Genomic DNA, 57,671 nt, shown 5'->3' with positions numbered 1-57,671 from the left:
GTCACACCATGCGCCGCGAAGCCAGGGCCCGCTGCAGCGCGCTGCGAAGCTGCTCGTAATGCACCGGCTTCAGTAGCGCTTCGACGAACGGCCGGGAGCCGGCGTACGTGTCATTGTCCTCGTCCGGCGCATACGCGCTCACCACGATCACCGGCACGCCGGCGGAGGGCCCGCCGCGCGCGGCAAAATCCGCGAGAAACGTGTAGCCGTCGCGCTCGGGCATATGCAGATCGAGCAGCACCACGTCGCAGCGGCGCGCGTCGAGCCAGGCGAGCGCATCGTCGGCATTGGCGACGGCGTGCGCGTCGAAACCCATGTACGCGACCATTTCGCTGAGCGACTCGCGAATCAGACGGTTGTCGTCGACGATCAGCACGCACGGACGCGCGCCCCCGGGCTCGGCGTTCGCCGTCACGTCCGGCGGCTCGGCGGCGGCGACCGACGTGACGGGAATGGTCACGGTAAAGGTCGTGCCCTCGCCCACCTTGCTCGCCACCTCGACGGTGCCGCCGAACAGTTTGACCAGTCCCTGCACGATCGTGAGCCCCATCCCCGCGCCTTCGAAGCGGCGCGTGCGCGACGCGTCCAGTTGGGTGAACTCCTGGAAGATCAGCGGAATCTGCGCATGCGGCACGCCGGGCCCCGTATCGCTGACGACGAACATCAGCAGCGCCGGCCGCTGCCGCAACTGCACGCGCACGGTGCCGGTCTCGGTATAACGGATCGCGTTGGTGACGAGGTTGTTGACGATCTGGCGAATCCGGTGCGGATCGGAATCGACCAGGCCGCTCATCCCGCTCGCCTCGCTTTCGAGCCGCAGACCGCGTGCGGCGGCAGACATCGCGTGTTCGTCGACGATCGACGCCAGCAACTCGCGCGGCTCGAAATGTTCGTGACGCAACTCCAGTTTACCGGCGCCGAGGCGCGCATAGTCGGTCAGGTCCTTCATCTGCGCTTCCAGATGCCGCGCCGCGGTATCGAGCCGCTGGATCACCTTGCGGTCCGCTTCGGAGTGATAGTTGAAGCCCAGCAACTCGATCGACGACACAATGGCGTGCAACGGCGTGCGCAGTTCGTGACTGATCATGCCGAGAAACGCGTCCTTGGCGTGACTGGCCTCGCGCGCCGCGCGGCTCGCCTGGTGCTCGGCTTCGAGCGCCGCGTGCTGCTGGCGCATCAGACGCGTGCGGCGCCGCCCATTCAACACGAGCAACAGTGTCGCCGCCGCCGAGAGCAACAGCAGCAACAGACCGCCGGCGAACAGCATGCGGCGCTTGTCGATGAAATCGCGGTTCATCGCTTCGCGGTCGGCAACATCGGCGAAACGGCGGCTCAGTGCGAGATCGTTGACCTCGTTCCAGTGCTGGCGCAGTTGCGCGACGATCCGGTTGGCCTGGCTGCGATCTTTCGGCAACGCATCGATTTCGGGCTCGATGCCACCCAGCAACTGATCGAGCGAATGAATCTCGTCCAGTTGCCTTTGCAGCAGCGAGAGCTGCGTGGTCAGCCGGCGCGTCGAGCCCGCCAGCACATGGAGTTTCGATTGCAGCAGCTGATAACGCAGCATCAATCGCTGATAGTCGTCGTCCACGCCCGACTGATAGAGCAGCAACTGATTCTCGAAGCGCGCGTAGGTAATCTGCAACTGCGCGGCGTCCCAGTAGAAACCGTCGTAGGTGCCCGTCAACTGCTCGGTGGTGCGCGGGTTGAGCAGATTCGCGTACAACAGGTAGCCGATCGCGCCCGCCGGCGCCGCGAGCGCGGTCAGCCAGATCAGCACGTACACGACACGGCGCCACGGGCGGCGCACTATTTGACGATGAGGGCCTTGATCTGCCATACGAATTTCGAATCGCCCGAGGCGCCCGCGAGTTCATCGGGGAACGCATCGCGCGGGTAGATAAGGAACAGCGGCCCGAAGTCGCTGATCTTAAGACGCCGACCATTCATGCTGTACGCGACGATCACGCCGTAGCGATCGCAGTCCGACACAGGAACGGTGTAGGTGTAGTCGTCGAGCGTATGGATTTCGACCTGACTGCCATACGCGCCGACCGTCTTCAGAATATCCGCGAGCAAGGGGCCTGTGAAGGTGGAACGCGGCGTCCAGGTAGTCGCGGTCGTGATCGCGTGGACCGGCAGCGCGAGCAGTTGAGCCTCGGTGAAGCGATATGTCTGGTGGGACGCATCGCTCGTCTTGCCGATCTTGCCGCGCACATCGAGCGATAAAGGTGGCAGGTCCGACTGAGCCTGTGCGCCCCATGCGGCCAGTGCGAGAACGACGCCCGCGGCCCAGATTGCACATTTGCTGCCCTTCACCCCTGCGGTCGAGCTGGTCATCTGCTTTTATATTCCGTTATCTAATTTCCTGCGGGCGGCCTGACAGGCCCCGGGTCCGATCTGTTGCCGCGCCCGCCACCCGTTGCCTCCGACGCGCGATCTTTGAACCGCATGCATAATATCGCCAAAATTCTCTGTCTCAAAAACGAGGAACCGCGGCGGCGCGAGCGCCGTACGCTGCTTCCGCGCCAGAAACAGTTGCCCCACACGCGCCACGCGCCTCCCTACGAGTCATGAACAAGCCGGTCTTGCCCCTGACGTACGAACAACTCGATCACTGGATCGAGTCGCTGCAACCAGCCCTGCTGGCCGAGCGCTTCACGATGGCGATCGGCATTCTGCGGGGCGGCGCCCCGCTCGCGCTGATGGTGTCGCATGCGGTCGGCACGCCGGTCGCCTTCCTGCGCTACGACCGCCAGACACGCACGGTCGCCTGGGATTCGACGCTGCCGATTCCGCCGGCAGGCTCGAACGTGCTGCTGTGCGAGGACATCGCGGGGCGCGGTTTCACGCTGACCGATTGCATCGCGTTTCTTCAGCAGCAAGGCCTCGTGGTCAGAACGCTGACCGGTGCCGCGGACGAGCTGAGCCGCATGCAACCCGACTATACGATCGATGCTCGCGGCTACTTCGCCTTGTTCCCGTGGGAACGCCAGGCCTACACCGAGCGTTATCGCGACGACTGGGCGCGCGTCGAAGCAGGCGAGGCACCCGCGATGGCGGACGATCACGAATACGCCACGTACGCGATCGACCTGGACGGCATTCTGCTGCCCGACGTGCCGCTCGCGCGTTATGACGAGGACCTGGCCGCCGCGCTCGCCGAACGCGATGCACTGCTGCCATTCGACGTGCTGCCCGGCATCGACCTGAAGCAGGTTCTAACGATCATCACCGGACGGCCGGAAGTGGATCGCGCGCGTACCGAAGCGTGGCTTGCACGGCACGGTTTTGGCCACCTGCAACTGCTGATGCGAACGCCCGACACGCACGATGAAAGTCCCGCCGGCAGCGCCGCTCACAAGGCTACGGCCGCATTGCGCGGCGGTGTCACGCATTTTATCGAGAGCGATCCAGTGCAGGCGCTGCTGATCGCACAACAGGCGCCGCTCTTGCGGGTGATCTGGTGGGACGCGCACACGCAAACCGGCATGCTGGTCGGCGCGCGTGCGTGGGTTTGAGCGCGCGTGAATGGCTCAAGTGGCCTGATAGGTCCAGATGACCTCGATCGCCCAGGTGGTCCCAACGGCCTGACCAACCGGGATGGACCTGCGGGCTGCTAACCTTCGCGCGCCTCTTTCACTTCCTTCGTCTCCTTGCCGTCGCGCAAATGCAGATGCCGCGCGGCCCGTTGCGACGCGACGACGATCAGCTTCATCGTCGCGCGGGTGGCGCCGACGAACAGCTTGCGCGCGATACGCTCGTCGAAGGTCTCGAAGTCGACCTCGGTGAAAATCACGCACGGCGCCGCCTGCCCCTTGAAGCGGTAGATCGATTCGAACAGCACGTCCCCTTCGCGGTACTCCGGGTTGCAGAACAGATCGTACTTACCCGTGAAACTACGCAGTCGATGCGGCCCGAGATGATCCAGCGCGGTCATCGCCGAGCCTTCGCGGCCGCGAAACGACAGCACCACGATGTCCTGCTTGCGAAAGCCGAGCGAGAGCGCCTGCGTGATCGCGCGCTTGGTGGCTTCGATGCTGCTTTCGGCCGCATTGGCTCCGTCGTAGGTGGAAAGCGAGATATCGGAGCCGTCGAACGGACTGCCCGACGCGAGCGCCGCCGCGACCGGCACCGACGCGCCGACCACGTTGCGCACATAGTCGAGAATGTCACGCGGGCTGCGATAGTTGGTGGTCTCTTTCAGCGTAGTCCAACCGGGCAGCGCGACCGGTTCACGCATGTACAGATTCTGCAGCGGATCTTCGAGCCACCACCACGCGGCGCCTGGGCGCAACAGGCGCTCGAGCGCGGCGACCCACGGCTGCTGGAAGTCCTGGCCTTCGTCGACGATCAGAACATCGAATTGCCAGCGCGGACCGATCGGCGTTTCGGCGAAAATCGTTTCCAGCTGATCGAACGCCGCGAGCGAAGTCCCGTTGGGGGACACGCCGCCCGCCTGGAAATCCGGTTCGCGGCCGGCATCACGCGCGATCCAGTCGCATAGCTGGTGATAGTTCGCCACTTTCGCCTCGGGCGGCGCGACCCGCGCGATGTGATCCGCCAGCGGCCGGTTGAAGCACACATAGAGCGGCTGCTGGCCGCGCGCCACCGCGTCTTTCATGACCTGCACCGCGAGTTGCGTCTTGCCGGAGCCGGCCGTGCCGATTACGCGCAAGCGGAACGGCGAGAATTCGAGCCGCCTTGCCCACGTGGCGAGGCCGCCCGCCAGACGCGTGACGAGCGTGCCCGCCTGCCCGAGCAGCGCGCTCGCGTCGGGCGTGAGCGCCAGTTCGTCGGCGAAAAAATGGTGAATTTTTGGCGCGATCGCGAGGCGCGGCTCATCGGCCGGCAACGCTTCGCGGATAACCGCCGCGAGCCGGTCCTTACGCGTGGCGTCGACGATCCGGGCGGGATTCACGCCGGCAATCGCCGTGTCCTTGACGATGTGATCCGGGCAATACAACAGTTCCTCGATGAAATACGTACCCGCGCCGAAGGCCGCGGTAAAGCGCCGGTGCAAACTTTCGACGGTGTGCGCGAGCGCGATCGCCACATTGCGCTCGGTCTGCAAGTGGACCTTGACGAGCCCTTTCGGCGTTTCGCGCAGGAAGCCGGTTTTCTGTTCGACGATCATCACGCGCCCGGCCGGACTGACGATCACGAAGTCGGCTTCGCCGAACACCGAGAAGTTCTGGTTCAGCCGCGTCCAGTGCACGCCGTGATAGACGGTGTAGTCACCGGGAAGCGCTTCTTCCAGCAACGCCAGCGTTTCGCGCTCGCGGGCCGCCGCGCCGGTGGCGGCGAGGCTCTTCCAGTCGTCGGGAATGATACGGGCCATGCGTGCCTCGTCGAATTCGGGTGGGCTCATTGTACGCAACGCATGCGGATTGCCGAATGCCTGTCGCAGCGTCGCTTTCAGACGTACCGCCCGGTTCGTCCGGCACGGCCGGTTGCCGCCCGGCGGCGCGCACTATCACGCGCATCGTGTATCGTTACTGGTTGAACGCCGCGCGACGGGCGCGGCTTGCCAACTGTCAAGAAAGGATTTACCGGATGATTACGATCTGGGGACGCGCCAATTCGGTCAACGTCCAGAAAGTTTTGTGGTGCTGCGATGAGTTGGTGCTGCCGTATGACCGAATCGACGCTGGCCTGCAATTTGGCCGCAACGACGAACCCGCCTATCTCGCGATGAACCCGACGGGCAAGATTCCGACGCTGGTCGACGACGACTTCGTGCTGTGGGAATCGAATTCGATTTTGCGCTATCTGGTGCTGCAATACGGCGAAGCCAGCCTGCTGTATCCCTCTGACCCGAAGTCGCGCGCCGGCATCGACCGTTGGCTGGACTGGTCGTTGTCCACGTTGCAACCCGCCGAGCGTCCGGTGTTCTGGGCGCTCGTGCGCACACCCGCCGCCGAGCGCGACAATACCAAACTCGCCAGCGACTTCAACGCCGTCGCCATTCTGTGGCGCATGCTGGACACGCATCTGCAAGGGCGATTCTTTCTCGAAGGCGAGAAGTTCACGCTGGCCGACATTGTGATTGGCGCGTACGCGAAACGCTGGTTCGGCGTGGACGGCGTCGAGCGTCCGCCGCTACCGAATCTGCAGCGCTGGTATTCGCGTATTGCGACGCGCACGGGGTTCAAGAAGTATGTCGACTTTCCGCTGACTTGAGCCGTCGCGTTTGACCAATCTAGCCGCGTGTGGCCAAGGCTCCGGTCGCACGCCCTGCTTCTGACGCTGTTGCGCGTGTCCGGCCCGCCGCGCACTCGCGCTGCGCGCAGCGAGCCGGCACAGCGAGGCACGATGGCCTTTATAATCGACGCATGAAGACCGCCAAGCCCGCCGCGACCATCTACAAAACCGCCCCGACCAACTCCGCTCACACCCATGAGCCGGGGCACACGCACGGTGATTCGCAGGAAGCCGCCTTGACACTCGCGGAGGAATATTGCCGCGAACGCGGCGAAAAACTCACGCCGATCCGCCGTAAAGTGCTCGAATTGCTGTTGAATTCCGGGCGCGCGACCAAAGCGTATTCGCTGCTCGACGAGATGCGCCAGATCCATCCCGGTTCGGCGCCGCCCACCGTTTATCGGGCGCTGGATTTTCTGCTCTCGGCGGGGCTCGTGCATCGCATCGAATCGATCAATGCGTTCACCGTTTGCCACGACCTGACGCAATGTCAGCATGGCATTCTGGTGGTTTGCCAGCAATGCGGCAACGTCACCGAACTGCATCAGCCCAAGCTGCGCCAGGCGCTGGTCACGCAAATCGAAGACGCGGGCTACCGGCTCGCAAGCGATGAAATCGAATTAAAGGGATTGTGCTCCGCCTGTCAGGCGGCGGAGGCAGCGGCGTCGAGCCCTGATCCGGCAGCGCCCGTCGCCGCCGTCAAATAGCGGCAGCGACGCCGACCGGTTCGCAGACCGCGCAGTGGCGGCATGCCGGTCAGGCGCCGGGCGTCCGAAACTGCAAGCGGCATGCGGCAGGTCCGAGGGAACGCGACTGCCGCATGCCACAGATATTGGCCAACTATCTGCTGCGCGGCCGTCCTGCTGTATTCAGCCTGCAGCGCGAGCGTCGATCGCGTCGTGCAGCAACTTCACGAGGTCTTCAGGCAAAGCGGGTTTGGTCATGAAGTGCTGAAAGCCTTCGCCGATGCTTCGTAACCGGTAAGCATCATCGGTATGGCCGGTGAGCGCGACGGCCACCGAAGGCACGTGATCCCCGCGAATCTCGTGGTCGCGCAAGCGCTGGATCAGGTAGAAGCCATCCATGGCGGGCAGTTCGAGGTCGCATACCACGGCGTCGGGCAACAACCGCAGCGCCGCCTCCACGCCCTCTTCCGCATCCGCCACGGCGACGACATGCGCGCCTTCTGCTTCGAGTAGCAAGGTCAGCGATTCCCGGCTATCCGGGTCGTCTTCTACGAGCACGATCGTGGCCTGATCGAGTCTCAATGCTGCATTCATTTTCTGTTGTTGCTCTAAAAAACCGGTTAGGCCGTCAGACGTGGCCAACGTGTCACTCTGCTGATTGCCGCCGATCTGCGCGGCTGAGATAGTGCTGTTCATGGTCCGACTCGATTTCATGCGCCGAGTTGCAAACAAGCCCGCGATTGTAAAACATGGCCTGAGCGCCAACGCGTGCGCCAGTAACGCGCCAAAACTGCACGCCAATGAAAAACCGGCGCTCGGCGCCACAGTCATGGCCGACCGATGCCGACTCCCGATTCGCCACGGCGGCTCGTGCAAACCCCATTCGGCACGGCCCATCCCGCCCAGCGTCTCTTTTCACATTCCTGTTCGTTGCGATGCCGGCGGGGGTGCTTGATGCCGCCTGCATTAACATCCACCCCATCGGTAGCACGTAGCGTGCCTCGCCGGCTTTGGTGCGGAGAGGTTGGATTGTGTGGCGGGTGGCGGGTGATGGCTGATGGCTGACGGGTGACGGGTGACGGGTGACGGGTGACGGGTAGCGCGTGGCGGGACACGCGTGGCGCTATCATCGTGTGCGCGGGGCCGTATCGGGACGTTTCAGCGGCCCGTCGCGCCGCAGGCCGTACGGCGCGCATGCCCTCTTGCTATTCACCTCTCTCAACCCGGAGGCCGTCCTACACCATGCCCGATCTCGACTCCGCCACGCTCGAAGCACTTCGTCACGTCAGTAGCGCGACACTCACCACCCAGCTGTTCAAACGCGGCTTGCGCAACACGTTCATGCAAGGCGTCGCGCCGCTTGCCGCGCACAGCGGCGCGAATCTGGTCGGGCCGGCGTTTACGTTGCGCAACATTCCATCGCGTGAAGACATCGACGTGCTCGAACTGTTTGCCGATCCCGAGTACGCCCAACGCAAGTGCGTCGAAACGATTCCGGCCGGCCACGTGCTCGTGCAGGATTGCCGCGGCGAGCGCGGCAGTGCGTCGTTCGGTTCGATCCTGACGCAACGTTTGCAGGTTCGCGGCGTGGCGGGCATGGTGTCCGACGGCCCCGTGCGAGACAGCCCGACGATCGCAGCTTTAGGGTTTCCAGTGTTCTGCGCGGGCGCCAGCGCGCCGCCCAACCTGATCCGCCATCATGCGGTGGATATCAATGTGCCGATCGGCTGCGGAGGCGTCGCCGTGTTTCCCGGCGACGTGATCGTAGGCGATGCGGATGGCGTCGTGGTGATTCCGCTGAAAATGGCCGACGAGATCGCCCAAGCCGCCGCCGAACAGGAGCAGCTCGAAGCGTTTCTCACCGAGCGGATTCGCGACGGCGCGGCCTTGCCGGGCACCTACCCGCCAAACGATGCGACGAAGGCCGCTTACGACGCGTGGAAGCAGAAACGGAAATCGTGAGACCGGAATAGCGTGGAAAGGCGGCGTAGCGTGTGGGCCGGTCATAAGAATTCGCAGCATGTACGCGCGGCACAGTGAGCGGGAACTGCGAGCGGCGAGTGGCGAGTGGCGAGTGGCGAGTGGCGAGTGGCGAGCGGGAAGCTTAAAGCGAGAAGTGGGAAGCAAGGAGCGAGGCACGAGGCGCAAGGCGCAAAGCGCGCGGCAGCCCGCCGCGTCAACCTCCCTTCTTAGGACCCATTCCCTGCACCAGCAACGCCACGGCATGCCGGGCAATTTCCTCGCCGCCGATGTTGCGACGCATGGGATCGTTACGCCACAGTTTCGACGCAGCCAGCGGCAAAATCGTCAGCCCTAGCAACGTGACGAAGACGAGCGCGGGTTCCAGCCCCGCGTTGAGCCGTCCCTCTTTCTGCCAGCGCGCGATGGCCAACAGCGACGCCTTCTGATGCGCGTCGCCAAAGCGTTCATGCATGCGCTGGCGCAGCAAGCCGCCGTCGCTAATGACTTCGCGCACCCACAGTGATGGAAACCACGGGTTGTCGACGGCCACCCGCACCATCCGCTGCGCGAGTTGCGTGATTGCCGCCACTGGGTCGTCGGGATTTTCCTGGAACGGCACGCCCAGCCCGGCGCGCAACGGAGCGAAACGCTCGTCGATCAACACGTCGAGCAGCTGATCGCGCGTCTTGAAGTAGTAATGCATCATCGCCGGCGTGAAGCCGGCCTCGCGAGCAATCTCCCCAAGCGTGGTGTCGACAATGCCCTGTCGCGCAAACAACTCGAGCGCCGCGTCGAGCAGACGGTTGCGCTGCTCGACGCCACGCGCCGCGCCGGACGGCCGGCCCGGCCGCCGGGCGGGCACGGTGGCCTCGGGGCTTGCCGACGCGCCGTCCTGCGCTGCAACGGCCCGCCCGCGCGCCGCCGGCGGCCGGCGAACCTTCACGGTAGCCGTGTCACTCGGGGCGTTTTTCACCGCTGGATCGTCGGACGGAATTCTTGCCATTGCACTCGATTTGACTGGTAACGCGATGTCGCATATATTAATCTCTAAATTAATTAATTTCAACGACCCAATGCCATGGATCAATCGACCACGACTCAACCCGCCGCGCTGACGCAGCCTCACGCGCAGGACGGCACGCAGGCTGGCGATCACCCGCCGATCCGCCTGCTGTTTCCGGCGCTGCTACTGGTGATGTTGCTCGCCGCGCTCGATCAGACGATCGTTTCGACCGCGCTGCCGACTATCGTCGGCGAACTGGGCGGGCTCAACAACCTGTCATGGGTGGTGACCGCATACCTGCTCAGCTCGACGATCGTCGTGCCGCTGTATGGCAAGTTTGGCGATCTGTTCGGCCGCAAGATCGTGCTCCAGACCGCGATCATCGTCTTCCTGGTGGGCTCCGCGTTGTGCGGCGTCGCGCAGGACATGACACAGCTTATCGTGCTGCGCGCGCTGCAAGGTCTCGGCGGCGGTGGCTTATTGGTGGTCACGATGGCCGCCATAGCGGATGTGATTCCGCCGGCTGAGCGCGGCCGCTATCAAGGCGTGTTCGGCGGCGTGTTCGGTCTCGCGACCGTGGTCGGCCCGCTGCTCGGTGGCTTTCTCGTCGAGCACTTGACGTGGCGCTGGATCTTCTACATCAACCTGCCGCTCGGCATCATCTCGCTCGTCGTGATCGGCGCGGTCTTCAAGCCGCACGTGCGCCACGTGAAGCACACGATCGACTACATGGGTGCCGCATTTCTCGCCGGCGCCCTCACCTGCATCATCCTGTTCACGAGCCAGGGCGGCACGATCCTGCCGTGGTCGTCGCCGCAACTGTGGTTCACGCTGGGCATGGGCCTCGTGGCGATCTGGGGTTTCATTCACGAGGAACGCAGCGCCGTCGAGCCGATCATGCCGCTCGAACTCTTCAAACAGCGCACGTTTCTGCTGAGCAGCCTGATTGGCTTCATCATCGGCGTGTCGCTGTTCGGCTCGGTGACGTTCCTGCCGTTGTATTTGCAGGTGGTCAAAGGCTCGACGCCGTCGCAAGCTGGCATGCAGATGCTGCCGATGATGGGCGGCCTGTTCCTGATGTCGATGGTGACCGGCCGCGTGATCAGCAAGATCGGCAAATACCGCATGTTCCCGATTGCCGGCACGTTCCTCGTGGCGATCGCGATGTTGCTGCTCGCGCGCCTGCAGATCAATACGCCGATTCATGTGATGTATATCGACATGGGCATTCTCGGCTGTGGTCTCGGCATGGTGATGCAGGTGCTGATTCTCGCCGTGCAGAACACCGTCGAGTTCAAGCACATGGGCGTGGCCACTTCAGGCGCAACGTTGTTCCGCTCGATCGGCGGCTCGATCGGCGTGGCCGGTTTCGGCGCCGTGTTCTCGAACGGCCTCGCCGCGCGTCTGGAAAAGCTGATTCCGGCGGACACCGAATTGCCGCATGCGCTCGGGCCCGCCGCGATTCATCAGTTGCCGCAAGCATTGCGCGACGACTATCTGCAGGCGTTCGCCGGCGCGCTGCACACGGTGTACCTCTCGGCTGCGTGCGTGGTGGTATTGGCGTTCGCGCTCGCGTGGCTGCTGAAGGATCATCCGCTGCGTAAGCACTGATTATCGTGCCGTTTGCGTCGAGCGCTTGATGCAAGCGCTTAACGACGGTGAAAACAGCGACAAAGACGAGGTCGAACGCCATGCGCGCCGACCTCGTTCTGTTTTTTGCGCGAATCAAATGGTGTGAAAAAATCTCCGCAGCCGTTCGTCCTGCCGGCATGGAGTGCAATTCGTCGTACCTGCTAATGTTCGCTAGCGCACATAGGATAGGTAGCAACGTCGATTGACGTTCTGATCGAAACGCCACATATTGCGAGCAGCGGCACCGTAAGCTCGGGCTTGCCGCTCAGGACTCTCCGGCGCATGTGGATCGTGATTTCCGCGGACATTGCTCCCGCTTCAACATGATCCGGAACATGCCGTAATGGCATTGTTTTACAAAGGTGGGTCACAGCATGTCCACCCAGACACTGATCGGACACAGTTTTCCGACGCCCTGCAAACGGTGTGGCGGGGCACTGTACAGGCAAGTCGACTATTGTCCCTATTGCGGTGCGGTGCATCCGCTCGACGCGGGTCCGCACAAGCGCACCGTGATTCCCGGCAGTCGCGCGAGCGCCACTACCAAAGCTGCGCAAAAGAACAGCCTCGATCCATCAACACTGGACGAAACCGGCTTCGCGACGCGTGCGATGGTCGCCGGCGAACCCGTTACTGGCGAGGCCGCGCTACCCGCCTCGGCGCTCGTGTCGCCGGACGCGCCGGTACCGCATCTTTCCCAAGCGGTCAAAGCGGCAAGCCAAGGGACGATTTCGATTCGCAGAGCGCTCTATGCCATGGGGGCGGTTGTCGTGATTGGCCTGGGGTATGTCGGATATGCGCTATTCAGCGATCGCGATCTGTCGAGCGGAACCGGCGGCCAGTCCGCCGATAACGAAACTAATCAGGATGCCAGAACGACGACTGGCACGATCGCGCCGTACACGCCGGCTCAGTCCGCCAACCAGGCTGCCGCTGCGGGCAAACCCGCCGTGTCGGTCAACCCCGCGAGGCCGGCTCAGGTGATACCGGCGACGCCCGTCACGCCACCTGTTGTTGCGGCGGCGCCCGTCAAACCCGCGCCGCCCCGGTTCAGCGATGCCGCACAGGCCTTGCAATCAGCGCGCCTCGCGTTGCGCGGCAACGATCTCTCTTCAGCACAAGCCGCGCTCGGCGCCGCTCAGGCGCTGCAACCAGGCAATTCCGACGCTCAAGACCTGGCGGGAGAATTGAAGCCCCTGCTCGCACGCCGCGACGCCGCGTTGCAGGCGGCGCAAACGTGCGCCGCGCAGCAGTCGTGGCCTTGCGCCCGTCAGCACGCCAACGAGGCGCTCGTGCTCGACACCGGCAATGAAACTGCGAAGTCCATTCTGGCCCGCGTGATTCGCGAGACCGGTTGGGCACCGCTCACCCCGCACGCCGCAGCGGGCACCGCGCCGCAAGTCAAACCGACTGCACAAGCGCAAGCCGCACCACCGTCTCAACAGGTGGCTCAACTGCAAACCCCGCTTCCCCAAGGTATGCCGGCGAATAATCAGGCCGCAGTGGGCGGTGCCCGCCCCGCGACCACGGCGCCCGACAACAACAGTGTCGAAGCGCGCGAACGCGCGATCAAAGACTCCGGCTGGAACCGCGCGAACGCGAATGCCGCCAAGCCTGGCGCGGGCACCGCACTCAAGCAGTGAACAATATTCTGGATACCAAAACACATAGTCGATGTGAGCGGCATCCGAATGCATAAGGGCGCGCAAAAGCGCCCGTGGTTTGAGAGGTAACAGACGGACGTGGCTTTCTCAGCACATAGAACATGACATGGCAAACCGGCTCACTGGTGCTTCGCGTGCCGACGCGCGAAGCTGTACGAACCTGACCGATAGGTAGATAGACCATGCTAAAGAGACTTCTGGCGGGATGGTTGGGGCTGGCGCTGATGGTCGTATTTTCGCTGGCCTGCGCGGAGCCGGCGCATTACAAGATCGTCACCGGTCCGGAACGGGGCACGTATATCCAGATTGGCCAGGATCTATCGAAATGGGTTGCGCAGCCGGCGGGCATCGATCTGGAAGTGATGGCGTCGAAAGGCTCGGCTGAAAACGTGCAACGCATGCGCTTCGAGCCGGGGGTCAAGCTCGCGCTGGTGCAATCCGATGTGTACCAGGCGTATATCGACATGGCCAACGCCGGCAACGCCGACGCGGGTACGGCAATCCGGCCGCTGCGGCTCATCATGCCGCTCTATGACGAAGAGATTAACGTCGTGGTGCGCGCGGATTCGCCTTTAAAGACGTTCGCCGACATCAAGGACAAAAGCATCAGTGTCGGACTGATCGGCAGCGGCACCGCGCAATCGGCCACCACGCTCTACCACCTGATGTTCGGTCAGGCGATTCCGGAGCAGAACATCCAGCATCTGAGCAACGAGGACGCGCTCGCCGCGCTGATCGTGAAGAAAGTGGACGTCGCGATTATCGTGGTCGGCCAGCCGGCGAAACTGTTCAACGACATGAATCCCGACCTGCTGCAGCAGATCCGCCTCCTGAAGGTCGACCAGGCCGCACCCGAAACCGCCCGCGCCAAACAGACCTATTTTCCCGCGACGATCCGCGCAACCAGCTATCCGAACTGGCTCAAGGAAGATGTTCCCACGCTGACCGTCAAGGCTTTTCTTGTCACCTACGATTACGGTCTGCGCGATACCGTCGGCAATCTGAATCACTTTGCCGACTCGCTATGCGCCAACTTCGACAATCTCCAGGAGCATGGCCACCCGAAGTGGAAGCAGGTGAAGCTGGAGTTGCCGACGCTCGTGCGTGGATGGAAATACTACTCGCCAGTCGAGAAGCATCTGCGCGCATGTCTCGCGAATAAGAGCGCCGCGATCAATGCCACCGCGGCCCAGGCCGCGCCGAAACCGCGTCCCACGTGTTCGGATCAGGAACGGCTGCTTCTGCTATGCAAGTAAGATTGGCAGCGTGACAAACGCGCCTCTCGCGCGACCGGGAGCGACTGGACTAGCGGGCAGCCTGGCCGGTCGCCTTCGGCGGAATGGGACCGAAGAACATTGCCATGAACCTGTCACGGCCGATCACGCGAACCAGCTCGGCAACGACGCAGTAGATCGCGATCAGCGTCACCAGCAGGATCTGGATGGCCCAGAAATGCGGCCAGTTGAGATCGGCGAGCAACCTGCCGTTGGCGGCGGCGAGGCTCGGCGCCTCCTTCCAGTATTCGTAAAGATGCTCCAGGTAATGCACGATCAAAGCCACCAAGGTATAGATCACCGTTTTCCAGCCGATATTCCAGATCAGCGGTTTCTCGGGAAACCGGTTGATGAACGGCAGCATGTTGGCGATCAGCACCGATTTGCCGAGAATCAGCGCGGCGATGGTCACGGAAACCGATGTCGGCAACGTCACGTCATAGCCTCGGGTAATCAGCGCGCGCATGATCGCGACAATGTGGAGAATCACGAAGAAATAGATGGTCGGCGGAAGCATCTCCATGAACTCGTGCTTGATCGTGGTGGTCAGCTTGCTCATGTTCGTCTCCTGAAGTGATCGGCGCAATCCCCTGAACTCCAAGTTCATGATAGACACGATAAGACCTTTATGACGCAGCCGGAACATTGCCGCCGAAGGTAATCCGTATCAGCGGGTGGCAAGTCGCGTAGCCGCTGTACCGCTCCATTCCTCGATACAGTTTGGGCGATTTGTACCGATCCGTACCTTACTGTCCATGGTCGGATAACCGATGCTATGCGTTCTCTCTCCTCACGCATGGACTCTCCGGATGGACAAGACAACCAACGGCTGGCTGAGCGGCTTCATAGGCGTGTTGATTTTCAGCGGCTCGCTGCCGGCCACGCGCATCGCCGTCGAAGGCCTGGACCCGCTGTTCCTGACGGTCGCGCGCGCAACGATCGCCGGCACGCTCGGCCTGTTGCTGTTACTCGTGTTTCGCCAGGCGCGCCCCGCGCGCCGCGACCTGATCCCGCTCGTGGTAGTCGCACTCGGCGTGGTGATCGGCTTTCCGCTCCTGACGGCGTTGGCGCTGCGGCACGTGAGCTCGGCGCATGCCGTGGTGTTCGTCGGCCTCCTGCCGCTCGCCACGGCGATCTTCGGCGTGCTGCGCGGCGGCGAGCGTCCGCAACCGGCGTTCTGGCTGTTCTCGGCACTCGGCAGCGGCGCCGTAGTAGCCTTCGCCTTGCGCCACGGGCTCGACGCATCGCCCGTTGGCGACGCGCTGATGCTGGCCGCCATCGTCGCCTGCGGGCTGGGGTATGCCGAAGGGGCGCGTCTGTCGCGCCATCTCGGCGGCTGGCAGGTGATTTCGTGGGCGCTCGTGCTGTCGCTGCCGCTCATGCTTCCGCTCGCCTTGTGGGCACGGCCCGCATCGTTCGACGGAGTCAGTCACGCGGCGCTCTGGGCGCTCGCCTATGTGTCGCTCTTCAGCATGCTGATCGGCTTCGTGTTCTGGTATCGCGGCCTCGCGCTCGGCGGCATTGCGGGCGTCGGACAACTGCAACTGCTGCAGCCGTTCTTCGGCCTGATGCTTGCGGGACTGCTCCTGCACGAACAGGTGCCGCCCGCGATGATTCTCGTCACCGTCGTGGTCGTGGCCTGCGTGGCGGGCGCACGGCGCTTCTCACGGGCGGCGCCGGCGCGGCCGGTTGCCTGATCGGCGCATCGTCCGCGGTACGCATTCGCGTTAGCCGTTTTCCAGACGCGCGCGGCGCGAGCAGCCGGTTGAATATGTCATCATCCCGATGATCGATTAACCACTGCCCCGCCACGCGACTACGATGCCGACCGCATTTGCTCAAACCGTCGAAGCCCGCTTTGCCGAACTCACCCCCACCTCCAAACGCGTCGCCAGCTATATGCTGGCCAACCTCGACCGGCTCGGTCTCGAAACCGCCGACCAGATCGCCCAGCAAGCCGGTACGAGCGGCATTTCGGTCGGCCGGTTCCTGCGCAGCATCGGGTACCAGAATCTCGACGACCTGAAGCGCGAACTGCGCGGGGCTCAGGAGCGCCCCTGGCTGATCACAGACCGCCTCGACGCGTTCCGCCGCACCGCGGGCCATCACGACGACACCCCGCTGGAAGCCGCTTCGTCCGTCGCGCCCAACCCCGCGCTCGCCCACTCGCTCGAACTCGAGATCGGTGCGATCCAGCATGTCTATCAGCTCGCCCAATCGCCGGTGTTCGCGCGCGTGGCCGAGCGTATCGCCAACGCCGATGCGGTCTACATTCTCGGCATTCAGTCCACGCGCGGCATCAGCAACGCGTTCTACAGCTACCTGGAATACATCCGCCCGCGCGTGTTCTATTCCGACGGCATGTCGGGTTCATACGTCGATTCGCTGAACTCGGGGTTCGAAGCGCCGTATCTGATCGTCACCGACACCCGCGCCTATTCGAAGGTCGCGCGCCGCTATTGCGAAGCCGCCACACGTCGCGGCCTGCCGTTCGCGCTCATCACCGACATTTATTGTCCGTGGGCGCGCGAATTCGACGGCGATCTGCTACAGGTCAAAACGGACGTCGGCCAGTTCTGGGATTCGCTCGCGCCGCTTACCTGCCTGTTCAATCTGCTGATCTCGGCGATCGTCGACAGGCTCGGGCCGGACCTCGACGAGCGCGTGGCGCGCAACCGTGAACTGCAAAGCGAATTCGATCAGTTCGACGACCTCTGACGCATTCCGCTCGCTTCGCCTTGCGACCGACCATCGACTCAACGCGCGCGTCACCGCTCGACAATGAGGCAAGCGGGCTGCTGCGCCTGATGTGATCGATCGACTGTCAGGAAAACAGGTATCCTCACCGGCTCGTTCAGAAGGAGGACCCATGAAGCTTTCAATTTGCCTGGCTGCCGCCGCGCTGGCATGCTCTGTTGGCGCATACGCCCAGACTTCGCAAACCTTCCGTTTCGGCGAAGGCCAAAGCGGGCTGCCTTCAGGCAATACGCACCCCGCGCCCGCGCCTCGTGCGCAGGCTCAAGCGCCGGCGGCTGCGGCGCCTGACGAACAGCACGCGTCGCAGCCGAAAGCCAGCCCGAAACATAAGGTGAAGCATTCCCGGCACCATCGCGGGCATGTGACACAGCCCGAGACGTACTCGCATAACTGAGTAGCGCAAGCCTGGCCGTGCGCATGGTGCGGCCGAACTGAGTGGCGCAATCCCGGCCGTGCGCGCGGCGCGGCCGAACTGAGTGGCGCAATCCCGGCCGTGCGCGCGGCGCGGCCGAACTGAGCGGCGCAATCCCGGCCGTGCGCGCGGCGCGGCCGATCAGTCCGTGCACGGATACCGGCTATACGTCCCGGCGATTTTTGACTCGCTTCAAATTCGCGCGCGCGGCGGGCATAGTAAAACGTATCCGCAGACTTATCGCCACGACAGGAACACGTATGAGCACCACCCGCCCCGCGCCCTCTGTTGCGGCCTCAGCGAGCGAAGCCGCCCCGCTGATCCGCGACGCCACTGAAGCCGACCTTCCCGCCATCCAGGCCATCTACGCACACCACGTCCTGACCGGCGTCGCCTCGTTCGAGGAAATTCCGCCTTCCGTCGACGACCTGCGCATGCGGCTCGCATCGGTACGCAGCCATGGGCTGCCGTACATGGTCGCGCAGATCGACGGTGAGGTCGCAGGCTATTGCTACGCGACGCCGTACCGGCCGCGCGCCGCGTATCGCAACACCATCGAAGATTCGATTTACGTGAACGACGCCTATCGCGGCCGGGGGCTGGGGCGCGTATTGCTCCAGGCGCTGATCGAGCGCTGCGAAACCGGACCGTGGCGCCAGATGGTCGCCGTGATCGCGGACGGCGGCAGCGGCGGTTCGCTATCGCTGCATACGCAACTGGGTTTCGAATTGACCGGCAAGTTGAAGTCGGTGGGTTTCAAACACGGTCGCTGGCTCGACACCACGTTGATGCAACGCACGCTTGGCAAAGGCGATTCGACCTCGCCGGACGACATTGCGCCGGCAGGCGTCTGAAGCGTGACGCCCGTCACGTCTGAAACCTACGCAATGCGTCGCGCAATCCGTCGTTCATGCGCGGACAGAAAAGCACTCACGGTGAATCGTGCAAAAGTAGCACCGGCAATATAAGCGCATCCCCGCGAAAGTTCCGATCACCGGCGTGCATGCGGCGGGCGCGCTGGCGGCCGCGCGCGCCAGCGCGTTAAAATCCCGCCATGCCCAACACGCCGCCTCCTGTCCCGCCGCTGTACGCCGATTCCGGCGACCCGGCCAGCGCCTCGCCGCGCAACGAATACACCGTCGACGAACTCGCGCGCGTCACCGACACCACCGTGCGCAACGTGCGCGCCTATCAGGACCGGGGACTGCTTGCACCGCCGGAGAAGCGCGGCCGCGTCGGCGTCTACGACGACACGCACGTGTCGCGTTTGAAGCTGATCAACCATCTGCTCGCACGCGGCTACACGCTAGCCAACATCCAGGACCTGATCATGGCCGTCGACGAGGGCCACGATCTTCGCTCCATCCTCGGTCTGGAAACGGCGATCGGCGGCCGCTGGTCGCGCGAGCGGCCGAAAAAGTACTCGCTGATCGAACTGCTGCAAATGTTCGGCGACAAAGCCTCGCCGAGCGCGCTCGGCAAAGCGGTCGAGCTCGGCCTGCTGGAGCGCAACGGCCTTTCCTTCGTGTCGGGCAGCCCGACAGCATTGGCCGCCGGCGCCACCATGGCGAAGGAAGGCATTCCGCTTGCCGACCTGCTCGACGCCGTGGGCATCGCAAGGCCGCATTTCAACGCGGTTGCCAAAGCGCTGGTCGATCTGGTGGTTCGCCAACTGGACCGCTACGAGGCCGGCGCCCTGCCGCCGCCCGCCGACGTGCCCGCTCTGGTCGAGGCTATCTGGCGCGTGCGGCCGCTCGCCATGGTGCTGGTCGAAAGCGAAATGAACCGCGCGCTCGAAGAAGCCTCCGGCGACTACCTGGGCGACCGCGTCGCGGGCATCATGGAAAAGAAACTGGGCCATCCCGCCGAAGGCACAGCGGCCGCAGTGAAGAAAGACAAATCAAAAAAGTAAGCCTGCGCGCAGTCGCGGCCGCGTTAGTGTTTGTACACGCCCACTGACCCGGCGAGCGGGACGCGTGAACGGCGCCCCCCTCCGGCGCACGTCATATTCAAATCTGCATTGCTTCGTTTGATCGGCGGGACGTCCATGCGACGATCCCCGAACGTCGCCGCAACACGTTTTCAGGCGCCTCCGCAAACCCTCGCCATGGCTAGCGCAGACGTGCGCAGATCACGCTGAAAACAAACCGCGGCCACACCAATCGAACGCAATGGAGATTCGCAGGATGGCCTGTCACACCGGTTTTTCGCTTCAATTCGCCGCGGCCCTGCTCGCGGCATTCACGACTTTCAGCGCCACCGCGCAGACCAGCGGCAACGCCGGCGAGCCGGCCAGGGTATTGCGCATCGGCTATCAGAAATCGGGCTTGCTCGCGGTGCTCAAGGCCCAGGGCTCCCTCGATGAAAAGCTCAAGCCGCTGGGCTATAGCATCAAATGGTTCGAATTCCCGGCAGGACCGCAATTGCTCGAAGCGTTGAACGCGAACAGCATCGACTTCGGCTACACGGGCGCGCCGCCGCCGGTGTTCGCACAGGCGAGCGGCGTGCGCTTCGTGTACGTGGGTGCGGAGCCGTCGGGACGTCACGCCGAAGCCATTCTGGTCAAGAACGACTCGACGCTGCATGACGTGGCCGATCTGAAGGGCAAGCGCGTCGCGCTGCAGAAGGGATCGAGTTCGAACTATCTGCTACTGGAAGCGCTCAAGAAAGCGGGACTGCGCTACGAGGACATTCGTCCGGTGTACCTGCCCCCCGCCGACGCCCGCGCCGCCTTCGAAAGCGGCAGCGTGGATGCATGGGTGATCTGGGACCCTTACTACGCGTCCGCGCAGCAGGCGCTCAAGGCACGCACGCTGGCCGACTACAGCGAACTGAACGCGCCGTACAACTTCTATGAAGCGACGCGCGACTTCGCGCAACAGCATGCCGATGTGATCGGCGCGATTCTCGGCCAGTTGCGCACCGCCGGGTTATGGGTCAACGCCCACCCGGTGGAAACCGCCGCGCTGATCGCGCCGAAGGTCGGTCTCGATCAGAAACTGGTCGAGACGTGGGTGCGCCGCTATCCTTATGGCACTACGCCCGTCACGGACGAAATCGTGCGCTCGCAGCAGAGCGTCGCCGACGCGTTCTACGGCGCCAATCTGATCCCGCAGAAAATTACCGTGAAAGACAGCGTCTGGCAGAACCGGGACGTCGCGGCGGCCTTGGCCGCGAAGTGAACATCGCGTGCCTTCGGTACTAGAGGGGCGCGTCTAACCGCCTTCTTGCGTCATCCGTTACCAGCCTCTATTGTTACATCGACCAATGTAACAGTTAAGAGAGTAAAAAAGGAGACGGAACGGATGAACGCACGCATGCTGCCTCACGACACCGCGGCGCCGGACGCGTCCGCGCCTATCGAGACCGACATCGCCATTATCGGGTCCGGGTTTGCCGGCCTCGGCATGGCGATCCGGCTGCGCCAGGCCGGTATCAGCGATTTCATCGTCGCCGAGAAAGCCGACTCGGTTGGTGGCACCTGGCGTGACAACCACTACCCCGGTTGCGCCTGCGACGTCCAATCCCACGTCTATTCGTTCTCCTTCGCCCCGAATCCGCGCTGGACTCGTATGTTCGCGCGCCAACCGGAAATCCGCGCTTATCTGGAGGAATGCACGCAGCGCTTCGGCGTGCAGCGGCATCTGCGCTTCGGCCACGAACTCGCAACGGCGACCTACGACGAGACGCGCCACCGCTGGCAATTGACCTTCGCGAACGGCCAGCAATGGTCGGCGCGCGTGCTGATCTCGGGCATGGGCGGCCTCTCGCGCGCGGCCATGCCGAACATTCCCGGCATCGAAAACTTCAAGGGCAAAGCGTTTCATTCACAGCAGTGGGACCACGGCTATTCGCTCGAAGGCAAGCGCGTCGCCGTGATCGGCACCGGCGCGAGCGCGATCCAGTTCGTCCCGCAGATCGCGCCGCGCGTCGCGCATCTCGATCTGTTCCAGCGCACGCCGCCGTGGATCATGCCGAAGGCCGACCGCCGCGTGAAACCGCTGGAACAATGGCTATTCAAGCACCTGCCGTTCACTCAGAAGATCATGCGCTCGGCGCTCTACTGCATGCTCGAATCGCGTGCGTTTGGCTTTGCGGTTCATCCTTCGCTGATGAAGACGGCGCAAAAAGTCGCCGAGCGGCATCTGCGCCGCCAGGTCCGCGATCCGCAATTACGCGCGACGCTCACGCCCAACTACACGATGGGCTGCAAGCGCATCCTGATCTCAAACGACTACTTCCCCGCCCTGTCGCGCCAGAATGTTTCGGTGACGACCACCGGCATCGCCCGTATCGAGGAGGACGCCGTCGTCACTACGGACGGTAAGCGTCACCGCGCCGACTGCCTGATCTTCGGCACCGGTTTTCAAGTGGCCGATCCGTTTCCGCGCGGCGTGGTGCGCGGGCGCGGCGGGGTCGATATCGTCGACACATGGCGCGACGGCGCGCATGCATATCTCGGTACGACATTGCCTGGTTATCCGAACTTCTTCATGATCGTCGGACCGAATACCGGTCTCGGTCATAACTCGATGGTGTTCATGATCGAGTCGCAGGTCGAATACATTCTGCGCGCACTGAAGACGATGGCCGCGGAACGCGCCGACGCCATCGAAGTGCGTCCGCAGGTAGAGCGTGCCTACAACGAACAGATCCAGCAGAAACTCGGCCGCGCAATCTGGTCGACGGGCGGCTGCAAGAGCTGGTATCTCGATCCGAAAACCGGCAAGAACACCACGCTGTGGCCGGGATTCGCATACAAATTCCGCCAGGCCACCAGCACGTTCAGCATGAACGACTACCTTGCGTATTCGCCCGCGCCGCAACCGGCAAGCGAGCCGATGGTGTCGCCGCCGCCCGCCCATGCTCACGGCGGCGCGACGGCGTCGGTGGAGGCGACCTGAGAGGACATAACGATAACGACAGGCGCTGTTCAGAGAGGACAACAACAATTTCGCATAGGGCCGGAGTGAAAGGTTGAAGCACTAGCTCTGGTTGAACGCTGTGCATGGAGATAAGCCAATGAAAAACTTTACCGACAGAGTGGCCGCGATCACCGGCGCAGGCTCGGGCATGGGCCGCTCGCTCGCGATCCAGCTCGCGCGCGAAGGCTGCCACCTCGCGCTAGCCGACCGCAATGCTGCAAGCCTCGCCGAAACTGCGCAGCTTGCGCAGGCCGCGGCGCCACACATCGTCGGCGCGCCGCTGCGCATCACCACCCGCGTGCTCGATGTCGCGGACCGCGCCGCGATGTTCGACTGGGCCGCCGAAACCGCCGCGCAGCATCAGCGCGTCAACCTCGTGTTCAACAACGCAGGCGTCGCGCTGTCGAGCACCATCGAAGGCATGGACTACGCCGATCTGGAGTGGATCGTCGGCATCAACTTCTGGGGCGTGGTGCACGGCACCAAGGCATTTCTGCCATACATCAAGGCGTCCGGTGCGGGGCATATCGTCAATACGTCTAGCGTGTTCGGACTGTTCTCCCAGCCGGGCATGAGCGGCTACAACGCGACCAAATTCGCGGTGCGCGGCTTTACGGAAGCACTGCGCCAGGAACTCGACCTGATGAAGTGCGGCGTGTCGGCCACCTGCGTGCATCCGGGCGGCATCCGCACGGCCATCGCGCAATCGAGCCGTATCTCGTCGAACATGGTCGGCTTCATGCTGGAAACCGAACAGCAAGGCAAGGACGACTTCGAGAAGTTCTTCATCACCACCGCCGACGAAGCCGCGCGTGTGATTCTCGACGGCGTGCGCAAGAACAAACGGCGCGTGCTGATCGGACGCGACGCGCGGGCCGCCGACTGGCTGGCGCGCACGTTGCCGGCGGCCTATCAGGCACTGGTGGTGATGCAAACGCGGCGCATGAAACGCATTGCGGAGAAACGCGCGCGGCGCGCCGCGCAGGTGGACGGCAAGCGCGCATAAAGCTGCGCCATGCGCGTCACTCGCTCAGAACATTCAGCAACACATAGAGACTCACAAGGAGAAAGGCCATGATGCCGGTTCGCCGCGACCTCCGTTTCAACTTGCCGCAGGAACGTGCCTGCGATTGGCACGTGCAGGGCTCGCATGTGACACACTTCTTCAATGCGCTTTCGCTGCTGTTTCCGGCCGGCGAGCGTTTCTTCATGGACAGCGTGCGCAACTACCGCGACCAGGTCGACGACCCGGTGCTGAAGAAGCAGGTGCTCGGCTTCATCGGCCAGGAAGCCATGCACACGCGCGAGCATGTGGAGTACAACGATCTGTTGCAGGAAGCCGGCTTGCCCGCGCATAAGCTCGACAAACGGCTATGGGCGATTCTCAACTTCGGCCGCAAGGTTCTGCCGCATTCGTACCAGCTCGCGGTCACCGTCTGCCTCGAGCATTACACGGCCATGCTGGCGGGCCTGCTGCTGCAGGACGCGACGCGCATCGGCGGGTCGGTGGAGGGCTATACGCAGATGTGGACCTGGCATGCACTCGAAGAAACCGAGCATAAATCCGTTTCGTACGACGTGTGGAACACCGTGCTCAAGCCCGGACTCGGCCGTTATCTCCTGCGCACCGGCACCATGCTCGCCACCACCGTGACGTTCTGGCTGATCGTATTCGACTACCATGTGCGGCTCATCATCGCCGACCGCAAACGCGGTGGGCATCTGCGCGGCATGTGGCGCGTCGTGAAGTATCTGTACGGCCCGCGCCACGGTGTGTTTCCTCGCATCGCCGGTGAGTGGCTGAGCTTTTTCCGGCCCGGATTTCATCCGTGGGATCACGACAACCGCGCGCAACTGGCGCGTATCGACGGACTGGTTGCCGCGGTCGATGCCACCAATGCGGCCACGCCGAGCGCCCGCAAAGCCACGCGGCGCGGCGTGCAGGCGGCCGCGTGATACGCGACACGCTCTCGGTCGAGGCCGGCGGCGTGCGGCTCGCGGTTTATGTGAGCGGACCGCGCGAGGCGCCGCCCATCGTGCTGGTACACGGCTACCCTGATTCGGCGGCAGTGTGGGAACCGGTGCGCGCGCAACTGGATGCGCGCTATCGCGTGATCGCCTACGACGTGCGCGGCGCGGGCGCCTCCGAGGCGCCGGCCACGCGTCACGCTTACCGGCTCGAACGCCTCGCCGCCGATCTTGCCGCCGTCGCCGACGCCACGTGCGGCACGCGGCAGTTTCACCTCGTCGGGCACGACTGGGGCTCGATTCAATGCTGGGAAGCCGTGACCGATCCCGCGTTCAAAGGCCGCATTGCTTCGTACACGTCGATCTCGGGGCCGTGTCTGGATCATGCTTCCTTCGACTTGCGCGGCGGCGGTGACACTCAACCCGCGCAGCAGACAAAGAAGCGCCCGTTCGGCAGCAGTGTCCGGCAGACGCTCAAGTCCTGGTATATTTTCTTTTTCCATTTGCCGTGGCTGCCCGAGCTGGTATGGCGCGCTGGCGGCGCACGTCTGTGGCCGCTATGGCTGCGGGTGACGGAACGCGTGCGCCCGGCGCCCGATCCCGCGCAGATGCGCAACGCGATCAACGGCTTGAATCTCTACCGCGCCAATTTCATCGACAAGCTGCTGCACCCGCGCGCGCGTCATGCGCACGCGCCGGTGCAATTCCTCGTGCCGCTGCGTGACCGTTATGTCGGGCCGGCGCTCTCTCTTGGACTGGAGGGCTGGCTCGGCGCATATGAACGCATCGAGATCGATGCGGGCCACTGGGTCGTGCTGCGCGAACCCGAACGGATCGCGGCAGGCATCGAGCGTTTTGTGGAACGGCACCGCACGGACCACGGCGGCTCGGCCGCATCGACGCTCAACGCTCGAGCGGCAGGCGTGTGAACAGCGTCGGATAGTCGATCACGAGGCCGTCTTCGTCCACCTTCATGTCGGCCGTAAAGTCGCGGAAGATGCCCTCGTAGCGATACTCGCCGTGCAACGCGATGCACGTATAGGCTTGCTCCACGCGCGTGACCTGCAAATCCGGCGTCGAGATATACGCTACCGAAATGGGCCGGCGCTCGCCCTCGGCCAGTTGCAAACGGCGAATCGGCAGCGTGTTGGTGAACGGCGTGGCGGCGATATCGATGTCGATGCAACCTTCGATCGCACTCAGTGCAAGACCGTGGCCATCGCGCCAGTGGCCCTCGCCATCGCCATGCAATTCCAGTTCGCCGCCGCCGACGATCTTCAGCCACGCAAAGCGCGTGTGCCATTGCGCGTCGCAACGCACCTTGTAGTGCAGCCCATACGGCTTCCCATAGCGCTGCCCGACCAGCACGCTTTCTACCGCGAAGCCATCCTCATGCGCATCGAACGCCAGATGTTCGATGCCGTCGCCCTCTTCCGATGCCCACCGTACCTCACGCATCTGACTGTCTCCTCGTGAAACGGCGCAGCCTGCACGCCGGGCTACTATCCTAGCGCGAAAGCTTTCGGCTCACCGACACGCCGTGGCGTGGCCAGTGTCGCAAATAGCCACTATCAAGCATGGCGATGCACGGCGCGCCGTAGCTGGCCTATCCTCGCCATTCCCAGTTCTCCTGCCGGCGCGCTTGCCGTGCGCGCCCGGGATTTGCGCCTCATCGACATCACGCCGCCTTCACCTCATGCACGCCGCCGCGACCGAAGCTCAATCCGCCGCCTTGCGCACGCTCTTGCGCAGTCTCGGCCAGATCGTGCTACAACCGAACGCCTTCACCGGCGCGTGCCTGCTCGGCGCATGGCTTCTCGACGACCCGCGCCTCGCTTGCGCCGCGCTCATGGGTGCAGTTGCGGCCAATGTGAGCGCAGTCCTGGCCGGATATCGCGAGGATGATACGCGTGCCGGCTTGCACGGCTTCAACGGCGCGCTGGCGGGTCTCGCCGCCTTCAACTTCATCGCCGACAATGCCACCGCCGCCGCGGTGGCGATTCTCGCCGCCACCGCCACGGCATGGCTTCTGGAGCCATGGTCGCGCATGCTGCGCGCGCGCGGGCTCGGCTTTTTTTCAAGCCCGTGTCTGATCATCAGCTGGCTTTGGCTGCCGTTAGTCGCGGCGAACGCGCAACCGGCAAGCGTGGCCGCGACGCCCGCATCGAGCGCGCTGCAATGGGGCGGCGGCCTGCTCGCCGGTTTCGCACAAACCGGCTTCGCATCAGACGCACTGCCTGGCTTGCTGGTGTTGATCGGGATCGCGGCTTCGTCACGCAAGCATGCGTTGCGGGCGTTGATCGGCGCGGGGTTCGCGAGCGTCGCGCATCTGATGCTTGGCGCGACGGCAAGCTCGTTCGATGCAGGCCTGTTAGGATTCAACGGCGCGCTGACCGCGCTAGCGCTTGCCGACTGCGGTGTCGTTACGATGCTCGGCGGTGTGGCCCTGTCGGTCGTGCTGCAAGCGGCGGCCGCCCACATCGGCTGGCCGGTTATGACAGCGCCTTTCGTCCTCGCGACGTGGAGCGTGCAATGGCTCAGGCAGCGCGCGGCGCATGGCGTCGCGGTCGCCGAACCGGCGCAGCGGATCGACGCCGTGCGCAGCGCGGCGACTCCGGGTCCGGCCAGCCGCGTGAGTTAGGCCGTCGGGCAGCGCCATGCATGCGCCGCGGCGCTGAAAAAATTTCAGGAGACAGTCATGTCGTTCACTCACACCCCTGCCGGCCGCGTCGCCGAAGCGGGGCCAAGGTCCGATGCGGAGCGGCAAACCCGCGTCGACCTCGCCGCCGCCTATCGGCTCGCGGCGCTCAACGGCTGGGACGATCTGATCTACACGCATATCTCGGCGAGCGTTCCGGGCGAGCCCGGCCACTTCCTGATCAATCCATTCGGCCTCGCCTTCGATGAAGTCCGCGCGTCGAACCTCGTGAAGATCGATATAGACGGCAACATCGTCGGCGCGAGCGAACATGCGGTGAACGCGACCGGCTTCGCGCTGCACGCGGCGGTTCACGCGGCACGCGCCGATGCGTTCTGCGTGATGCATTTGCACAATACGGCGGGTGTGGCGGTTTCCGCTCAGCCGGCCGGCCTGCTGCCCGCTTCGCAACATGCGCTGCGCTTTTACGGCCACCTCGCGTATCACGCTTACGAAGGCCTTGCGTTCACGCCTGCGGAGGGCGAGCGTCTCGTCGCGCATCTCGCCGACAAACCCGCCATGCTATTGCGCAATCACGGCACGCTGACCGTTGGGCGCACCGTCGCGGAAGCCTATGTGCTGATGGCAACACTGCTCAAGGCATGCGAGATCCAGTTGCAAGCGCAAACATGCGGCGCGGAACTCGTCGTGCCGAGCGATGCAGTCGCCGCACGCACCGCGGAACAACTTTACGACGGCGGCGCCATTGAAGGCGCACTCGAATGGCCTGCCCTGCTGCGCAAACTCGACAGGCTCGATCCCGGCTATCGCACTTGAATTCGCCTCACGCTCACCTCAAACCCATCCCTATACGGAGTCACCCCATGCCCACGTTTCATATCGAACTCTTCGAAGGCCGCTCGGTGGAACAGAAACGCCAGTTCGTCGAAGCCATTACCAAAGCGACCTGTGAATCGCTTGGCGTCGAGGCCAACTCGGTGGAGATCATTCTCACCGACGTGAAGCGCGAAAACTGGGCAACGGGTGGGCGTTTGTGGTCTGACGCGTGAAGGCGAAGCGCGCCGTACGCGCCGGCTGGTCCGACGCGCGCAATGCCAGGCGGCCGGCGTCGTCGAAGAGGCTGCGCGCATTGCGCGCGCAGCCTGTGCTGCCCGGCGACGCGCGTTAAAAAACGCGCCGCCGTGGCGGCGTAGCAACACACCGCCACTGGGTTACGCCATCAGAACTTGTGGATGATGCCCACGCCCGCGGCAAACTGGCTACGCGACGAGGACGGCGCGCTATTCTGACCGTCGCCGATATCAGCCGTTGCATTGATGATGCTCACGCCGTTCGTGCCCAGCGTCTGGCCGCCTGCGCGTTGATACGCCTCGAGCGCGTACAGACCGGTGCGCTTGGAGAGGCTGTAGTACTGCGACAGGTTGAACTGCTGATAGCTAGCCGAGCTCGTGATGCCGTTCGCTTTGGTAGCGCGCGTATAGCTGTAGCCCGCAGCGAGGTCCAGTGCCGTCAAAGGCTTGAAGTGCAGCACGGCGCCGCCTGTGTTGAAGATCGCCGTGGTGTGGAAAGGCGAGTTGATACCCGGAATGTACTGCACGTTCGAGTACGAGAACGACACATCCCACTGCGGGGTGAAGGTATAGCCACCCGTCACCGCCACGCGCTGCTGAGCCTGGGCGCGCTGATAGCCGTTGTTGATGCCCGACACGCCAGCCTGAGCGCCGTTGTTGGACGTCGTGGAGTCAGCGCCCCATGCGCCGCCGCCAGGCGTCGAGTTGTTGATGCGCTGGAAGCCGGCCGCAATGCCGAACGGACCATTCAGGTACTGCAACGCAGCGCTCCACGTCGAACCGGCGTTGAAGCTGCCCGGCACGCCGCCCAGCGAATACGAGCCGCTAGCCGTCAGGCCGTACAGGTTCGGCGACGTGTACACCAGCGAGTTATTCGCGCGGTACAGCGTATCCAGAGAGTCGATGTCGCCCGGGTGCGCGCCGTATGCGCCCGTCAGCCACGTGGTCGGGCTATACGGCGAGAGCATCGTGTAGTACGACGTATATTGGCGGCCGGCCGTGAACGTACCGTAGCTGGCGTTGGCCACGCCGACATAAGCCTGACGGTTGAACCCGAGGCCGGAGACGGACTGTGCGCCGGTTGCGCTGTTAAAGCCCTCTTCCAACTGGAAGATCGCCTTGGTGCCGCCACCCAGATCCTCCGAGCCCTTCAGGCCGAAGCGGCTGCCAGCCCAGACCCCGTTGACCATTTTCACAACCGAACGGCCACCGGAGGTCGAGCCGAGCGTCGTCTGACTGCTCTGATAACCGATCCCCGCGTCTACGATCCCGTACAACGTCACGCTGCTCTGAGCGTGTGCGCCGAGGGCGACCAACCCAAGGGCCGAGGTTGCTAGTGCCTTTTTCATTTCTGCTCCTCTTTAAAAGATTATTCTTTGTTTGCCGCACTGTACGAGCGCCGCCGGGCGCCCCCAAAGGGCATATTCTTCGGGACGCTAATCAAGGATTTCAAAATACCGGGTGACCATTGATCAGGCTAGGCAACCACGTGGAAAACATCGGTACATAAGTGACGATGTTGATCGCGCTGAAGATAGCCAGGTAATACGGCCACGCCACCTTGGTAGTTTCACCAATCGACACATTGCCAATCGCGCAGCCAATAAACTGCACCGAGCCGATCGGCGGGTGCACCAGACCCAATGCGCAGTTCAGCAGGATCATGATCCCGAACTGCACCGGGCCGACGCCGGCGTGCATCGCCATCGGCAGGAACAGCGGCGTGGTGATCAGGATGTGCGCCGCCATATCGACGAACGTGCCGAGGAAAATCTGGATCAGGTTGATGTACAGCAGCATCAGCCACGGCAGGCTGGTCGCGCCGTCGAGCATGTGTTCGATCGCGTCCGGAATCTCCAGATACGCCATCTGGTAGCGCAGCATGTTCGACACGCCGATCAGCAGCAGCACCACGCCGGTCGTCTTGGCAGCCTTGGAGAGCGCGTGAAACAGCTTCTTCATCGTCATCGAGCGATACACGACGATCGTCAGCACCAGCGAATAAAACACGGCGATTGCAGCGGCTTCTGTCGCGGTCGCAATGCCCTTTGCCACGCAGACCAGAATGATCGCAATCACCATCAAGCCGGGCAATGCGCCAAGGAATGTGCGGGCCACGGCGAACCAGCCGGGGAATCGCTGCAGTTCCGTCGAGCCGTCGGGACGGCGCGGATAACCGTATTTGACCGCTTGCCAGTACGCGGCGACCAGCACGAAACCCATCACCCACAGCACCGGCAGCAGACCGGAAAACAACAGATCGCCGATCGAGACGCCGCTCATCGGGTGTCCATTCAACGTGCCGGTGATACCCTGCGCCGCGAATGCGTAGATGATCATGTTGGTCGACGTCGGCATCAACGCGCCTGCCAGCGACGAGTGCGTAGTAACGTTGACCGCATAGGCCGCGCTGTAGCCTTCACGCTTCATCAACGGAATGACCACGCCGCCCATCGCCGACGTGTCCGCCGAGGGCGAACCGGAGACCCCGCCGAACAACGTGCAGGCGACCACGTTGGCCATGCCGAGACCGCCGCGGAAATGCCCGACCGTGGCTTGCGCGAAACGCAGGATGCGGTCCGCAATGCCGCCGTGCAGCATCAGCTCACCGGACAGAATGAAGAACGGGACCGCGAGAAACGAAAAGCCGTTGATCCCCGAGATCATCGACTGCATGGCGGTGGCCGCCGGCAAACCCTCGTACAGATAGGTCAGGACGCACGAAAGCCCTAGCCCGAATGAAACAGGAACGCCGAGAAGAAGAAAGACAAGGAAACTGACGGAGAGGATGGCGAGTTCCATGATTGCTCTATTTTTGTTTCTGTGCAAAAAGCGCGAGCAGGTTCTCTAGCGAGAACATTGCAATGCAGACGCTGGCAAAAACCGGGATGCAATAACGCAAAGATTCAGGCAAGCCAATAATGGGAATGCGGTCTTCCATGGTGGCCTCCACCATCTGCAGACAGCCGAAGAAAACCGCTACCGCGAACGTGATCAGGCAAATGTGCTGAAAGGCCGTCGCGACGAGTTGACCCTTCGGCGGCAATTTCTTGACGAGCGAGTCGAGCCCGATATGGCCGCCTTCGCGCACTTTGAGCGCGGCGCCGAACATGGCGATCACGATCACCAGCAGAAGCGCGATGGGCTCGACGAAATCCGGTGCATCGCTGAATACGTAGCGCATCACGACGCTGTAGATCACCAGCAGGCTCAGCACGGCGAGACTCACCGACGCTACGACAACCAGCGCGCGGAACAGAAAATCATTTGGGCGCTTTATGAAACTCATTGACCCCATCCTTGCATACGACCGACCTGTCTTTATTAGTCAGCAATCCTGTTCGACTCTTCAGTTCAGGAAGCGCGCAGCGGCAGCGCTCACGACTCTTCTCGCGAGCCCTTCGCGCCGCTGCGTTGCTTCCTTTCAGGCGAACCTTATTTGACTGCCTGGATTTCGTCGACGATCTGCTTCATTTGCGGGGTCTTTTCGTACTTTGCCCAGACCGGTTGCATGACCTTGACGAACGCGGCACGATCGATCTGCGACGCGCCGACGATGGTCGCGCCGCCCTTCGTGACGGTCTTGCTCGCGTCGGCTTCGCGCGCGGTCCACAGCTTCTGGTAGTACGGCACCGAGTCGGCGGCAGCCTTCTTGATGATTTCCTGTTCCTGCGGCGACAGCGTGTCCCACACCTTCTTCGAGAACACCAGCACTTCCGGCGTCATCGAATGCTGGGTTTCGGAGTAGACCGGCGCGACTTCGAAGTGCTTGGTTTCTTCGTACGACGGCAGGTTGTTTTCAGCGGCATCCACCAGACCCGTCTTCAGGCCCGTGTAGACCTCGGCGAACGGCATCGGCGTGGGCGTGCCGCCCATTGCGCGGATTTCGTCGACCATCAGATCGGACGGCTGCACGCGAACCTTCAGGCCCTTCATGTCAGCGGGCGTGTGAATCGGCCTCTTGGTGTAGATCGAACGCGCGCCGCTCTCGTAGAACGTCAGCGCGATCATGCCCTTCGCCTTGAAAGCGTCGAGAATCTTCTGGCCTTCCGGGCCGTACATCACTTTGCGGAAATGGTCGATGTCGCGAAACAGGAAAGGCAGCGACGGGATCATCGATTCAGGAACGATTTCGTTGAAAGCCGCGCCGTTGGCGCGCGCCATGTCCAATGCGCCGATGCGCACCTGATCGATCGTGTCGTTCTCGGAACCCAGTGCGCTATTGCCGAAGACCTTCACCGTGTCCTTGCCGTCGGTTGCCTTCTTGATCTGCTCTCCCATGTATTTCACGGCCATGTTGGTCGGATAGGTGTCGCCATGCACGTCCGACACGCGGAACACACGCGCTTGTGCCGACACGGTGCTGAAGGCCAGCGCCGAAGCCGCGACGATCATCGAAACACGGGAAAAGGCAAACTTCTTGTTCATCGTGAAATTCCTTGAAAAATTGACCATCCAATCGATTGCGGGGGCCGCCTGCGGAGGGCCGCTTACGGGTGACCGCCTTCGGATGCGACATGGTTTTGCTGCGTCTCCCGGCTCGGCACCCGCCACCGCTGGTGGTCACGCGCGCTTTGCCGTGCTGGTCTGTGCAACTTCCCCGGCGCAGATACTCAGCACTCCTGTCAGACAACTCGACTCTTTTACTTTTGCTTCAACTGCTCGGCTTGCGCCTCGCGCGCGAGTCATCGCGCACGAGACGTTGTCCGCCTCATACCGAATAACCTGAAACTCACAGAAAGGAATTTGTTTGGGCTTATATGTTGTACGACGACATATGAAGTCTATAAAAGGCGGTTTGAGTTGTACAGACGGTATTTACCCGCACCGCAGAGACGTCGGCAGGGATGACCGATCGATCGCATGCTGAGGCTAAGCGCCAGCCGGCGCGGCCTTGCCGATGCGGAGACCAGCGTCGCCAAAAGCTATTTTCCGCGGCCGCACCGCGGGGCGACCGTCGCCTTTCCACCACAATGTTGTACGACGAGTGACGAATCGAAGTAGCCAAAACAAAGGCGCCGGACATGTCGTCATGTCCGGCGCCTTGCTCCAATACGCTCCGCTTACAGCTGACCCGCGAACTCCGGTTCCGGCAACCCGGTTACGCCAGGCCGCACGGCGAACAGATGGCCGTCGTGCTCGCTCGCGTTCGCGGGACGGATCGACGTCACGAACAGCGTATCCAGATCGCGCCCACCGAAGGCGCACATCGCCGGCTTGGTGGCCGGCACGGCAATCTGCCGGTCGAGCTTCCCTTGTGGCGTAAAGCGCAGCAACAGGCCGGCGTCGTTCGCGCAAATCCAGTAGCAGCCGTCGGCATCTACCGCTGCGCCGTCAGGACGGCCCGCATGATGATTCAGATCGGCGAACACGCGACGGTTGCGCGGCTCGCCGGTTTCGATGTCAAAGTCGAATGCCCAGATCTGCCGGCGCAAAGGATGCGAGTCCGACAGGTACATGGTCGTACCTTCCGGCGACCACGCGAGGCCGTTCTGCGTGATGAGCGCGTCGACGACCGGCGCGGACAGCACACCGCGCCCGTCGAATCGATAGAGCGCGCCGGCCGGCTTGGCCGCTGCCATGTCCTGCACCATCGTGCCGGACCAGAAGCGCCCCTGGCGGTCGCAACGGCCGTCATTGAAACGCATGTCGTCGCATGGGAAGTCCGGCGCGGCGAGCTTGCGCCCTGTCACCTGCACGGGTTCGCCGTCAGCCGAACCCTCAGTGAGCGCGACGGCGAAAAGCCCGGTCTCGCAACCGGCCAGCACCGTACCGCGCTGATCGAACGCAATGCACGCCACTTTCTCCGGCAACCGCCATTCGGAGCGCTTACCCGAATCGACGTGTAGCCGCACGATCTTTTGCGCCGGAATGTCCACCCAGTAGAGCGCCTGTTCCGCCACGCGCCACACCGGGCTTTCGCCAACGGAGGCCGGTGCCTGTCCCGCTGCCTCCACCCGCTCCACTCGCGGGTTCGCTGCGGCGCTCACCGCTTCGGCTCCATCGGGCCGGCCAGCACGAATGGGCCGCCTTGAAAACGCTGCGTCGGATCGTCGAGGTTGGTCGTGGGTGCGGCGACCGGAAAGAGATGCTCGAATTCGATCGAACTGTCCTGCGGACGAAAGCCGAGGAACGCCGCTTTGGTGTTATCCACCCACTTGGTCCGGTTATCGGAGACGCCGTAGACGATCGCGTGGCCCACGCGGTTGGTGAAGAGCGAGCAGCGCACCAACTCGATGAAGTCGCGATAGCTCAGATACGTGACGAGCATGCGCGGATTCTTCGGCTGCTCGAACGACGAGCCGATCCGCAGGCACACCGTCTCCAGACCGAAACGATCGAAGTAGTATCGCGACAACGATTCGCCGAAGCACTTCGTCACGCCGTACAGACTATCGGGACGCAACGGCGCGTCGACATCGACCACCTCCGTCACCGGATGAAAGCCCACCGCGTGATTCGAGCTCGCATACACGATGCGCTTCACGCCCTGCTTCTGCGCAGCCGAATAGAGGTTGTACAGGCCGCGAATATTCGCTTCGAGCAGATCTTCAAACGGCGCCTCGACGGAAATGCCGCCGAGGTGAATCACCGCGTCCACGCCTTCGAGCAGCGCGTGAACGGCGGCTTCGTCCGCGAGATCGACGCTCGCGGATTCTTCGTGGGCCGCCACGTCGCCGAGCGGCGCGATATCCGAGACGCGCACGATATCAGCCCACGCGGCGAGCGCGCCACGCAATTGCTTGCCCAGGTTGCCCGCCGCGCCAGTCAGCAGCAGACGGCGGAAGGGTTTCTGTGCGGCGCCGCGATCGAGGTTCGAGTCAGTCATGTTTCTATTGTGGTGTGAATGCGATCAGGTCTGCATGATGCATGCAGACCTGGTGTGTCGAGCGAGCCGATCAGGTCACCGGCGCGGGATTGAACAGCACCAGCGCATTGTGGAGCTTGAGTTTTTCCGCGCACGTTTGCTTGCGCCCGCTGGCGATGTCGAGCATCAGACGGAACAATTCCCAGCCCACCTCTTCGATGCTCGCCGCGCCGGTCGCGATGGTGCCGGCGTTGACGTCCATCAGGTCATGCCAGCGGCGCGCGAGGTCCGAGCGCGTTGCGACCTTGATGACCGGCACCTCGGCGAGGCTATAGGGCGTGCCGCGTCCGGTGGTGAATACGTGCAGGTTGATACCGGCCGCCACCTGCAACGTCCCGCAGATGAAATCGCTCGCCGGCGTAGCCGCATAGATCAGGCCTTTCTGCTTGACCTTTTCGCCCGGCGACAACACACCGGAAATGGCCGAATTACCGGACTTGATGATCGAGCCCATCGCCTTTTCGACGATGTTCGACAAGCCACCCTTCTTGTTGCCCGGTGTGGTGTTGGCGCTGCGGTCCGCGCCGCCGCGCTTCAGATAATCGTCGTACCACTGCATCTCGCGGATGATCGCCGCGGCGACCTCCGCGTTCGCCGCGCGCGCCGTCAACTGATCGACGCCATCGCGCACTTCGGTGACTTCGGAGAACATGACCGTCGCGCCGGCACGCACCAGCAGGTCGGTCGCGAAGCCCACCGCGGGATTCGCGGTCAGTCCGGAAAACGCGTCGCTGCCGCCGCATTGCACGCCGACCACCAGATCGGACGCCGGGCAAGTTTCGCGACGGCGATTGTTGAGCCGCTTCAGATGACCCTCGGCCATTCTCATTATCGACTCGATCATCGACTGGAAGCCGACGTGCGCGTCGTCCTGAAGCACCACGACGTCGCCGTTCAGATCAGCCTCGATATCGCCGATGTCGGCGACTTCCGCCACGTTCGCGGCCGCCGCGATCGGAATCGTGCCGGGCGGCATCAGGCGTTCGGGCTGCAGCTTCTCGCAGCCGAGGCTGACCATCATCACCTCGCCGCCGAAATTCGGATTCAGGCTGATATTGCGCACGGTGCGGATCGGCACCATCGCGTCGGGCGCGTCGATGGCGACACCGCAGCCATAGGTGTGGCCGAGGCTCACCACGTCGTCGACATTCGGGTACTTGGGCAGCAACTCGGCCTTGATGCGGGTGACCGCATGCTCGACCACGTCGGCCACGCATTGGACCGTGGTCGTAATGGCGAGAATGTTGCGCGAGCCGACCGAGCCGTCCGCGTTGCGGTAGCCCTCGAAGGTGTAGCCCTCAAGCGGCGGCATTTCCGGCGCCTTGATCGTGGCGATCGGCAGATCCTCGAGTCCCGGCGGGCTCGGCATGCGGATCACATGTTCGTTGATCCAGCTGCCTTTCGGCAACGCCTTGAGCGCATAGCCGATCACCACGTTATAGCGGATGACTTCGTCGCCCTCGGCCAGATCGGCCAGCGCGACCTTGTGCCCTTGCGGCACGCGCTCGCGCAGTGCCAGACCATCGGGAAATACCGCGCCCTCACCCAGACCGCCGTCGTTGACGACGATCGCGACATTGTCATTGGGGTGAACGCGAATGTAGAGCGGAGATTGTTCCATTGCATCGATCCTTATGGCGCTGCACGCCTGTCGCGCCGACTATTCATACGTCATCCTACAACATGAAAGATTGCGCAGACGTTCCGTATTTACCCTAGGACAAGCATTATGCTGCGAAATGACCGTTGAGTTACCGAAATTCTTGTTGTACGATGACGTATAAGAAATCTCCACTTCTACTGATCGAACCCTCCGCGGAACCATCCGCGAACTATTCCGACGCTCTGGATACTCATCATGACGACACCGCAGGAACTCAAGCAGATCGTTTCCGAAGGCCTCCTGTCCTTCCCCGTTACCGACTTCGACGAACACGGTGATTTCCGCGCCGACACGTATGCCGAGCGCCTCGAATGGCTCGCTCCTTACGGCGCGTCGGCACTGTTCGTGGCCGGCGGCACGGGCGAATTCTTCTCGCTCACGCACAACGACTATTCGAACGTGGTGCGCACCGCCACCGAAGTCTGCAAAGGCAAGGTGCCGATTCTTGCCGGCGCGGGCGGCCCGACGCGTGTTGCGATCGCCTACGCCCAGGAAGCCGAACGTCATGGCGCGAACGGCATTCTGCTGATGCCGCATTACCTGACGGAAGCCTGCCAGGAAGGCATCGCCGCGCATGCGGAAGAAGTCTGCAAGTCCGTGCCGAACATGGGCGTGATCATCTATAACCGCGCGAACTCCAAGCTTAACGCCGATATGCTCGAAGGGCTGGCCGAGCGCTGCCCGAACCTGATCGGCTTCAAGGACGGCGTGGGCGAGATCGAGAACATGGTGTCGATCCGCCGCCGCCTTGGCGACCGCTTCTCGTATCTCGGCGGCCTGCCGACCGCGGAAGTCTATGCCGCCGCGTACAAGGCGCTTGGCGTGCCGGTGTATTCGTCGGCGGTGTTCAACTTCATTCCGAAGACCGCGATGGACTTCTACCGTGCGATCGCTGCAGACGATCACGCGACCGTCGGCAAACTGATCGACGAGTTCTTCTTGCCGTACCTGGCCATTCGCAACCGCCGCGCAGGCTACGCGGTCAGCATCGTCAAGGCGGGCGCGAAGCTGGTCGGCCACAGCGCCGGTCCGGTCCGCGCACCGCTGACCGATCTGACGGAAGAAGAAATGGCCAGGCTGGACGCGCTCATCAAGACGCTCGGCCCGCAGTAATCCGGCCGGCGTATCAGGCGCATACAACACCCGGCGGCCGTGCGAACGATCGCCGCGCACACGGCACCGCAAAGAGCGCCCGGGACGGCAACGTCGCCGGGCGTTTTTGTATCGCACGCCAGTATCGACGAGGCCCGCGGCTCGTTGCGCCGCGACGCCCGGGAGCCTGCTCCCAAGCATAAGAACTTCAGGAGATGTCCATGGAAATGAGCCGCACGGCGAGTGCCACCCACGTCGCGAAGCGCACTCGAGTTCGCTACGCGATCCTGCTGCTGATCTTTCTGATCACGACCTTCAACTACGCGGACCGCGCCACGCTCTCGGTCACCGGCTCGGCCATGCGCGCCGAGTTCGGCTTCGACGCGATCCGCATGGGCTACATCTTCTCCGCGTTCAGTTGGGCTTACGTGCTGTCGCAACTGCCGGCCGGTTGGCTGCTGGATCGCTTCGGCGCGCGGCGCGTCTACGCCGCGAGCATTTTCTTCTGGTCGCTCTTCACACTGCTGCAAAGCTCCATCGGTTTGCTGGGCAGCGCAGCGGCGGCCGTCACCGCGCTGTTCGTGCTGCGCTTCGCGATGGGCGCGGCCGAATCGCCGGCTTTTCCGGCCAATGCCAAGGTGGTGGCGAGCTGGTTCCCGACCAACGAACGCGGCACGGCGTCGGCCATTTTCAATTCAGCACAATACTTCGCGGCGGTCGTGTTCACGCCGCTGATGGCGTGGCTCACCCACGCGTTCGGCTGGCACATGGTGTATGTCGTGATGGGCGTGACGGGCCTTCTGCTCGCGCTCACCTGGTTGAAGGTGATGAAGAACCCCGCCGATCATCCGCGTGTGTCGCGCGCCGAACTGGAGTACATCGAACAGGGCGGCGGCGTGATCAACGGGCAGAAGAAAGCCCGCGCCGCCGACAACATCGAAAATACCGGGGGCTGGCATCTGGTTCGCCAACTGCTGGGCAATCGTATGCTGCTCGGCGTCTATCTCGCGCAGTACTGCATCAACGTGCTGACCTACTTCTTCCTCACCTGGTTTCCGATCTACCTCGTGCAGGCGCGCGGCATGACGATCCTGCAAGCGGGCCTCGTGGCTTCGCTGCCCGCGATCTGCGGATTCTCCGGCGGCGTGCTCGGCGGCATCCTGTCCGACGGGCTGATCCGGCGCGGCCATTCGCTCACGATCGCGCGCAAGGTGCCGATCGTCGGCGGCATGCTGCTGTCGGTGTGCATCATCGGCTGCAACTATGTGACGACCGATTGGGTCGTCGTCGCCCTCATGTCGCTTGCGTTCTTCGGCAAAGGCATCGGCGCGCTCGGCTGGGCCGTGGTCGCCGACACGTCGCCGAAGGAAGCGCTCGGCCTGTCCGGCGCGATCTTCAATATGTTCGGCAACGTGGCCGGCATCGTCACGCCGATCGTGATCGGCTATCTCGTGGCGAAGACCGGGTCGTTCAACGGCGCGCTGGTGTTCGTCGGCATCAACGCCCTGCTCACGGTGTTCAGCTATCTCGTGATCGTGAAAGACATCAAACGGGTCGAGTTGCGCCCGCGCTAAAGATGCGGCGCTTATCGGTGCGGTTAGCGGTGGGGTTGTCGTCGCAGTTATCGTACTTCCCTGCGGCGGCGAAACAGACGCCGCCGCAGCGCGAGACGCCCCGGACAGCGCACCAATGCCACGCCGAGCGCCGCCACGCAAAATGATTCGGCCTCTATATAATCAGTCGTCAGACGACGGTATAATGAAACGCATGAAGTGTTCGCAACTATCTGATTCAAGGGGCGTTTTCGATGGCTACACCACTGGCATCCGCAGCACCGCCACGACGCGCTCGTAATCTTGCCGAGTTCGTCGTCAGCTACGTCACCGAGCAGATTGCCTCCAACGCCCTGAAACCCGGTGACAAGCTGCCGACCGAGTCACAGCTCATGGTCACGCTGAGCGTGAGCCGCACCGTCATTCGTGAAGCGATTTCGCGCTTGCAGGCAGGCAAAATCATCGAGACGCGGCATGGCATCGGCAGTTTCGTGCTGGAGCCGCAGCGCGAAAAATTGGGCATCGACATGGTGCCCGCCACCACCTTGCGCGACGTGTTGTCGATCCTGGAACTGCGCATCAGCCTCGAAACGGAATGCGCGGGGCTCGCCGCCCAGCGCGCCAAGCCGGATGACCTCGCGCGCATGCGCACCGCGCTCGACGCGATCGAAGCCACGCGCCACAACGGGCTGGATAGCGTCGACGCCGATCTGCAATTTCATATTTCGGTGGCGCGCGCGACCGGCAACCGTTATTTCGTCGACATCCTCACGCAAATGGGCAGCGCGCTGATTCCGCGTAACCGGCTCGATTCGGCGGGCATTGCGCGCGCGGAACCGGACGCGTATCTGTCGCTCGTAAACCTGGAACACGAAAGCATTCTCGAAGCGATCACGCGGCATGACGCGGAAGGTGCGCGCGCGGCCATGCGCATGCATCTGTCCAACAGCCGCGAGCGCTTGCGGCGTGCGAACGAAGCCGCCGAGGCGAATAGCTGATCCGCTTCGTCGCCGCAAAGTCATGGCGCAGTCAGTCGCCGTGAACGCAAAGAGAAATGGCCGGGGATCGAACTGACCCCGGCCATTTTTCATTTCACGCGATCACTGATCGCGGCTCACCCAGCATTCAGCTGCGCGCGATCTCGCCATCGCGGCGGCGCCACAGGTTCAGCGGGTTGCTGTCGGTCAGCGCCTCGGGCAACAGATCGGACGGAAAATCCTGGTAGCACACCGGGCGCAGGAAGCGCTCGATCGAGGTCGTGCCGACCGAAGTCGCACGGCTATCGGACGTGGCCGGGAACGGGCCGCCGTGCACCATCGCGTGCGACACCTCGACGCCCGTCGGGAACCCGTTGACCAGAATCCGGCCGGCCTTGCGCTCGAGAATCGGCACCAGCTTCCTTGCCGCCGGAAGGTCGGCGCTATCCATCTGCACCGTGGCGGTCAACTGACCGGCAAAATGCTCGGCGACCGCCAGCAACTCCTGCTCGTCCTTGCAACGCACGATGGTCGAGGCCGGGCCGAACACTTCGTCTTCCAGCGCCGGCGTGGCGAGGAACGTCTGTGCATCGGTTACGAACAACGCCGCGCGAGCCTGCGTCGGGCCGCTTGCTTCCACGCCGTGCGCCACGGCTTCCACGCCTTTGGTCGCAGCCAGCTTGCCTTCGCCCTCTTCATAAGCAGCGTGGATGCCGGACGTCAGCATGGTTTGCGCGGGCTTGCCGCTCAGTGCGTCGGACGCGGTTGCGACGAAGCCCTTGAGCGCGTCGCTGTCCACGGCAATCGCGAGACCCGGATTGGTACAGAACTGACCGGCGCCGAGCACCAGCGAATCGACGAAGCCGCGCGCAATGCTCTCGCCGCGCTGAGCCAGCGCGTTCGGCAGAAGGAACACCGGATTGATGCTGCTCATTTCCGCGTAGACGGGAATCGGTTCGGCACGCGCCGCCGCCACGCGCATCAGCGAGGTGCCGCCCGCGCGCGAACCGGTGAAACCGACCGCTTTGATCGCCGGATGCGCGACCAACGCTTCGCCAACGGAATTCCCCGCGCCGACGATCAGCGAGAACACGCCTTCGGGCAAATCCATCTCTTGCGCGACACGCTGGATCACACGGCCGACCATCTCCGAGGTGCCAAGGTGAGCGCGGTGCGCCTTCACCACTACCGGACAACCGGCCGCGAGCGCCGCCGCCGTGTCGCCGCCGGCCACCGAAAACGCGAGCGGGAAATTGCTGGCGCCGAACACCGCGACCGGGCCGAGCGGGATCTTTTGCATACGCAGGTCGGAACGCGGCAACGGCTTGCGCTCCGGCAGCGGCGAATCGAGCGTGGCGGCGAGCCACTGACCGGCGCGCACGACTTGCGCGAACAGTTTGAGCTGCCCGGTAGTGCGGCCGCGCTCGCCTTCGAGACGCGCCTTCGGCAAGCCCGACTCCTGTTGCGCGCGCTCGATCAGCGCATCGCCCAATGCCGTGATGCCGTCGGCGATGCGCTCGAGAAATTCGGCGCGCACCGTGAGCGGCAACTGGCGGTACGGATCGAAGGCCTGCCGCGCGAGTTCACAGGCCTCGCCGACGTGGGCAACCGAGCCGCTGCCGAAAACCGGCTCCGCGATGTCCGATCCCGTGGCAGGATTGAACGCATGCAATGGTTTTTCCTCGCCGCGCACCGTTTTGCGGCCGATCAGCATTTCGCCGGTAATAGACATTTCGCTTTCCTTGGATAAAGACCTAAGATATAGGTCATCCTACAACATTGCGGGGTACACGCGCAACCGGAAACGCTTGCCCCGCAAGGAATTCGGGTTTACGTGGCCGTTACAACCGGCGAGGTCGGTGCTAATCTGAAACCTAGACATACGACGACCTATAACTATCGTTTTGCCGTCGTCGCAGCTTGCCCGATCCATCGTCGTTCGAGGAAATCAGCCCATGCCTGCCGTCACGCCCTACCAGCCCCTACCTAATAGTTTTCGCCGCGCGGTGCGCGGCGGCGAAACCCTGATCGGCTGCTGGGCGTCGCTCGCCAGTCCGATCGTGACCGAACTGCTCGGCGTGATCGGCTTCGACTGGATGCTGCTGGATGCGGAGCACGCGCCGAACGACGTGTTGACGCTGATCCCCCAACTGATGGCGCTCAAGGACAGCGCGAGCGCGCCGGTCGTCCGGCCGCCGGCCAACGACAGCGTGTTCATCAAGCGACTGCTCGATAGCGGCTTCTCGAATTTCCTGGTGCCGTTCGTCGACAGCGCCGAAGACGCGGCTCGCGCCGTCGCCGCCACGCGCTACCCGCCGCAGGGTATTCGCGGCGTTTCGGTGAGCCAGCGCGGCAATCGCTACGCGACCGTGGCCGATTACTTCGACATTGCCAATGACAACGTCTGCGTCATCGTGCAGATCGAAAGCCGCAAGGCGGTCGAAGCGATCGACGACATTCTCGCCGTGGACGGCGTGGACGCCGTGTTCGTCGGACCATCCGACCTCGCGGCCGCCTATGGCCATATCGGCAACCCGAGTCACCCCGACGTGCAGCAGGCCATCGCGCACGTGTTCGAACGCGCGCACGCCGCGGGCAAGCCGAGCGGCATCCTCGCCCCGGTCCAGGCCGACGCGGAGCGCTACATCGCGATGGGCTGCCGCGTCGTCGCGGTGTGCGCGGACATGGGGCTGCTGAAAGGCGCCGCGCAGACGGTTCAAAAACACTTCATGCAGAAACAGGCGGGCCAGCAGTAAGCCGGCCGCCGCGACATTTCCGGAGCATTCCATGCAAAAAGCAGGCTTTATCGGACTCGGCATCATGGGCAAGCCCATGGCCGCCAACCTTCTCAAGAACGGCGTCGCCCTGGCCGCGTTCACGCGCAGCGGCGTGCCCGACGATCTCATCCAGGCGGGCGCCGTCGCGTGCGACAGTCCGGCCGCCGTCGCCGCGCATGCCGACGTGATTTTCATCATGGTGCCGGATACGCCCGATGTGGAACGCGTGCTGTTCGGCGATCAGGGTCTCGCCGGCGCGCTGCGCGCGGGGCAAACCGTCGTCGACATGAGCTCCATTTCGCCGATGGCCACGCGCGAGTTCGCGGCGCGCGTGCGCGAGCACGGGGCGGACTATATGGATGCGCCGGTGTCCGGCGGCGAAGTCGGCGCCAAGGCCGGTTCGCTGACCATCATGGTGGGCGGCGAATCGGCGACCTTCGAGAGCGTCAAGCCGCTTTTCGACATGATGGGCAAGAACGTTACGCTGATCGGCGGCGTCGGCGCGGGCCAGGTGTGCAAGGTGGCCAACCAGGTGATCGTTGCCGCGACGATCGAGGCTGTCGGCGAAGCGCTGCTGCTCGCGTCCAAAGCCGGCGTCGATCCGGCGCGCGTGCGTGAAGCGCTGATGGGCGGTTTCGCGTCCTCGCGCATTCTCGAAGTGCACGGCGAGCGCATGACCAAGCGCACCTTCGACCCGGGCTTTCGCATCGAGCTGCACCAGAAGGATCTGAACCTCGCGCTCTCGACCGCGCAATCGCTCGGCGTGTCGCTACCGAATACCGCTACCTGCCAGGCGCTGTTCAATGCCTGCGTCGCGCATGGCGGCAAGGCATGGGATCACTCGGCGATGGTGCGCGCGCTCGAAATCCTCGCCAATCACGAGATCGGGCAAAAACCGGCCTAAACCGCACGTCTGTCTTTCAGGCGCCGCTGCGCTTGCCTTATGCAAATAGGCAAGCCGCAGCGGCGCATGCGCGCGTTCGCTTTCTTTTTCGCTACGCGTCAGCAAAGCTACGCCATTTCCCACCAGGAAAATTTTCTTACGAATATTAAGGATACCTTACGTTAACACAACGCCTTCGACAAGTCGTATCCACCCGAATAGCAACGACTTTTAACAACGCCCGCAAAGGGCAAGGAGACAACCGTGGCAATCATCGATAAAAACAGCGGCAAGCGTGCGATATCAGGAACGCCCGGCCGGACCGAACCGAATTCGCCCGCTCGCCGTGCCTTTATCGTGCTGGCGGGAACGTCAGCGGGCGCGACCCTGCTCGGCGGCCTATCCGCCTGCGGCGGCTCGGTCAACGGCGGCACGACCACGCCGCCTGTCGTACAGGATCCGATCTGGGGCACCTCGGGCGCCGCGACGCAAATCATCGCGTCCTTGCAGGGCATTACCCAGTCGATGTTCCCGGCACGCGACTTCGTCGTCACGCAATACGGTGCCGCGCCGTGCGCCGTCGCCGCCGCGACCAATCCGTACACCGGCTCGGCGTCCGTCGCGAGTCCAGGTTCGAATCTCACCAACGCCGCTGCTTCATTCGACTCCCGCCCTGCCTTTCTCGCCGCCATCCAGGCCTGCAACGCCGCCGGCGGCGGACGCGTGGTCGTGCCGGCCGGTACGTGGTATTGCGCCGGACCGATCGTCCTGCTCAGCAACGTGAACTTCCACCTCAGCGCGAATTGCACGATCTACTTCAGCGCGAACCCGGCGGACTACGCGAAGGACGGCCCGGTCGCCTGCGGCGCCAACGGCAACCTGTTCTATAGCCGCTGGCAGGCGAACGACTGCCTGAATTACGGCTCCCCCGTCTACGCGCGCAACCAGACCAACATTGCACTGACCGGCGAAGACGCGAGCTCGGTGCTCAACGGACAGGCCATGACGCCGTTCGCCGGCAGCGGCAACACCGCGACGTGCTGGTGGACCTTCAAGGGATCCAACGGTGCGTACGGGTGCGTAAATTCGTCGACACCGTCGCAGGCCTATCTCAATCCGAAGAACGTCGACCTGAAAACTGCCGCACCCGGCATTTCCGACGCGCTCTACGCGCAACTGACCAGCCCCACGACACCCTGGCAGGAGGACCAGAACTATCTGCCAGCCCTCTCGGAGGCAGGCGTGCCGATCGCGCAGCGCGTGTTCGGCGTCGGCCACTATCTGCGTCCGTGCATGGTCGAGTTCCTCGGCTGCACGAATGTGTTGATGGAGAACTACACCACCAACAACACACCGTTCTGGCAGCATCATCCGACCGATTGCAAGAACGTCGTGATTCGCGGCGTGACGACCAACAGCATTGGCCCGAATAACGACGGCTTCGACCCGGACGCGTGCAACAACGTGCTCTGCGACAGCGTGACGTTCAACACCGGCGACGACTGCATCGCGATCAAGTCGGGTAAGGATCTCGATACACAATACGGTCCCGCGCAGAATCACGTGATCCAGAACTGCACGATGAATAGCGGCCACGGCGGCATCACGCTCGGCAGTGAAATGGGCGGCGGCGTGCAGAACATCTATGCGCGCAATCTGAAGATGCTGAACCAGAACTGGGCGACCAACCCGCTGAACATCGCGATTCGTATCAAGACGAACATGAATCGCGGCGGCTTCGTGAAGAACTTCTACGTCGATACGGTCACGCTGCCCAACGGCGTCAGCCTCAAGGGCGGCGGCTACGGCAGCGCGTTGCTGAGCGGCAGCCCGATCAATGCCACGGTGCCGCTCGGCGTCGTAACGGCGACTGCCGCCAATCCGTCGGCGGCACAGGGCGGGCTGATCACGTTCGACTGCGACTATCAACCGGCCAACGACGCGATTCGCATCCGTCCGGCAGTCGTGCAGAACGTGAACATTTCGAACGTGACGGCGAGCAACGTGACGGTGGGCGGCGTGACCGGCTCGTGCTTCCAGGCGATCGTCGCTCAAGGGCCTGTCGCGTTCGACTACAACGGCGCGGCGCCGACACCGACCATTCCGCCGATCACCGGCGTGACGATCTCGAACTGCAATCTGGGCACGGCGGTCTCGGCCGGACCCGCTAGCGCGACAACGCCCGGGCCGATTTACGCGTACAACGTCAACGGCATTACGTTGAACAACGTGGTGATCGGCGCGACGACATACAACACGACGGTCGTCGATAAACGCTGAGCGGTAGAGGGTTGAACGGCTGGGCGAAGCGCGAGCGTCGTCCAGCCGTGAACGTTGAAGAAACGCAGTGAGCACAAGCAAAAATGGCGGCGCCAGAAAGCGCCGCCATTTTTCTATTGACGGCGCGCTCGATCAGCGCCGGGTGTTAGTCATCCCAACATGGCCAGCATCATTTCGCGACCGCGCTCACCGGCGTCCAGCGCGGCTCGGGCGTCTTGTCGGCACTCTTCGCCAGCAGGCACACCACAGCGGCCGCGATGATGTCGAACACCGCCAGCACGACGAACAGCGGGCTGTAGCCGACCTGCGTCACCAGCACGCCGAACAGCGCCGTGAACGCCGCAGCACCCAGATAGCCCGCCATGCCGCCCATGCCGGTCGCGGTGGCGACTTCATTCTTGCCGAACATATCGGACGTGATCGCGTAAAGCGCGCCCGACAAGGTCTGATGCGCAAACCCGCCGACGCACAGCAGCGCCACCGCCACATAAGGGCTCGCCACCAGACCGACGCAGGCCGGCCCGATCATGCACAGCGCGCCGACCACGAACACCATCTTGCGCGACGTGAACAGCGACACCTTCGCGTACTTGTGAAACAGCGGGCTGAGATAGCCGCCCAGCACGCAGCCGATATCGGCGGCCAGAAACGGCATCCACGCATACAGCGCGACTTCCTTCAGGTTCATGTGACGTTCGGTCATCATGTACAGCGGAATCCATGCGTTGAAGGTCTGCCAGGCCGGTTCGGAAAGAATGCGCGGAATGCCGATCGCCCAGAAGTCGCGGCTGCCGAGCATGGCGAACCAGCTGCGCCTGGCGGCGCCGGCGTCGCTGTGCTTCGCTTCCTGGCCGCTGAGAATGTAGTCGCGCTCGGCGTCGCCCAACAGTTTCTGCTTACGCGGATGCTTGTAGAGCGCCATCCACAGCACGCTCCAGACAATGCCGGCCACGCCGACGATCACGAACGCGAGCTGCCACTCTCCGCGCAACAATGCCCAGACCACCAGCGGCGGCGCCAGCAGCGCGCCGATCGACGAGCCGATGTTGAACCAGCCGATCGCCACCGAACGCTCCTTGGCGGGGAACCACTCGCTCGTCGCCTTGACGCCGGCCGGAATGCCGGCCGCTTCCGCAATGCCGAGCAGGCCGCGGAAGAACGCGAGGCTGCGCCAGCCCGTCGACCACGCCGCCGCGGCGCACGCCAGCGACCAGGCCAGCGCGAAGACCGCAAAGCCGATCTTGGTGCCGACGGTATCGAGCACAAAGCCGGCGACCGGCTGCATGAATGCATAACAAAGTTGCCACGCCACGACCACGTGCGAATACTGCTCGGTGGTGATGTGGAGGTCCTTCATCAACGTCGGCGCCGCCACTGAGAGCGTATTGCGCGCGAGGTAATTGATGATGAGCCCGGCCGCGACCAGGCTGACCATCCACCAGCGGATGCCCTTGATTTTCATTGCTGCGTCTCCTCGTAATCCTCGTCGGCTCAAACGCGCCGCGTTGCGGGATGGGCCGAGCCGTCCGGGCCCGCATCATCGCGCGAATAGTCGATACCCACAAAGCTGCCGCCCTGGAAACGCTGGCCCAGCGCGTCGAGTGGATTCGGCCGTGCAAGAATTTCTTCGGCGTAGGTTTCGGCGTTTTGCGTCGGCTGATAGCCCAGACGTGCGGCGGCGCTGTTGTCCCACCAGCTTCGCGTGTTGGCCGACACACCCCAGATGGTCAGGAAGCCCACGTCCTCGGCCTCGACACAGCGGTCGAGGAGATGCAGCAGATCGCGATGCCCGAACCAGGTGCTCAGATGCCGGGGCTCGGTGGGCCGCTCGAGGCAGCTGCCGATGCGCACGCACACACTCTCGATACCGTGCTTGTCCCAGTACATTCTGGCAAGCGCCTCGCCCCACACCTTGCTCAGACCGTAAAAACCGTCCGGGCGCAGCTCGCAGTCGAGGCTGAGATGTTCGGTGACGGGATACATGCCGATGGCGTGATTCGAACTGGCGAACACGATGCGCCGCACACCCTGGCGGCGCGCACCTTCATAGACTTCGACCAGCCCGCGCAGATTGTTCTCGATGATCTCCGGCAGCGGCCGCTCCACGCTCGTACCCGCGAAATGGATCAGCACATCGACACCCGCCAGCAGCCGGTCCACGACTGCAGGGTCGCGCAGGTCGCCGTGCATCACGTCCTCGCCTTCCACGAGCGGCACGAGGGCTTTCGAGCCCGCGGCCGAGCGCAACGGCGTGCCGCGCGCGATCAACGCGGCGCGCACCACCGAGCCTAGCTGGCCACCGGCTCCACTGAGAGCAATCTTCTTCATAGGGTTCCTTTACTGCGCCTTGCGCGATCGAACTCGGGGTACCGCAATCGCCTGGTCATTGGATGAACCGCTTGCCGATTTAGCGATAGTTGTACGATAACGTACTATCCGCGATGGCGAACCGGATTTCAATTAGGCACTTACCCTTATTCGATTTGACCTTCCAGCAAATTTCCTTGGATAAACAAACGTCTAGCTTCAACGCATTTATGTGACATCGTATAACTTGAAGTGCGTTTTCAGCGGCAAATTCTTCAGCGTGACGCGCGGCGGACAGCCGACTGTTTCGGCGATTCGAAACGCGAGCGCGGACACTTGAGCAAGCATGGCTGCCTGCGGTTCCCTATGCGCAACCCTCTTCCTGCGACGCTGTTGCAGCGCGGTCGATTGCCGCAGTTGCGCAGCGTCGCGCGCAGGCTATGACGAGAAGGCATTCAGGAAAACTTGATATCCATCAACGGTTTGCCGTCTCAAAAAAGAAAATCGTCATAAAACAACGTGGTTTTTTGACGCACACCGCGCCGCAGCAAAGTTTTCGTCGATCCCCTACGCTTGCGTCATCTGCCCAGCGCAGTGCGCACCGACACCGGTCGACGCGCGTAGTCCGCCCCCGCGGTCATCACGCACTTCACGCTCATGAACTCCGCTTTATCGGCATTTGATCTCGCCCGCATCCAGTTTGCGTTCACTGTCTCCTTCCACATCGTTTTTCCGGCGCTCAGCATCGGTCTCGCCAGTTTCATTGCCGTCCTCGAATGGCGCTGGCTGAAAACCGGCAAGGCGTACTACAAAGATCTTTGCCTGTTCTGGTCGAAGATCTTCGCGGTCGCCTTCGGCATGGGCGTCGTCTCCGGCGTCGTGATGAGCTATCAGTTCGGCACCAACTGGTCGGGCTTCTCCAGTTTCGCCGGCCCCGTCACCGGACCGCTTCTCATGTACGAGGTCATGACGGCGTTCTTCCTCGAAGCAGGCTTCCTCGGCATCATGCTGTTCGGCTGGCAGCGCGTGAGCCCGCGCGCCCACTTCGGCGCCACGTTGATGGTGGCGATCGGCACGCTGATCTCGACCTTCTGGATTCTCGCCTCCAATAGCTGGATGCAAACGCCGCAAGGCTTCGAAGTCGTGAACGGCCGCGTCGTGCCGCTCGACTGGTTCAAGATCGTGTTCAATCCGTCGTTCCCGTACCGGCTCGCGCATATGGCACTCGCGGCGTTCATCGTCGCGGCGCTGGTAGTGGCGGCGGTGGGCGCGTGGCATCTGCTGCGCGGACGGCGCGATCCCGCCGTCAAGAAGATGTTCTCGATGGCGCTGTGGCTGCTGCTGATTCTCACGCCGATCCAGGCTTTCGTCGGCGATCAGCATGGTTTGAACACGCGCGAATATCAGCCGGCCAAGATCGCGGCGATCGAAGGCCTGTGGGAAACCGAAAAAGGCGGCACCGCGCTGAACCTGTTCGGCATTCCCGACATGCAGGCGGAAACCACGCACTACGCCGTGTCGATTCCGCACCTGGGCAGCCTGATCCTCACGCATAGCTGGGACGGCGAGATTCGCGGCCTCAAGGAATTCCCGCCGCAAGACCGGCCGAACTCGACGGTGGTGTTCTGGAGCTTCCGCATCATGGCGGGCCTCGGCGTGCTGATGATCCTGATGTCGGTCGCCGCGTGGGTGCTGCGCCGCCGTGAGCGCCTGTTCGAATCGAAGTGGTTTCAGCGCGTGGCCGTGGCGATGGGGCCGACCGGCTTCATCACGCTGCTGGCCGGCTGGGTCACGACCGAAGCGGGACGTCAGCCGTGGGTGGTGTACGGCGTGATGCGCACCTCGCAGGCTGTGTCGCCGCTGACCACGCAGCAGGTCGGCATCTCGCTGATGGCCTTCGTGGTGGTCTACTTCCTCGTGTTCGGCACCGGCATCTACTACATGCTCAAGCTCATGCGCATGGGGCCCGCTCTACCGGGTCATACGCCGCACGGTGCGCCGGAGCAACGCTCACCGAACCAGACCGCGCGCCGCCCGCTCTCCGCCGCCGATCACATGATCGACGCCGCCTGACCCGCCCCGCTTTAGCAACGACTTGCGATAGAGAAAGAACATGGACGTAACCGTAGTGTGGGCCGCGATCATCGCGCTGGGCCTTTTCATGTATGTGGTGCTGGACGGCTTCGATCTGGGCATCGGCATCGTCTTCCCGTTCTTCCCCGACGAGAAGGAACGCGACCTGATGATGAACACGGTCGCGCCGGTGTGGGACGGCAACGAAACCTGGCTGGTGCTCGGCGGCGCCGGTCTGTTCGCGGTGTTTCCGGCGGTCTACTCGACCGTGCTGTCCGCGCTGTATCTGCCGCTGATCTTCATGCTCATCTGCCTGATCTTTCGCGGCGTGTCGTTCGAGATTCGCGCCAAGGCCAATCGTACGAAGCATCTGTGGGACCTGGCGTTCATCGGCGGCTCGGCGGGTGCGACGTTCTTTCAGGGCATCGCGCTGGGCGCGTTCCTGCAGGGCATTCCCGTGATCGACGGCGCCTATGCGGGCGACGCCTTCGGCTGGCTCACGCCGTTCAGTCTGCTGACGGGTCTCGGACTCGTCGTCACCTATGCGCTGCTCGGCTGCTGCTGGCTGGTGGCGAAGACCGAAGGCGATCTGCAACGCCGCCTGCATCGCGTGGTCTGGCCGCTGACGATCGTGCTGCTCGGCTTTATCGCCATGGTGAGCGTGTGGACGCCGCTGCAGGATCCGAACATCGCGCAACGCTGGTTCCATGACGGCCTGTTCTACCGTTTGCTGCCCGTGCCGTTCCTCGTGGCGGTCTGCGCGTTCTTCATGCATCGCGCGGTGCGTGAGCGGCATCACAACACGCCGTTCGGACTCGCGCTGCTGCTGGTGCTGCTGGGTTACGCGGGGCTGCTGGTGAGCCTGTGGCCGTACGCGATTCCGTCGAGCATGACGCTCTGGGAAGCCGCCGCGCCGCGTTCGAGCCAGATGTTTACGCTGGTCGGCGCAGCGGTCATTCTGCCGATCATCATCGCTTATACGACGATGGGTTATTGGGTATTTCGTGGCAAGGTGCGTCATGGCGACCAACATCACTATCACTAAGCAGACAAACGCGGGTGCAAGTCATCGCGCATCGTCCGCGCCGGCGCGCAAGCTGCCGGGCTGGCTCTGGTTCATCGCGCTGTGGTGTTTCGGCGTAGGCTCGGCCATGTCGCTCGGTTTCGCATTCAAGATTCTGATGAATGCGACGTTATTTGCAGTCAAATAGAGACTGCTTTGACGTGATTCGATCCGGTGCGCATAACCTTCGGAATCCTGCATGGGCAGCTTCAAAAAAGGGCCGTTCGGCTCGTCTACCATGCAAGCCGGAACCTATGCGCGGGAGACCTGCCTTAAACATCATGCAGTGCGTCGGACCCCATGGCGATTTGACAAATAAACGGTTACTCGAGCGGCAGGCCGGAAGGCGCGCCGCGCCACCGGTCAGGCATATGATCGCGGGGTGGGCGGCAATGATGCGATTCACGAGGCTAGAAGTAAAACGAGACCCTATAACCGCGGCGGCCCACATCGGGCAGGCCCGACTCGCGGAGCCATCATGAAGTTTCTTGTAGCCGACGACCATGAACTGATCCGCGAGGGCGTCAAGGGTATGCTGCGCGGCCTCGATCCCGACGCCCAGTTCGACGAAGCCGATAACTGGGAGACGCTCGCGACCCTCGCGCGTCCCGACGCCGATCACGATCTTGCCATCGTCGATCTGCACATGCCGGGCATGAGCGGTGCTTCGTCGCTCGAAGTGCTGCTGAAAGCGAACCCCGCGCTCCCGCTCGTCGTCCTCTCCGCCGAAGAATCACCGGATGAAATGCGCGCGGTGCTGGCCGCCGGCGCGCTCGGCTTCGTGCCGAAGCGCCAGCCCGCCAGCGTCATGCTCAAGGCAATCGAACTGGTGCTCTCGGGCGGCGCCTACGTACCCATGGAAGCGCTGAGCTTGCTGGGCTGCCGGGAAGCGCAGGCGGCGCCCGCGCACGCCGAAGCTGCCGCGGATCCGTCGCTGCCAGGCGCGGCGCCGTCTGGCGCACGCGCGCCCGGCCAGAGCAGCGCCGCACTCACGGAGCCGCTCGCGCAGATTCAGGCGTTGCAGCCGCACCAGCAGCATCTATTGGAAAATCTGTCGCCGCGCCAGCAGGACATCATGCGGCTCGTTCATCGCGGCTGGACCAACAAGATGATCGCGCGCGAGCTGGGCGTCGCGGAGGGGACGGTGAAGGTGCATCTGTCGGTGATTTTCCGGGCGCTCGGTGTACATAACCGATCGACGGCGATCGCTGTCATCAACGGCTGGCTGGAAGCCGGGAAAACCCTGTAGAACGAGGTGCGGGACGGACGGCGTTCGCGCCCGTCTGTTCGCTTCTATTTCTGCGGTTCGCTTTGCGACGGGGTGCTTTGATACCGGGTGCCCTGGGTCTGGCTTTGCGAGCCTATTCTCGATTCGCCTTGCGGCAGATTCTCGCTGGCCCGCATCACACCGTTCGCCGGTCGGCCGGCTGTCTCTTTGCCCGCTTCTTTTCCCGGCTGATCTCCGCGCAATTCCAGCGCCGCCGACGCCCGCCCCTTATCCAGCTCCGCTTGCTGCCACAGCATCTCCAGCGTGCGCCGCAGGCGCGCCGGCGTGACCGGCTTATGAAGCACCGGAATCCCCTGCAACGCGAGCGCCGCCAGTTCCGCCGACGCCATGTCGCCCGTGATGAGCAGCGTCACCACGTTGTCGTGCCCCGCGCGCGCGAGCGCGTTGCGCACCGTAGTCAGCGCCTGTGCGCCGGTACGGTGATTCGCCAGCTGGTAATCGCACAGCACGGCATCGGGCACGAAGCCGCCTTCGAGCGCCGCGAGCGCGTCGGCCTCGTCGCGCGCGCCGAGCACGCTGCAACCCCAGCGGCCCAGCAGACTGACGAGGCCTTCGAGAATCGACGGATCGTCGTCGATGCACAGCACGCGCCGCCCTTGCGCCGACGGACCGCCGGCCACCGCTTCGTTCAGGCTAGCGACAATGCCGCCGGCATCGCCCGCCTGCACCGGGAAGCGAAACACCGAACCGCGGCCCGGGGCCGAACGCAGTTGCAGCTTGCCGCCGAGCATCTCGACCAGCCGCTTCACCGTCGGCAAGCCGAGACCGTGGCCCTGTCGCGCGTCGCGTTGCGGATTGGCGACCTGATAGAACTCCTCGAAGATGCGTTCGTGCTCCTCGACAGGAATGCCGATGCCCGAGTCGCGCACTTCGACATAGCCGCCCGCCGGCCGCCCCGCGCGGCGAACGCCCAGCCAGATCGCACCTTCTTCGGTATAACGGACCGCGTTCGAAAGCAGATTGCTCAGTACGCGTTCGAGCAGCACGGGGTCGTCGTGCACGACCATCGTGGTCGGCGCGATGCGCAGCGCCAGCCCTTTGGCGGCGGCCTGCGGACGATACTGGCTGCCGACCCGTTCGAACAGCTCGGAGAGCCGGAAATGCAGCCGGATCACCTGCGTCACGCCGCTTTCGAGCCGCGCCAGATCGAGCACCTGGTTGAACAGCTGGTTCAGCGCCTCGACGTTGTAGACGATGTGCTCGGCGGTCTTCGCGTGCTGCGCGGGGGTTGCCGCCGCGTCGTTCAGCGATGCCGCGAGCAGGCCGATGGCATGCAGCGGCTGACGCAAGTCGTGACTGGCAGCCGCAAAAAAGCGTGTTTTGGCCAGGCTCGCTTCTTCGGCCACGCGTTTTTGCGCGGCCAGCGACTCCGCCAGATATTGCTGGTCGACGCGCGCCTGCACGACCTGCTGGAACAGCTTGCGATAACTCAGCGCATAGACGTTGATCGCGCAAAAGAAAAACGCGAGGACGATCGCGAGAATCGTGCGGTCGAACGTGTGCGTACCGAAATGCATGACGATCGACGGAAACAGCAGAAAAGGAATCGCGGTCGAGAAATTCAGCAGGTCGAAGCCATTCGACATAAACACGCCCGCGGCGAGCGTCACGAGCATGACTGTGTGCAGCAGCGGCAAGTCGGTTTGCGGGCTCTGGAACGCGAACCACACCGCGATGCCCGGCGCGCTGTACAGCAACACGCCGCGGAGCGCATGCAGATAGATCCAGCCGCGCGGCGAGACGAGCGACGGGTAGCGGCGGTTGCAAATCCATAGCGCGAGGCTGCCGCAATTGGCTGCCGCATAGAAACCGAAACACGCGATAAACAGCGGCGGCGACGGTATCTTCGGCCAGTAGATCGCCACCAGCACCGCGATCGAAAACCAGTGCGAAAAGAAAGCGATCGGATCCTGCGCGTATAACACGCGCACCAGATCTTCGTCGATGGCACGCTGGATCGGGTCAGCCCGCATTGCGCGGTCTCCTTGTGTCGATCGTATCGATCTTATCGATCGGAGCCGGCGCTTTAGCGCCTACTCTGGTCCATGCACAGTACCGGGCACGGCACGTTCGGTGAGGTCGCCTGAAAGCGCGGCGACGCGGGTGGCGCGGACCTGGCTGCGACCGCATCGGGTACGGCGTGGCTTTGCGTGCGCGATGCAACTGCGCTGCCGCAGTGCGATGCGATCTCCCCGTGCAAGCTGTTTCTCTTCAGACGAATAAGTTGCGCTTTGCCGGATGGTTTACCCGGCAGTTTACCCATCAGCTACCACTTAATCCATATAGGCGAAGCCGCCGTTGGAAACCATACTTAAATCACATTCTCCAGCGCGGCTTCAAAGCTTCACCATCCACACCCCGCCTGCAGTTCAGGCTCACCGCGCTCCTTGGCCTTACCCCTTCTGGAGGTTTTTCATGGGCGCAGTTCCGAGCCACGAGTTCGTCCGCAATCTCGACGATGCCATCCTGCCGGATTTGTGGCGCCGGCGTACCCGGTTGTCCGGCGACGAAATGGTGTCGATGGTCGAACTGGTCAAGCGGGCGTTGCGAACCTATCACCCGCTCGAGTTGCAGGCGCTCGGCGAGGACAAGGAAGAACTGGTCGCCCAGTTCATCTACGCGAAAGTCCTGCGGCTCGCACCCGGCCATACGGAAACCCGCGCCTGCGCCGACAGCGCGCCGTCCAACGGCTACGCCCTGTGCGCGTATTTCCGCCGCTACCTGATCGACTGCCTGCGCAGCGCCGGCCACCAGCGCAACGTATCGATGGAAAACGAAGGCATGGCGCAGGAAATCGATCTTCATGCGCAAGCGCTGGAAGACCCGGTGGAAAGCGTGCTGCTGCAATACGGCCTCGACGAGCAGCGCGTGCGGCTCTCGGCGCGTGCCTTTATCGAGAGCCTCGACGAGCCGGAGCGAATCGTGCTGGCCGGCAGCCTCGGCTGGTGCTCGGAAGGAAAAGGCGGGTTGTCGGCAGTCGCTGCGCAGCATCGGGTGCCCTCGTATCACTATCGCGCCGTCAAACTCGGCGTCACCATGAAGAAGACGGCGGGCGCCGAGGATTTTTCCAACACCAAGATCGGCCACTGGCTCACGGACGAACTCGGCATTGACATCGACATCGATAATCGCCCGGCCATTCTGCTTGCGCTGAACCTGCTCGCCGCCGAATCGAGCGACAGCGAAATGAATGAAGCAGCCGCCTAACAGCGAACGCTCAGGCGAGTCCCGGCCACTCGCACCGGCTCGCGACGCCGCGGACGTGGCGCACCGGAGCCCCGCGCCCCACACGATGCGCCTTTTTTTGTGAGCGCGCACCGCCTAGGATAAAAAAGCCGTCGCCGCACGCCGTCTTGCTTCCGAAGTCCTGGTTGTCTTTCCCCGCACTCATTCCAGACGAGGTGGTCGTGATGAACCGCTTATCGAGCGCCGTGACCGCTATTCAATCGCACTACGACGTGGTCGTGGTGGGTTCCGGCTACGGCGGCGCGATCGCCGCATGCCGCATGGCGCGCGCCGGACGCCGCGTGTGCGTGCTCGAACGCGGGCGCGAATTCATGGCGGGCGAATTCCCTCGCACGCCGTTTCAGGGCGCCGCGCAGGTGCAATACAACACGGCGTTAGCCCATATCGGCTCCCCGCTGGCACTGCTCGAAGTGCACGTGAACGAAGACGTGAACGCGGTAGTCGGCTGCGGTCTGGGCGGCACCTCGCTGATCAACGCGAACGTCGCGCTCGAAGCCGACCCGCGCCTGTGGGACGACGAACGCTGGCCGGCCGCGCTGCGCGCCGACAAGGCGGCCCGCGACAAGGGCTATGCGCTCGCCCGCGCGATGCTGCAACCGTCGCCCGTGCCGAAGGATTACCCGACGCTGCCGAAACTGCAGGCGCTCGAAACGTCGGCGCAGGCGCTCGGCATGGAAGACCGCTTTACGCGCCCGGATATCACCGTCACCTTCGAGGACCGCGTGAATGCCGCGGGCGTCGAGCAGAAGGCGTGCGTCGGCTGCGGCGATTGCAATTCGGGTTGCAACTACGACGCGAAGAATTCCACCCACATGAACTATCTGCCCGACGCCGTGGCGCACGGCGCGCAGATTTTCACCGGAGCCGCCGTCCATTCCGTTCGGCGCGACGCGGCCACGCAGAAATGGGTGGTCGGCTATCAACTGGTGAGCCTCGGCCGCGAAAGCTATGGCGCGCCGGACCTGTTCGTGAGCGCCGATATCGTCATCGTGTCGGCCGGCACGATCGGTTCGACCGCGTTGCTGCTGCGCTCGCGCAATCAGGGGTTGAGCGTCTCCGGCATGCTCGGCAAACACTTCACCGGCAATGGCGACGTGCTCGCCTTTGCGTACAACACCGACCCCGTGATCAACGGCGTGGGCTGGGGCGCGCACGAGAAGGGCGAAATCCCGCCGGTCGGGCCGACCATTACCGGCCTCATCGATCATCGCAATACGGGCAACGTCAAGGACGGCTACGTGATCGAGGAAGGCTCGCTGGCCGGACCGGTGGGCGCGGCGCTCGTCGGCCTGCTCGGCGCCGCCGCGCCGCTGGAGGGTGTGGATGTCGCGCCGCGCTCGCTCGCGGACCAACTCGCCTACGACGCCCGCGTGTCCGAAAGCTTT

Annotated in this window: 50 protein-coding genes (1 of these 50 running past the window's edge); 32 read left to right on the top strand and 18 right to left on the bottom strand. The window is 63.5% G+C overall.

Features of this window, described 5'->3' with window-relative positions; genetic code table 11:
- Position 1: 1 nt before the first annotated feature.
- Together P0D70_RS14120 and P0D70_RS14115 are read right to left on the bottom strand one after the other, a co-directional pair.
- Positions 2 to 1,840, bottom strand: coding sequence for an ATP-binding protein (locus tag P0D70_RS14120; RefSeq protein WP_408184946.1), 1,839 nt, complete (start codon positions 1,838 to 1,840; stop codon positions 2 to 4).
- Entirely contained in the window at positions 1,810 to 2,340 is a 531-nt protein-coding gene (locus P0D70_RS14115) for a putative pterin-binding protein (RefSeq protein WP_408184945.1), read from the bottom strand. The genes P0D70_RS14120 and P0D70_RS14115 overlap by 31 nt, the downstream gene beginning before the upstream one ends.
- Before the next feature lie 233 nt (positions 2,341 to 2,573).
- On the opposite strand from P0D70_RS14115, the gene P0D70_RS14110 reads away from it, so the two are divergent.
- Entirely contained in the window at positions 2,574 to 3,521 is a 948-nt protein-coding gene (locus P0D70_RS14110; RefSeq protein ID WP_408184944.1) for a phosphoribosyltransferase family protein, read from the top strand.
- 98 nt (positions 3,522 to 3,619) lie between these two features.
- On the opposite strand, the gene P0D70_RS14105 is transcribed toward P0D70_RS14110, so the two are convergent.
- A complete protein-coding gene (locus P0D70_RS14105) occupies positions 3,620 to 5,341 on the bottom strand; it encodes an ATP-binding domain-containing protein (protein ID WP_408184943.1) in 1,722 nt (573 codons plus the stop codon).
- Positions 5,342 to 5,556: 215 nt separating this feature from the next.
- On the opposite strand from P0D70_RS14105, the gene P0D70_RS14100 reads away from it, so the two are divergent.
- Entirely contained in the window at positions 5,557 to 6,183 is a 627-nt protein-coding gene (locus tag P0D70_RS14100; RefSeq protein ID WP_408184942.1) for a glutathione S-transferase family protein, read from the top strand.
- A 152-nt stretch (positions 6,184 to 6,335) separates the two neighbouring features.
- On the top strand, positions 6,336 to 6,911 hold the full coding sequence (locus tag P0D70_RS14095; RefSeq protein ID WP_408184941.1) for a Fur family transcriptional regulator: 576 nt from the start codon (positions 6,336 to 6,338) through the stop codon (positions 6,909 to 6,911).
- A gap of 162 nt (positions 6,912 to 7,073) precedes the next feature.
- Here the strand turns inward: P0D70_RS14095 and P0D70_RS14090 are convergent, their stop codons facing one another.
- Positions 7,074 to 7,586, bottom strand: coding sequence for a response regulator (locus tag P0D70_RS14090; RefSeq protein WP_408184940.1), 513 nt, complete (start codon positions 7,584 to 7,586; stop codon positions 7,074 to 7,076).
- 546 nt (positions 7,587 to 8,132) lie between these two features.
- Here P0D70_RS14090 and P0D70_RS14085 point away from each other — a divergent pair.
- On the top strand, positions 8,133 to 8,852 hold the full coding sequence (locus tag P0D70_RS14085) for a ribonuclease activity regulator RraA (RefSeq protein WP_408184939.1): 720 nt from the start codon (positions 8,133 to 8,135) through the stop codon (positions 8,850 to 8,852).
- 214 nt (positions 8,853 to 9,066) lie between these two features.
- On the opposite strand, the gene P0D70_RS14080 is transcribed toward P0D70_RS14085, so the two are convergent.
- Complete coding sequence (locus P0D70_RS14080) at positions 9,067 to 9,855, bottom strand: TetR/AcrR family transcriptional regulator (RefSeq protein ID WP_408184938.1); 789 nt, start codon at positions 9,853 to 9,855, stop codon at positions 9,067 to 9,069.
- Positions 9,856 to 9,930: 75 nt separating this feature from the next.
- On the opposite strand from P0D70_RS14080, the gene P0D70_RS14075 reads away from it, so the two are divergent.
- The 3 genes from P0D70_RS14075 to P0D70_RS14065 all read left to right on the top strand — a co-directional run bounded on the left by P0D70_RS14075 (position 9,931) and on the right by P0D70_RS14065 (position 14,407).
- The gene (locus tag P0D70_RS14075; RefSeq protein ID WP_408184937.1) at positions 9,931 to 11,466 is read left to right on the top strand and encodes an MDR family MFS transporter; all 1,536 of its coding nucleotides are present in this window, start codon (positions 9,931 to 9,933) and stop codon (positions 11,464 to 11,466) included.
- 395 nt (positions 11,467 to 11,861) lie between these two features.
- On the top strand, positions 11,862 to 13,130 hold the full coding sequence (locus P0D70_RS14070) for a hypothetical protein (RefSeq protein WP_408184936.1): 1,269 nt from the start codon (positions 11,862 to 11,864) through the stop codon (positions 13,128 to 13,130).
- A 203-nt stretch (positions 13,131 to 13,333) separates the two neighbouring features.
- Positions 13,334 to 14,407, top strand: coding sequence for a TAXI family TRAP transporter solute-binding subunit (locus P0D70_RS14065; RefSeq protein WP_091802001.1), 1,074 nt, complete (start codon positions 13,334 to 13,336; stop codon positions 14,405 to 14,407).
- 49 nt (positions 14,408 to 14,456) lie between these two features.
- Here the strand turns inward: P0D70_RS14065 and P0D70_RS14060 are convergent, their stop codons facing one another.
- Positions 14,457 to 14,984, bottom strand: coding sequence for a hypothetical protein (locus tag P0D70_RS14060; RefSeq protein ID WP_091802004.1), 528 nt, complete (start codon positions 14,982 to 14,984; stop codon positions 14,457 to 14,459).
- Between the two features lie 250 nt (positions 14,985 to 15,234).
- Between P0D70_RS14060 and P0D70_RS14055 the strand changes: the two genes are divergently transcribed.
- From P0D70_RS14055 to P0D70_RS14010, 10 genes are all read left to right on the top strand, one after another.
- Positions 15,235 to 16,122 (top strand): DMT family transporter, encoded by an 888-nt coding sequence (locus tag P0D70_RS14055; RefSeq protein ID WP_408184935.1) that lies wholly within the window; start codon positions 15,235 to 15,237, stop codon positions 16,120 to 16,122.
- Between the two features lie 124 nt (positions 16,123 to 16,246).
- Positions 16,247 to 17,143 carry a sap1 transcriptional regulator SapR gene (sapR, locus tag P0D70_RS14050; protein WP_091802010.1) on the top strand — a complete coding sequence of 299 codons (897 nt, stop codon included), beginning with the start codon at positions 16,247 to 16,249 and terminating at the stop codon, positions 17,141 to 17,143.
- Positions 17,144 to 17,294: 151 nt separating this feature from the next.
- Positions 17,295 to 17,576, top strand: coding sequence for a hypothetical protein (locus tag P0D70_RS14045; RefSeq protein WP_408184934.1), 282 nt, complete (start codon positions 17,295 to 17,297; stop codon positions 17,574 to 17,576).
- 278 nt (positions 17,577 to 17,854) lie between these two features.
- Entirely contained in the window at positions 17,855 to 18,448 is a 594-nt protein-coding gene (locus P0D70_RS14040) for a GNAT family N-acetyltransferase (RefSeq protein WP_408184933.1), read from the top strand.
- Positions 18,449 to 18,648: 200 nt separating this feature from the next.
- Entirely contained in the window at positions 18,649 to 19,506 is an 858-nt protein-coding gene (locus tag P0D70_RS14035) for a MerR family transcriptional regulator (RefSeq protein ID WP_091802019.1), read from the top strand.
- A gap of 274 nt (positions 19,507 to 19,780) precedes the next feature.
- Positions 19,781 to 20,776, top strand: a complete 996-nt coding sequence (locus tag P0D70_RS14030) for a sulfonate ABC transporter substrate-binding protein (RefSeq protein ID WP_408184932.1) — start codon at positions 19,781 to 19,783, stop codon at positions 20,774 to 20,776.
- A gap of 123 nt (positions 20,777 to 20,899) precedes the next feature.
- Positions 20,900 to 22,498 (top strand): flavin-containing monooxygenase, encoded by a 1,599-nt coding sequence (locus P0D70_RS14025; protein WP_408184931.1) that lies wholly within the window; start codon positions 20,900 to 20,902, stop codon positions 22,496 to 22,498.
- Between the two features lie 118 nt (positions 22,499 to 22,616).
- Positions 22,617 to 23,525, top strand: coding sequence for an SDR family NAD(P)-dependent oxidoreductase (locus tag P0D70_RS14020; RefSeq protein ID WP_408184930.1), 909 nt, complete (start codon positions 22,617 to 22,619; stop codon positions 23,523 to 23,525).
- Between the two features lie 68 nt (positions 23,526 to 23,593).
- A complete protein-coding gene (locus tag P0D70_RS14015) occupies positions 23,594 to 24,475 on the top strand; it encodes a metal-dependent hydrolase (RefSeq protein ID WP_408184929.1) in 882 nt (293 codons plus the stop codon).
- The gene (locus P0D70_RS14010; protein WP_408184928.1) at positions 24,472 to 25,416 is read left to right on the top strand and encodes an alpha/beta fold hydrolase; all 945 of its coding nucleotides are present in this window, start codon (positions 24,472 to 24,474) and stop codon (positions 25,414 to 25,416) included. Before P0D70_RS14015 ends, P0D70_RS14010 begins: the two co-directional genes overlap by 4 nt.
- On the opposite strand, the gene P0D70_RS14005 is transcribed toward P0D70_RS14010, so the two are convergent.
- Positions 25,391 to 25,945 (bottom strand): putative glycolipid-binding domain-containing protein, encoded by a 555-nt coding sequence (locus P0D70_RS14005; RefSeq protein WP_408184927.1) that lies wholly within the window; start codon positions 25,943 to 25,945, stop codon positions 25,391 to 25,393. The genes P0D70_RS14010 and P0D70_RS14005 overlap by 26 nt on opposite strands.
- A 238-nt stretch (positions 25,946 to 26,183) precedes the next feature.
- Here P0D70_RS14005 and P0D70_RS14000 point away from each other — a divergent pair, with 238 nt between their 5' ends.
- The 3 genes from P0D70_RS14000 to P0D70_RS13990 are packed head-to-tail and all read left to right on the top strand — an operon-like array spanning position 26,184 to position 28,195.
- Entirely contained in the window at positions 26,184 to 27,128 is a 945-nt protein-coding gene (locus P0D70_RS14000) for an urea transporter (protein ID WP_408184926.1), read from the top strand.
- Between the two features lie 57 nt (positions 27,129 to 27,185).
- A complete protein-coding gene (locus P0D70_RS13995; RefSeq protein ID WP_408184925.1) occupies positions 27,186 to 27,962 on the top strand; it encodes a class II aldolase/adducin family protein in 777 nt (258 codons plus the stop codon).
- 47 nt (positions 27,963 to 28,009) lie between these two features.
- Entirely contained in the window at positions 28,010 to 28,195 is a 186-nt protein-coding gene (locus P0D70_RS13990; RefSeq protein ID WP_091802047.1) for a 4-oxalocrotonate tautomerase, read from the top strand.
- A 170-nt stretch (positions 28,196 to 28,365) separates the two neighbouring features.
- Here the strand turns inward: P0D70_RS13990 and P0D70_RS13985 are convergent, their stop codons facing one another.
- The 7 genes from P0D70_RS13985 to garD all read right to left on the bottom strand — a co-directional run bounded on the left by P0D70_RS13985 (position 28,366) and on the right by garD (position 36,705).
- On the bottom strand, positions 28,366 to 29,565 hold the full coding sequence (locus tag P0D70_RS13985; RefSeq protein WP_091802050.1) for a porin: 1,200 nt from the start codon (positions 29,563 to 29,565) through the stop codon (positions 28,366 to 28,368).
- 100 nt (positions 29,566 to 29,665) lie between these two features.
- Complete coding sequence (locus P0D70_RS13980) at positions 29,666 to 31,018, bottom strand: TRAP transporter large permease (RefSeq protein ID WP_091802054.1); 1,353 nt, start codon at positions 31,016 to 31,018, stop codon at positions 29,666 to 29,668.
- Positions 31,019 to 31,025: 7 nt separating this feature from the next.
- Positions 31,026 to 31,505 carry a TRAP transporter small permease gene (locus P0D70_RS13975; protein WP_408184924.1) on the bottom strand — a complete coding sequence of 160 codons (480 nt, stop codon included), beginning with the start codon at positions 31,503 to 31,505 and terminating at the stop codon, positions 31,026 to 31,028.
- A 146-nt stretch (positions 31,506 to 31,651) separates the two neighbouring features.
- Positions 31,652 to 32,644, bottom strand: a complete 993-nt coding sequence (locus P0D70_RS13970; protein ID WP_091802060.1) for a TRAP transporter substrate-binding protein — start codon at positions 32,642 to 32,644, stop codon at positions 31,652 to 31,654.
- A 635-nt stretch (positions 32,645 to 33,279) separates the two neighbouring features.
- On the bottom strand, positions 33,280 to 34,206 hold the full coding sequence (locus P0D70_RS13965; protein ID WP_091802063.1) for an SMP-30/gluconolactonase/LRE family protein: 927 nt from the start codon (positions 34,204 to 34,206) through the stop codon (positions 33,280 to 33,282).
- Positions 34,203 to 35,045: an NAD-dependent epimerase/dehydratase family protein gene (locus tag P0D70_RS13960; RefSeq protein ID WP_408184923.1), complete on the bottom strand. Its 843-nt coding sequence runs from the start codon at positions 35,043 to 35,045 to the stop codon at positions 34,203 to 34,205. Before P0D70_RS13960 ends, P0D70_RS13965 begins: the two co-directional genes overlap by 4 nt.
- Before the next feature lie 70 nt (positions 35,046 to 35,115).
- Positions 35,116 to 36,705: a galactarate dehydratase gene (garD, locus tag P0D70_RS13955; RefSeq protein ID WP_091802068.1), complete on the bottom strand. Its 1,590-nt coding sequence runs from the start codon at positions 36,703 to 36,705 to the stop codon at positions 35,116 to 35,118.
- Positions 36,706 to 36,942: 237 nt separating this feature from the next.
- Here garD and kdgD point away from each other — a divergent pair, with 237 nt between their 5' ends.
- The 3 genes from kdgD (at position 36,943) to P0D70_RS13940 (ending at position 40,390) form a co-directional block, all read left to right on the top strand.
- Positions 36,943 to 37,860: a 5-dehydro-4-deoxyglucarate dehydratase gene (kdgD, locus tag P0D70_RS13950; RefSeq protein WP_091802071.1), complete on the top strand. Its 918-nt coding sequence runs from the start codon at positions 36,943 to 36,945 to the stop codon at positions 37,858 to 37,860.
- A 200-nt stretch (positions 37,861 to 38,060) separates the two neighbouring features.
- On the top strand, positions 38,061 to 39,413 hold the full coding sequence (locus P0D70_RS13945) for an MFS transporter (protein WP_408184922.1): 1,353 nt from the start codon (positions 38,061 to 38,063) through the stop codon (positions 39,411 to 39,413).
- A 233-nt stretch (positions 39,414 to 39,646) separates the two neighbouring features.
- Positions 39,647 to 40,390, top strand: coding sequence for a FadR/GntR family transcriptional regulator (locus P0D70_RS13940; RefSeq protein ID WP_091802078.1), 744 nt, complete (start codon positions 39,647 to 39,649; stop codon positions 40,388 to 40,390).
- A gap of 127 nt (positions 40,391 to 40,517) precedes the next feature.
- On the opposite strand, the gene P0D70_RS13935 is transcribed toward P0D70_RS13940, so the two are convergent.
- Complete coding sequence (locus P0D70_RS13935) at positions 40,518 to 42,101, bottom strand: aldehyde dehydrogenase (NADP(+)) (protein ID WP_408184921.1); 1,584 nt, start codon at positions 42,099 to 42,101, stop codon at positions 40,518 to 40,520.
- Between the two features lie 223 nt (positions 42,102 to 42,324).
- Here P0D70_RS13935 and garL point away from each other — a divergent pair, with 223 nt between their 5' ends.
- The 3 genes from garL (at position 42,325) to P0D70_RS13920 (ending at position 46,309) form a co-directional block, all read left to right on the top strand.
- On the top strand, positions 42,325 to 43,125 hold the full coding sequence (gene garL / locus P0D70_RS13930; RefSeq protein ID WP_408184920.1) for a 2-dehydro-3-deoxyglucarate aldolase: 801 nt from the start codon (positions 42,325 to 42,327) through the stop codon (positions 43,123 to 43,125).
- 31 nt (positions 43,126 to 43,156) lie between these two features.
- Positions 43,157 to 44,050 (top strand): 2-hydroxy-3-oxopropionate reductase, encoded by an 894-nt coding sequence (locus P0D70_RS13925; RefSeq protein WP_091802088.1) that lies wholly within the window; start codon positions 43,157 to 43,159, stop codon positions 44,048 to 44,050.
- Between the two features lie 243 nt (positions 44,051 to 44,293).
- Positions 44,294 to 46,309 (top strand): glycoside hydrolase family 28 protein, encoded by a 2,016-nt coding sequence (locus tag P0D70_RS13920; protein WP_408184919.1) that lies wholly within the window; start codon positions 44,294 to 44,296, stop codon positions 46,307 to 46,309.
- A 169-nt stretch (positions 46,310 to 46,478) separates the two neighbouring features.
- Here the strand turns inward: P0D70_RS13920 and P0D70_RS13915 are convergent, their stop codons facing one another.
- Both P0D70_RS13915 and P0D70_RS13910 read right to left on the bottom strand, forming a co-directional pair.
- A complete protein-coding gene (locus P0D70_RS13915) occupies positions 46,479 to 47,771 on the bottom strand; it encodes an MFS transporter (protein ID WP_091802094.1) in 1,293 nt (430 codons plus the stop codon).
- A 29-nt stretch (positions 47,772 to 47,800) separates the two neighbouring features.
- Positions 47,801 to 48,637, bottom strand: coding sequence for an NAD-dependent epimerase/dehydratase family protein (locus tag P0D70_RS13910; protein ID WP_408184918.1), 837 nt, complete (start codon positions 48,635 to 48,637; stop codon positions 47,801 to 47,803).
- 636 nt (positions 48,638 to 49,273) lie between these two features.
- On the opposite strand from P0D70_RS13910, the gene P0D70_RS13905 reads away from it, so the two are divergent.
- The 4 genes from P0D70_RS13905 to P0D70_RS13890 all read left to right on the top strand — a co-directional run bounded on the left by P0D70_RS13905 (position 49,274) and on the right by P0D70_RS13890 (position 53,001).
- A complete protein-coding gene (locus P0D70_RS13905) occupies positions 49,274 to 50,689 on the top strand; it encodes a cytochrome ubiquinol oxidase subunit I (RefSeq protein WP_408184917.1) in 1,416 nt (471 codons plus the stop codon).
- A 40-nt stretch (positions 50,690 to 50,729) separates the two neighbouring features.
- The gene (gene cydB, locus P0D70_RS13900; protein WP_091802103.1) at positions 50,730 to 51,734 is read left to right on the top strand and encodes a cytochrome d ubiquinol oxidase subunit II; all 1,005 of its coding nucleotides are present in this window, start codon (positions 50,730 to 50,732) and stop codon (positions 51,732 to 51,734) included.
- Entirely contained in the window at positions 51,709 to 51,900 is a 192-nt protein-coding gene (locus tag P0D70_RS13895; RefSeq protein ID WP_408184916.1) for a hypothetical protein, read from the top strand. The genes cydB and P0D70_RS13895 overlap by 26 nt, the downstream gene beginning before the upstream one ends.
- 330 nt (positions 51,901 to 52,230) lie before the next feature.
- On the top strand, positions 52,231 to 53,001 hold the full coding sequence (locus tag P0D70_RS13890; RefSeq protein ID WP_408184915.1) for a response regulator: 771 nt from the start codon (positions 52,231 to 52,233) through the stop codon (positions 52,999 to 53,001).
- Positions 53,002 to 53,045: 44 nt separating this feature from the next.
- Here the strand turns inward: P0D70_RS13890 and P0D70_RS13885 are convergent, their stop codons facing one another.
- Positions 53,046 to 55,013, bottom strand: coding sequence for an ATP-binding response regulator (locus P0D70_RS13885; RefSeq protein WP_408184914.1), 1,968 nt, complete (start codon positions 55,011 to 55,013; stop codon positions 53,046 to 53,048).
- A gap of 442 nt (positions 55,014 to 55,455) precedes the next feature.
- On the opposite strand from P0D70_RS13885, the gene P0D70_RS13880 reads away from it, so the two are divergent.
- Both P0D70_RS13880 and P0D70_RS13875 read left to right on the top strand, forming a co-directional pair.
- A complete protein-coding gene (locus P0D70_RS13880) occupies positions 55,456 to 56,247 on the top strand; it encodes a hypothetical protein (RefSeq protein WP_408184913.1) in 792 nt (263 codons plus the stop codon).
- A 203-nt stretch (positions 56,248 to 56,450) separates the two neighbouring features.
- A protein-coding gene (locus tag P0D70_RS13875; RefSeq protein WP_408184952.1) for a GMC family oxidoreductase N-terminal domain-containing protein crosses the window boundary here: on the top strand, positions 56,451 to 57,671 show its 5' end (the start). The gene runs 2,238 nt beyond the window's last position; the window shows 1,221 of its 3,459 coding nt (coding positions 1-1,221); its start codon is at positions 56,451 to 56,453; its stop codon lies beyond the right edge, outside the window.

The organism is Paraburkholderia sp. RL17-381-BIF-C (genome assembly GCF_046026435.1).
Taxonomy (GTDB): Bacteria; Pseudomonadota; Gammaproteobacteria; order Burkholderiales; family Burkholderiaceae; genus Paraburkholderia.
Note: the sequence above shows the minus strand (reverse complement) of the source record. Positions and strands in the feature narration are given on the sequence as shown.

Coding starts and splice junctions, on each gene's coding strand:
- P0D70_RS14085 (WP_408184939.1), top strand. CDS start 8,133: ATGCCCGATCTCGACTCCGCCACGCTCGAAGCACTTCGTCACGTCAGT.
- P0D70_RS13935 (WP_408184921.1), bottom strand. CDS start 42,101: ATGTCTATTACCGGCGAAATGCTGATCGGCCGCAAAACGGTGCGCGGC.
- kdgD (WP_091802071.1), top strand. CDS start 36,943: ATGACGACACCGCAGGAACTCAAGCAGATCGTTTCCGAAGGCCTCCTG.
- P0D70_RS14000 (WP_408184926.1), top strand. CDS start 26,184: ATGCACGCCGCCGCGACCGAAGCTCAATCCGCCGCCTTGCGCACGCTC.
- P0D70_RS13895 (WP_408184916.1), top strand. CDS start 51,709: ATGGCGACCAACATCACTATCACTAAGCAGACAAACGCGGGTGCAAGT.
- P0D70_RS14080 (WP_408184938.1), bottom strand. CDS start 9,855: ATGGCAAGAATTCCGTCCGACGATCCAGCGGTGAAAAACGCCCCGAGT.
- P0D70_RS14120 (WP_408184946.1), bottom strand. CDS start 1,840: ATGGCAGATCAAGGCCCTCATCGTCAAATAGTGCGCCGCCCGTGGCGC.
- P0D70_RS14060 (WP_091802004.1), bottom strand. CDS start 14,984: ATGAGCAAGCTGACCACCACGATCAAGCACGAGTTCATGGAGATGCTT.
- P0D70_RS14040 (WP_408184933.1), top strand. CDS start 17,855: ATGAGCACCACCCGCCCCGCGCCCTCTGTTGCGGCCTCAGCGAGCGAA.
- garL (WP_408184920.1), top strand. CDS start 42,325: ATGCCTGCCGTCACGCCCTACCAGCCCCTACCTAATAGTTTTCGCCGC.
- P0D70_RS14055 (WP_408184935.1), top strand. CDS start 15,235: ATGGACAAGACAACCAACGGCTGGCTGAGCGGCTTCATAGGCGTGTTG.
- P0D70_RS13960 (WP_408184923.1), bottom strand. CDS start 35,045: ATGACTGACTCGAACCTCGATCGCGGCGCCGCACAGAAACCCTTCCGC.
- P0D70_RS14025 (WP_408184931.1), top strand. CDS start 20,900: ATGAACGCACGCATGCTGCCTCACGACACCGCGGCGCCGGACGCGTCC.
- P0D70_RS13890 (WP_408184915.1), top strand. CDS start 52,231: ATGAAGTTTCTTGTAGCCGACGACCATGAACTGATCCGCGAGGGCGTC.
- P0D70_RS13990 (WP_091802047.1), top strand. CDS start 28,010: ATGCCCACGTTTCATATCGAACTCTTCGAAGGCCGCTCGGTGGAACAG.
- P0D70_RS13880 (WP_408184913.1), top strand. CDS start 55,456: ATGGGCGCAGTTCCGAGCCACGAGTTCGTCCGCAATCTCGACGATGCC.
- P0D70_RS14095 (WP_408184941.1), top strand. CDS start 6,336: ATGAAGACCGCCAAGCCCGCCGCGACCATCTACAAAACCGCCCCGACC.
- P0D70_RS13925 (WP_091802088.1), top strand. CDS start 43,157: ATGCAAAAAGCAGGCTTTATCGGACTCGGCATCATGGGCAAGCCCATG.
- P0D70_RS14115 (WP_408184945.1), bottom strand. CDS start 2,340: ATGACCAGCTCGACCGCAGGGGTGAAGGGCAGCAAATGTGCAATCTGG.
- P0D70_RS13980 (WP_091802054.1), bottom strand. CDS start 31,018: ATGGAACTCGCCATCCTCTCCGTCAGTTTCCTTGTCTTTCTTCTTCTC.
- P0D70_RS14035 (WP_091802019.1), top strand. CDS start 18,649: ATGCCCAACACGCCGCCTCCTGTCCCGCCGCTGTACGCCGATTCCGGC.
- P0D70_RS14070 (WP_408184936.1), top strand. CDS start 11,862: ATGTCCACCCAGACACTGATCGGACACAGTTTTCCGACGCCCTGCAAA.
- P0D70_RS14105 (WP_408184943.1), bottom strand. CDS start 5,341: ATGGCCCGTATCATTCCCGACGACTGGAAGAGCCTCGCCGCCACCGGC.
- P0D70_RS13910 (WP_408184918.1), bottom strand. CDS start 48,637: ATGAAGAAGATTGCTCTCAGTGGAGCCGGTGGCCAGCTAGGCTCGGTG.
- P0D70_RS14020 (WP_408184930.1), top strand. CDS start 22,617: ATGAAAAACTTTACCGACAGAGTGGCCGCGATCACCGGCGCAGGCTCG.
- cydB (WP_091802103.1), top strand. CDS start 50,730: ATGGACGTAACCGTAGTGTGGGCCGCGATCATCGCGCTGGGCCTTTTC.
- P0D70_RS14015 (WP_408184929.1), top strand. CDS start 23,594: ATGATGCCGGTTCGCCGCGACCTCCGTTTCAACTTGCCGCAGGAACGT.
- P0D70_RS14045 (WP_408184934.1), top strand. CDS start 17,295: ATGAAGCTTTCAATTTGCCTGGCTGCCGCCGCGCTGGCATGCTCTGTT.
- P0D70_RS14030 (WP_408184932.1), top strand. CDS start 19,781: ATGGCCTGTCACACCGGTTTTTCGCTTCAATTCGCCGCGGCCCTGCTC.
- P0D70_RS13915 (WP_091802094.1), bottom strand. CDS start 47,771: ATGAAAATCAAGGGCATCCGCTGGTGGATGGTCAGCCTGGTCGCGGCC.
- P0D70_RS14065 (WP_091802001.1), top strand. CDS start 13,334: ATGCTAAAGAGACTTCTGGCGGGATGGTTGGGGCTGGCGCTGATGGTC.
- P0D70_RS13940 (WP_091802078.1), top strand. CDS start 39,647: ATGGCTACACCACTGGCATCCGCAGCACCGCCACGACGCGCTCGTAAT.
- P0D70_RS13975 (WP_408184924.1), bottom strand. CDS start 31,505: ATGAGTTTCATAAAGCGCCCAAATGATTTTCTGTTCCGCGCGCTGGTT.
- P0D70_RS13885 (WP_408184914.1), bottom strand. CDS start 55,013: ATGCGGGCTGACCCGATCCAGCGTGCCATCGACGAAGATCTGGTGCGC.
- P0D70_RS14100 (WP_408184942.1), top strand. CDS start 5,557: ATGATTACGATCTGGGGACGCGCCAATTCGGTCAACGTCCAGAAAGTT.
- P0D70_RS13905 (WP_408184917.1), top strand. CDS start 49,274: ATGAACTCCGCTTTATCGGCATTTGATCTCGCCCGCATCCAGTTTGCG.
- P0D70_RS14005 (WP_408184927.1), bottom strand. CDS start 25,945: ATGCGTGAGGTACGGTGGGCATCGGAAGAGGGCGACGGCATCGAACAT.
- P0D70_RS13985 (WP_091802050.1), bottom strand. CDS start 29,565: ATGAAAAAGGCACTAGCAACCTCGGCCCTTGGGTTGGTCGCCCTCGGC.
- sapR (WP_091802010.1), top strand. CDS start 16,247: ATGCCGACCGCATTTGCTCAAACCGTCGAAGCCCGCTTTGCCGAACTC.
- garD (WP_091802068.1), bottom strand. CDS start 36,705: ATGGAACAATCTCCGCTCTACATTCGCGTTCACCCCAATGACAATGTC.
- P0D70_RS13945 (WP_408184922.1), top strand. CDS start 38,061: ATGGAAATGAGCCGCACGGCGAGTGCCACCCACGTCGCGAAGCGCACT.
- P0D70_RS13995 (WP_408184925.1), top strand. CDS start 27,186: ATGTCGTTCACTCACACCCCTGCCGGCCGCGTCGCCGAAGCGGGGCCA.
- P0D70_RS14110 (WP_408184944.1), top strand. CDS start 2,574: ATGAACAAGCCGGTCTTGCCCCTGACGTACGAACAACTCGATCACTGG.
- P0D70_RS14090 (WP_408184940.1), bottom strand. CDS start 7,586: ATGAACAGCACTATCTCAGCCGCGCAGATCGGCGGCAATCAGCAGAGT.
- P0D70_RS14075 (WP_408184937.1), top strand. CDS start 9,931: ATGGATCAATCGACCACGACTCAACCCGCCGCGCTGACGCAGCCTCAC.
- P0D70_RS13970 (WP_091802060.1), bottom strand. CDS start 32,644: ATGAACAAGAAGTTTGCCTTTTCCCGTGTTTCGATGATCGTCGCGGCT.